Origin of the sequence: Pedobacter arcticus A12 (assembly GCF_000302595.1) — a bacterium.
In the GTDB taxonomy this organism is placed as follows: Bacteria; Bacteroidota; Bacteroidia; order Sphingobacteriales; family Sphingobacteriaceae; genus Pseudopedobacter; species Pseudopedobacter arcticus.
In genome coordinates, this window is record NZ_JH947125.1 from 518,299 (window position 1) to 575,969 (window position 57,671).

At 37.0% G+C, this 57,671-nt stretch carries 47 protein-coding genes (1 of these 47 running past the window's edge); 27 read left to right on the forward strand and 20 right to left on the reverse strand.

What is annotated here, in order from left to right:
• From B176_RS21525 to B176_RS0103480, 4 genes are all read left to right on the forward strand, one after another.
• Positions 1-4,867, forward strand: a 4,867-nt coding sequence (locus B176_RS21525; RefSeq protein ID WP_193372300.1) for a hypothetical protein, incomplete at its 5' end; no start/stop codon positions are given.
• Positions 4,868-5,356: 489 nt separating this feature from the next.
• Positions 5,357-5,890, forward strand: coding sequence for a T9SS type A sorting domain-containing protein (locus B176_RS0103470; RefSeq protein ID WP_017257381.1), 534 nt, complete (start codon positions 5,357-5,359; stop codon positions 5,888-5,890).
• Between the two features lie 299 nt (positions 5,891-6,189).
• A protein-coding gene (gene prfB, locus B176_RS0103475; protein WP_154647874.1) for a peptide chain release factor 2 occupies positions 6,190-7,279 on the forward strand; the annotation gives its coding sequence in 2 pieces (ribosomal slippage) (positions 6,190-6,249 and positions 6,251-7,279; 1,089 coding nt in all).
• Position 7,280: 1 nt separating this feature from the next.
• Positions 7,281-8,192 (forward strand): alpha/beta hydrolase, encoded by a 912-nt coding sequence (locus B176_RS0103480; protein WP_017257384.1) that lies wholly within the window; start codon positions 7,281-7,283, stop codon positions 8,190-8,192.
• Here the strand turns inward: B176_RS0103480 and B176_RS0103485 are convergent.
• Positions 8,189-9,046: a transglutaminase-like domain-containing protein gene (locus tag B176_RS0103485; protein WP_017257385.1), complete on the reverse strand. Its 858-nt coding sequence runs from the start codon at positions 9,044-9,046 to the stop codon at positions 8,189-8,191. The genes B176_RS0103480 and B176_RS0103485 overlap by 4 nt on opposite strands.
• Positions 9,047-9,162: 116 nt before the next feature.
• Here B176_RS0103485 and B176_RS0103490 point away from each other — a divergent pair, with 116 nt between their 5' ends.
• A complete protein-coding gene (locus tag B176_RS0103490; RefSeq protein ID WP_026063140.1) occupies positions 9,163-9,948 on the forward strand; it encodes an O-methyltransferase in 786 nt (261 codons plus the stop codon).
• Between the two features lie 126 nt (positions 9,949-10,074).
• Complete coding sequence (locus tag B176_RS0103495) at positions 10,075-11,142, forward strand: AI-2E family transporter (RefSeq protein WP_017257387.1); 1,068 nt, start codon at positions 10,075-10,077, stop codon at positions 11,140-11,142.
• A 34-nt stretch (positions 11,143-11,176) separates the two neighbouring features.
• Here B176_RS0103495 and B176_RS0103500 read toward each other — a convergent pair whose 3' ends face one another.
• On the reverse strand, positions 11,177-12,304 hold the full coding sequence (locus B176_RS0103500; protein ID WP_017257388.1) for a BamA/TamA family outer membrane protein: 1,128 nt from the start codon (positions 12,302-12,304) through the stop codon (positions 11,177-11,179).
• 158 nt (positions 12,305-12,462) lie between these two features.
• Here B176_RS0103500 and B176_RS0103505 point away from each other — a divergent pair, with 158 nt between their 5' ends.
• Entirely contained in the window at positions 12,463-13,443 is a 981-nt protein-coding gene (locus tag B176_RS0103505) for a deoxyhypusine synthase family protein (protein ID WP_017257389.1), read from the forward strand.
• A gap of 160 nt (positions 13,444-13,603) precedes the next feature.
• On the opposite strand, the gene B176_RS0103515 is transcribed toward B176_RS0103505, so the two are convergent.
• Positions 13,604-14,032, reverse strand: coding sequence for a nuclear transport factor 2 family protein (locus B176_RS0103515; protein ID WP_154647875.1), 429 nt, complete (start codon positions 14,030-14,032; stop codon positions 13,604-13,606).
• A 115-nt stretch (positions 14,033-14,147) separates the two neighbouring features.
• On the opposite strand from B176_RS0103515, the gene B176_RS0103520 reads away from it, so the two are divergent.
• Complete coding sequence (locus B176_RS0103520; RefSeq protein WP_017257392.1) at positions 14,148-15,404, forward strand: pyridoxal phosphate-dependent aminotransferase; 1,257 nt, start codon at positions 14,148-14,150, stop codon at positions 15,402-15,404.
• Positions 15,405-15,448: 44 nt separating this feature from the next.
• Here B176_RS0103520 and B176_RS20110 read toward each other — a convergent pair whose 3' ends face one another.
• A complete protein-coding gene (locus B176_RS20110) occupies positions 15,449-16,390 on the reverse strand; it encodes a hypothetical protein (protein ID WP_017257393.1) in 942 nt (313 codons plus the stop codon).
• Positions 16,391-16,552: 162 nt separating this feature from the next.
• Between B176_RS20110 and B176_RS0103535 the strand changes: the two genes are divergently transcribed.
• The 10 genes from B176_RS0103535 (at position 16,553) to B176_RS0103585 (ending at position 26,879) form a co-directional block, all read left to right on the forward strand.
• Positions 16,553-17,323, forward strand: coding sequence for an enoyl-CoA hydratase/isomerase family protein (locus B176_RS0103535; RefSeq protein WP_026063141.1), 771 nt, complete (start codon positions 16,553-16,555; stop codon positions 17,321-17,323).
• A gap of 118 nt (positions 17,324-17,441) precedes the next feature.
• The gene (locus B176_RS0103540) at positions 17,442-18,863 is read left to right on the forward strand and encodes a sigma-54-dependent transcriptional regulator (protein ID WP_017257396.1); all 1,422 of its coding nucleotides are present in this window, start codon (positions 17,442-17,444) and stop codon (positions 18,861-18,863) included.
• A gap of 18 nt (positions 18,864-18,881) precedes the next feature.
• Positions 18,882-21,707 carry a PAS domain-containing protein gene (locus tag B176_RS20115; RefSeq protein WP_083852678.1) on the forward strand — a complete coding sequence of 942 codons (2,826 nt, stop codon included), beginning with the start codon at positions 18,882-18,884 and terminating at the stop codon, positions 21,705-21,707.
• 6 nt (positions 21,708-21,713) lie between these two features.
• Complete coding sequence (locus tag B176_RS0103555) at positions 21,714-22,115, forward strand: response regulator (RefSeq protein ID WP_017257399.1); 402 nt, start codon at positions 21,714-21,716, stop codon at positions 22,113-22,115.
• Between the two features lies 1 nt (position 22,116).
• Positions 22,117-23,577, forward strand: a complete 1,461-nt coding sequence (locus B176_RS0103560) for a hybrid sensor histidine kinase/response regulator (RefSeq protein ID WP_040539801.1) — start codon at positions 22,117-22,119, stop codon at positions 23,575-23,577.
• 77 nt (positions 23,578-23,654) lie between these two features.
• Positions 23,655-24,611, forward strand: a complete 957-nt coding sequence (locus B176_RS18955; RefSeq protein ID WP_154647876.1) for an OmpA family protein — start codon at positions 23,655-23,657, stop codon at positions 24,609-24,611.
• Between the two features lie 82 nt (positions 24,612-24,693).
• The gene (locus B176_RS0103570) at positions 24,694-25,704 is read left to right on the forward strand and encodes an AI-2E family transporter (RefSeq protein WP_017257402.1); all 1,011 of its coding nucleotides are present in this window, start codon (positions 24,694-24,696) and stop codon (positions 25,702-25,704) included.
• 89 nt (positions 25,705-25,793) lie between these two features.
• On the forward strand, positions 25,794-26,060 hold the full coding sequence (locus B176_RS0103575) for a YtxH domain-containing protein (protein ID WP_017257403.1): 267 nt from the start codon (positions 25,794-25,796) through the stop codon (positions 26,058-26,060).
• A gap of 13 nt (positions 26,061-26,073) precedes the next feature.
• Positions 26,074-26,427, forward strand: a complete 354-nt coding sequence (locus B176_RS0103580; RefSeq protein ID WP_017257404.1) for a phage holin family protein — start codon at positions 26,074-26,076, stop codon at positions 26,425-26,427.
• Positions 26,427-26,879: a hypothetical protein gene (locus tag B176_RS0103585; RefSeq protein ID WP_017257405.1), complete on the forward strand. Its 453-nt coding sequence runs from the start codon at positions 26,427-26,429 to the stop codon at positions 26,877-26,879. Before B176_RS0103580 ends, B176_RS0103585 begins: the two co-directional genes overlap by 1 nt.
• A 61-nt stretch (positions 26,880-26,940) precedes the next feature.
• Here B176_RS0103585 and B176_RS0103590 read toward each other — a convergent pair whose 3' ends face one another.
• Positions 26,941-27,897, reverse strand: a complete 957-nt coding sequence (locus B176_RS0103590; RefSeq protein ID WP_017257406.1) for an acetyl-CoA carboxylase carboxyltransferase subunit alpha — start codon at positions 27,895-27,897, stop codon at positions 26,941-26,943.
• A gap of 245 nt (positions 27,898-28,142) precedes the next feature.
• On the opposite strand from B176_RS0103590, the gene B176_RS0103600 reads away from it, so the two are divergent.
• The 6 genes from B176_RS0103600 to B176_RS0103625 all read left to right on the forward strand — a co-directional run bounded on the left by B176_RS0103600 (position 28,143) and on the right by B176_RS0103625 (position 34,523).
• The gene (locus tag B176_RS0103600) at positions 28,143-28,535 is read left to right on the forward strand and encodes a response regulator (RefSeq protein WP_017257408.1); all 393 of its coding nucleotides are present in this window, start codon (positions 28,143-28,145) and stop codon (positions 28,533-28,535) included.
• 151 nt (positions 28,536-28,686) lie between these two features.
• On the forward strand, positions 28,687-31,083 hold the full coding sequence (pheT, locus tag B176_RS0103605; RefSeq protein ID WP_017257409.1) for a phenylalanine--tRNA ligase subunit beta: 2,397 nt from the start codon (positions 28,687-28,689) through the stop codon (positions 31,081-31,083).
• A gap of 345 nt (positions 31,084-31,428) precedes the next feature.
• Entirely contained in the window at positions 31,429-31,716 is a 288-nt protein-coding gene (locus tag B176_RS0103610; protein ID WP_017257410.1) for a hypothetical protein, read from the forward strand.
• A 25-nt stretch (positions 31,717-31,741) separates the two neighbouring features.
• Entirely contained in the window at positions 31,742-32,035 is a 294-nt protein-coding gene (locus B176_RS0103615) for a cell division protein ZapA (RefSeq protein ID WP_017257411.1), read from the forward strand.
• Between the two features lie 222 nt (positions 32,036-32,257).
• The gene (gene rny, locus B176_RS0103620; protein ID WP_017257412.1) at positions 32,258-33,820 is read left to right on the forward strand and encodes a ribonuclease Y; all 1,563 of its coding nucleotides are present in this window, start codon (positions 32,258-32,260) and stop codon (positions 33,818-33,820) included.
• 202 nt (positions 33,821-34,022) lie between these two features.
• A complete protein-coding gene (locus tag B176_RS0103625; protein ID WP_017257413.1) occupies positions 34,023-34,523 on the forward strand; it encodes an Mpo1 family 2-hydroxy fatty acid dioxygenase in 501 nt (166 codons plus the stop codon).
• 254 nt (positions 34,524-34,777) lie between these two features.
• Here B176_RS0103625 and B176_RS0103630 read toward each other — a convergent pair whose 3' ends face one another.
• From B176_RS0103630 to B176_RS0103675, 10 genes are all read right to left on the reverse strand, one after another.
• The gene (locus B176_RS0103630; RefSeq protein ID WP_017257414.1) at positions 34,778-36,211 is read right to left on the reverse strand and encodes a Glu/Leu/Phe/Val family dehydrogenase; all 1,434 of its coding nucleotides are present in this window, start codon (positions 36,209-36,211) and stop codon (positions 34,778-34,780) included.
• 128 nt (positions 36,212-36,339) lie between these two features.
• Positions 36,340-36,546, reverse strand: a complete 207-nt coding sequence (locus B176_RS0103635; RefSeq protein ID WP_017257415.1) for a CcmD family protein — start codon at positions 36,544-36,546, stop codon at positions 36,340-36,342.
• Positions 36,547-36,581: 35 nt separating this feature from the next.
• Positions 36,582-37,244: a cytochrome c biogenesis protein CcsA gene (ccsA, locus tag B176_RS0103640; RefSeq protein WP_017257416.1), complete on the reverse strand. Its 663-nt coding sequence runs from the start codon at positions 37,242-37,244 to the stop codon at positions 36,582-36,584.
• A 12-nt stretch (positions 37,245-37,256) separates the two neighbouring features.
• A complete protein-coding gene (locus B176_RS0103645; RefSeq protein ID WP_017257417.1) occupies positions 37,257-37,916 on the reverse strand; it encodes a heme exporter protein CcmB in 660 nt (219 codons plus the stop codon).
• 29 nt (positions 37,917-37,945) lie between these two features.
• The gene (locus tag B176_RS0103650; protein ID WP_017257418.1) at positions 37,946-39,862 is read right to left on the reverse strand and encodes a response regulator; all 1,917 of its coding nucleotides are present in this window, start codon (positions 39,860-39,862) and stop codon (positions 37,946-37,948) included.
• A 122-nt stretch (positions 39,863-39,984) separates the two neighbouring features.
• On the reverse strand, positions 39,985-40,791 hold the full coding sequence (locus tag B176_RS0103655; RefSeq protein WP_017257419.1) for a CheR family methyltransferase: 807 nt from the start codon (positions 40,789-40,791) through the stop codon (positions 39,985-39,987).
• 119 nt (positions 40,792-40,910) lie between these two features.
• The gene (locus B176_RS0103660) at positions 40,911-44,345 is read right to left on the reverse strand and encodes a response regulator (RefSeq protein WP_017257420.1); all 3,435 of its coding nucleotides are present in this window, start codon (positions 44,343-44,345) and stop codon (positions 40,911-40,913) included.
• 95 nt (positions 44,346-44,440) lie between these two features.
• Positions 44,441-44,773 (reverse strand): gliding motility protein GldC, encoded by a 333-nt coding sequence (gene gldC, locus B176_RS0103665; RefSeq protein WP_017257421.1) that lies wholly within the window; start codon positions 44,771-44,773, stop codon positions 44,441-44,443.
• The gene (locus B176_RS0103670; RefSeq protein ID WP_017257422.1) at positions 44,770-45,039 is read right to left on the reverse strand and encodes a hypothetical protein; all 270 of its coding nucleotides are present in this window, start codon (positions 45,037-45,039) and stop codon (positions 44,770-44,772) included. The genes gldC and B176_RS0103670 overlap by 4 nt, the downstream gene beginning before the upstream one ends.
• A complete protein-coding gene (locus tag B176_RS0103675; RefSeq protein WP_017257423.1) occupies positions 45,039-46,370 on the reverse strand; it encodes a DEAD/DEAH box helicase in 1,332 nt (443 codons plus the stop codon). Before B176_RS0103675 ends, B176_RS0103670 begins: the two co-directional genes overlap by 1 nt.
• 210 nt (positions 46,371-46,580) lie before the next feature.
• Here B176_RS0103675 and B176_RS0103680 point away from each other — a divergent pair, with 210 nt between their 5' ends.
• Together B176_RS0103680 and B176_RS0103685 are read left to right on the forward strand one after the other, a co-directional pair.
• Positions 46,581-47,915 (forward strand): dihydroorotase, encoded by a 1,335-nt coding sequence (locus B176_RS0103680; protein ID WP_017257424.1) that lies wholly within the window; start codon positions 46,581-46,583, stop codon positions 47,913-47,915.
• 552 nt (positions 47,916-48,467) lie between these two features.
• Complete coding sequence (locus tag B176_RS0103685; protein WP_017257425.1) at positions 48,468-50,285, forward strand: DNA polymerase III subunit gamma/tau; 1,818 nt, start codon at positions 48,468-48,470, stop codon at positions 50,283-50,285.
• 223 nt (positions 50,286-50,508) lie between these two features.
• Here B176_RS0103685 and B176_RS0103690 read toward each other — a convergent pair whose 3' ends face one another.
• Positions 50,509-51,435: a cobalamin-binding protein gene (locus B176_RS0103690; RefSeq protein WP_017257426.1), complete on the reverse strand. Its 927-nt coding sequence runs from the start codon at positions 51,433-51,435 to the stop codon at positions 50,509-50,511.
• Between B176_RS0103690 and B176_RS0103695 the strand changes: the two genes are divergently transcribed.
• Positions 51,430-53,124 carry an ABC transporter substrate-binding protein gene (locus tag B176_RS0103695; protein ID WP_017257427.1) on the forward strand — a complete coding sequence of 565 codons (1,695 nt, stop codon included), beginning with the start codon at positions 51,430-51,432 and terminating at the stop codon, positions 53,122-53,124. The two genes, B176_RS0103690 and B176_RS0103695, sit on opposite strands and share 6 nt — an antisense overlap.
• A gap of 230 nt (positions 53,125-53,354) precedes the next feature.
• On the opposite strand, the gene B176_RS0103700 is transcribed toward B176_RS0103695, so the two are convergent.
• The 4 genes from B176_RS0103700 to B176_RS0103715 form a co-directional block, all read right to left on the reverse strand.
• On the reverse strand, positions 53,355-55,457 hold the full coding sequence (locus tag B176_RS0103700) for a TonB-dependent receptor (protein ID WP_154647877.1): 2,103 nt from the start codon (positions 55,455-55,457) through the stop codon (positions 53,355-53,357).
• Between the two features lie 107 nt (positions 55,458-55,564).
• Positions 55,565-56,239, reverse strand: a complete 675-nt coding sequence (locus B176_RS0103705; RefSeq protein ID WP_017257429.1) for a hypothetical protein — start codon at positions 56,237-56,239, stop codon at positions 55,565-55,567.
• A complete protein-coding gene (locus tag B176_RS0103710; RefSeq protein WP_017257430.1) occupies positions 56,236-56,688 on the reverse strand; it encodes a hypothetical protein in 453 nt (150 codons plus the stop codon). The genes B176_RS0103705 and B176_RS0103710 overlap by 4 nt, the downstream gene beginning before the upstream one ends.
• A gap of 93 nt (positions 56,689-56,781) precedes the next feature.
• Positions 56,782-57,671 carry the 3' portion of a lactonase family protein gene (locus B176_RS0103715; RefSeq protein WP_017257431.1) on the reverse strand. The gene runs 247 nt beyond the window's last position, so 890 of the gene's 1,137 nt are visible here — the last part of the coding sequence; the start codon falls outside the window, past its right edge; it ends in the stop codon at positions 56,782-56,784.

A 57,671-nucleotide genomic window follows, 5' to 3' on the forward strand; every position in this document is an offset into this window, starting at 1 on the left:
TGACGGAGCAACCGGTCCAGCAGGTCCGAAAGGAACAGACGGAATCAACGGGAATGACGGAGCAACCGGTCCAGTAGGTCCACAAGGTCCGATCGGCGTAACAGGTTCCGTAGGAGCGAAGGGTGATAAAGGAGATACAGGAGCAACGGGTGGAACAGGTTTGACTGGTTCAGTAGGTCCACAAGGTCCTATCGGCGTAACAGGTTCAGCTGGAAACGACGGTGCAACTGGTCCACAAGGTTCAGTAGGAGCAAAAGGTGATAAAGGCGATACAGGAGCAACGGGTGGAACAGGTTTAACTGGTCCAGTAGGTCCACAAGGTCCGATCGGTGTAACAGGTTCAGTAGGAGCAAAAGGTGATAAAGGCGATACAGGAGCAACGGGCGGAACAGGTTTGACAGGTCCACAAGGACCGATCGGTGTAACAGGTTCAGTAGGAGCGAAGGGTGATAAAGGCGATACAGGAGCAACTGGCGGAACAGGTTTAACAGGTCCATTAGGTCCACAAGGTCCGATCGGTGTAACAGGTTCAGTAGGAGCGAAAGGTGATAAAGGAGATACAGGAGCAACGGGTGGAACAGGTTTGACTGGTCCAATAGGTCCACAAGGTCCGATCGGTGTAACAGGTTCAGTAGGAGCAAAAGGTGATAAAGGCGATACAGGAGCAACGGGCGGAACAGGTTTAACTGGTCCAGTAGGTCCACAGGGTCCGATCGGTGTAACAGGTCCAGTGGGTCCACAGGGTCCTATCGGCGTAACCGGTTCAGCGGGAAACGACGGTGCATCTGGTCCACAAGGTCCAGTAGGAGCAAAAGGTGATAAAGGCGATACAGGAGCAACGGGTGGAACAGGTTTAACTGGTCCAGTAGGTCCACAAGGTCCGATCGGTGTAACAGGTTCAGTAGGAGCAAAAGGTGATAAAGGAGATACAGGAGCAACTGGCGGAACAGGTTTGACAGGTCCACAAGGACCGATCGGTGTAACAGGTTCAGTAGGAGCGAAGGGTGATAAAGGCGATACAGGAGCAACGGGTGGAACAGGTTTGACTGGTCCAATAGGTCCACAAGGTCCGATCGGTGTAACAGGTTCAGTAGGAGCGAAAGGTGATAAAGGAGATACAGGAGCAACGGGTGGAACAGGTTTGACTGGTCCAATAGGTCCACAAGGTCCGATCGGTGTAACAGGTTCAGTAGGAGCGAAAGGTGATAAAGGAGATACAGGAGCAACGGGTGGAACAGGTTTGACTGGTCCAATAGGTCCACAAGGTCCGATCGGTGTAACAGGTTCAGTAGGAGCGAAAGGTGATAAAGGAGATACAGGAGCAACGGGTGGAACAGGTTTGACTGGTCCAATAGGTCCACAAGGTCCGATCGGTGTAACAGGTTCAGTAGGAGCGAAAGGTGATAAAGGAGATACAGGAGCAACGGGTGGAACAGGTTTGACTGGTCCAATAGGTCCACAAGGTCCGATCGGTGTAACAGGTTCAGTAGGAGCGAAAGGTGATAAAGGAGATACAGGAGCAACTGGCGGAACAGGTTTGACAGGTCCAATAGGTCCACAAGGCCCTATCGGTGTAACAGGTTCAGTAGGAGCGAAAGGTGATAAAGGAGATACAGGAGCAACTGGCGGAACAGGTTTGACAGGTCCAATAGGTCCACAAGGCCCTATCGGTGTAACAGGTTCAGTAGGAGCGAAAGGTGATAAAGGAGATACAGGAGCAACTGGCGGAACAGGTTTGACAGGTCCAATAGGTCCACAAGGCCCTATCGGTGTAACAGGTTCAGTAGGAGCGAAAGGTGATAAAGGAGATACAGGAGCAACTGGCGGAACAGGTTTGACAGGTCCAATAGGTCCACAAGGCCCTATCGGTGTAACAGGTTCAGTAGGAGCGAAAGGTGATAAAGGAGATACAGGAGCAACTGGCGGAACAGGTTTGACAGGTCCAATAGGTCCACAAGGCCCTATCGGTGTAACAGGTTCAGTAGGAGCGAAAGGTGATAAAGGAGATACAGGAGCAACTGGCGGAACAGGTTTGACAGGTCCAATAGGTCCACAAGGCCCTATCGGTGTAACAGGTTCAGTAGGAGCGAAAGGTGATAAAGGAGATACAGGAGCAACTGGCGGAACAGGTTTGACAGGTCCAATAGGTCCACAAGGCCCTATCGGTGTAACAGGTTCAGTAGGAGCGAAAGGTGATAAAGGAGATACAGGAGCAACTGGCGGAACAGGTTTGACCGGTCCAGTAGGTCCACAAGGTCCGATCGGTGTAACAGGTTCAGTAGGAACAAAAGGTGATAAAGGCGATACAGGAGCAACGGGTGGAACAGGTTTAACTGGTCCAGTAGGTCCACAAGGCCCGATCGGTGTAACAGGTTCAGTAGGAACAAAAGGTGATAAAGGCGATACAGGAGCAACGGGTGGAACAGGTTTAACTGGTCCAGTAGGTCCACAAGGCCCGATCGGTGTAACAGGTTCAGTAGGAACAAAAGGTGATAAAGGCGATACAGGAGCAACGGGTGGAACAGGTTTAACTGGTCCAGTAGGTCCACAAGGCCCGATCGGTGTAACAGGTTCAGTAGGAACAAAAGGTGATAAAGGCGATACAGGAGCAACGGGTGGAACAGGTTTAACTGGTCCAGTAGGTCCACAAGGCCCGATCGGTGTAACAGGTTCAGTAGGAGCGAAGGGTGATAAAGGCGATACAGGAGCAACTGGCGGAACAGGTTTAACAGGTCCATTAGGTCCACAAGGTCCGATCGGTGTAACAGGTTCAGTAGGAGCGAAGGGGGATAAAGGCGATACAGGAGCAACTGGCGGAACAGGTTTAACAGGTCCATTAGGTCCACAAGGTCCGATCGGTGTAACAGGTTCAGTAGGTCCACAAGGTCCAATCGGTTTAACCGGCCCAGCAGGTGCGCCAGGAGCTAAAGGTGATGCGGGGGCGGATGGAAGTAAAATTATAGCGGGCACTTCTGCTCCAACTGCATCCACCGGTTTAAGTGGTGATTTCTATTTCAATGCGTCCACAAAATCAGTATATGGACCAAAAGCAGGTTCAAACTGGGGGAGTGGCGTTCCTCTTCAAGGAGACACTGGTTCTGCTGGTGGTATTGGTCCTCAAGGTCCGCAAGGTTCTGTTGGTCCAAAAGGTGATAAGGGAGATCCCGGAACAGGAACAAGTTATACGGCAGGGAATATGATCAATATTGCTTATCCGAATATTATCGAAGTAAATAAATATGCTTCAATTGGTGGTGGAGGTGGTGATATAACTGGTAGTTTAGATCAAATGCAGTTTAAAACAGGGGCAATAACAGCTAGTAAAATAGGAACGGGTACGGTCGAAGGGTATAATGTTAAGGATGGAGCGATCCAAAATGCAAAAATTGCTGTTGGAACAATATCCAACGACAGACTTGCTGGGAATATCAGTGCTGATAAGTTAGCTTCTAATGCTGTTACAGATGGAGCTATAGCCTATAAAGCAATAAGTGTGAGTAAATTATCTCCATCAGGTGGCAACAATGGCGATGTGTTAACAAATGTATCTGGTGAATGGAAGCCAGTAGCTCCTTCGGCGGGTGCTACGGATGCAACGGTTTCTGCAAAAGGGGTTATACAATTAACCGGTGACCTATCCGGAACAGCGGCTTCTCCTACAATTGCAAATAAGGCGATTACTACAGCTAAACTTGCAACCAACGCGGTTACAAATGTTGAAATTGCTAGTAATACTATTCTTGTTGGAAATATTGCCGATAATGCCGTGACCTTGGCAAAACTTAACAGCAACTCTGTGAACAGTGCTAAAATCGTGGATTTATCAATAGCCACAGTAGATATTGCAGATAATGCAATTACAACTGCGAAAATTGCAAACGCGGCAGTAGCAACAGCAAATCTGGTTGACGGAAGTGTAACTGCGGCGAAATTAAATCAAATGGCTGCAACTAGTGGGCAGGTATTAAAGTACAACGGAACTGCGTGGGCACCTGCAACAGAAGTGGCGGCAACAAACTGGTCCATGACGGGTAATTCAAATGCCACAGCCTCAACGTTCTTAGGGACTACAAATAATGTAGCGTTTAAGATTGGATCTAATAATTTGCAGATGCTGCAATTTGGTACGCGTGGGGCTTTAGGCTTAACGCAATCATATCCGGATTATACAAGTGCAACGCAACCGTTAGTGTTTGTGAACGGTGATGGTGCAACATCAGCATTACAGTTTGAAGCAAGTGCTGCTGATTTTTATAAACCGATGTTTTTCACTACCGCAGCTGGTAATTTTAGATTAAAAGGTAGTGCTGCGAAAACAGATTTCTTCGAAATTGGAAGTGGCGGTACAAATAATGATGGTAGGTTAGAATTTATTGTTGGTGACGATGGAGATGAACCTATAGTTTTTTATAAGTATAATTTTTCTCCGGTAGCTAAAACTGTAGAAATGCTAAGGATGCAGGGAACAGGTTTGAACGATGATGTTAGAGTAGGTATTAATACTGCTGGTGCTACTGCAGATTCTGAACTGCAGGTTGTAGGAACTACACATACTGATAACTTAAAGGTTGGTAATAATTCAACCGTGGTTTCGGGTATCATAAAAACCACCATATCAAGTGGCGCATTTACGGTTCCTAAAAACACTTCTTCCATAAACCAAACCTATACCTTGAGTGGGATTTCGGGATTGGATAGCAGTACTGCAACCGTTATGGTTTCCCCTCAGACAGCTCTACCAGCTACAGTAGTAATTGGTTATGCTAGGGTAACTGCAGGTAATAAAATTGAGATCAGTTTTAACAATACCAATACTTCGAGTAGTAATATGTCCAATACCCAGTTGAATATCACGATTATCCAATAGGTATCTTTATATAAATCAAAGCCTCTGTTTAATAGCAGGGGCTTTTTTATTGGGCAATAATTTACTCAATAATAACCAATTCAGGTATAATAATTCTCATATATTTTATTTGATGTTTTTGAAACTTTTAAGTTCATAATTCGTAGTTCTTCGGCTTTGTTCAAATTCTTAGTGAGCATGCTTAGTTGCGATCGCAGTGCCTTTGTGAGTATTAAATTCCCCGATATAAAATACATGTTACTCATATTGGGTATTTCTATTCTCTATTTCGAAAAGAGTGCTAGCTAAGTTCTCTTGCTCTAAAAATAAAATGAAGAAAAGTGATCACTAACAAGTAAGCTTTTAAAATGTGTCTTTAAAGTTGTTTTAACTGCTATTTTTTGATTTTTAATCATCTAATTCGAAGTAATAATTAGGTAATTTCAGCGAGCATTTTGTGGATTTCCATCGTAGAAATTGAGGTGGCTTGAGAGTTGCCTTACTGCTAGCATGAGAACAACGATTTTAACCGCAATTTTAGTAGTAACTTTAAGCTTAGGCTTAACAGCTCAAACTATAGAAAGATCAGCAATTACATCTGGTGCGGGAGAAGCTACTTCAGTTTACGGAGAAACAGTTCAATTTTCAATTGGTCAGGCTTTTATGACTAACACGCTTACTCAAAACGGAAGTAACTATGTTACGCAGGGTTTCCAACAGCCTAGCAATTATAACTATGTTGCTTTAACTACGCCGGTATATGCAGAAGCAAGTCTTAATAAAATCAAAGCATATCCAAACCCAGCGGTTAACTACACCATGGTTTCTGTTAATCTGATTAATGATGATGGTGTTAAGGTTTCAATTATTGATACTTGGGGACAGGAATTGAAAGCTCAGGATTACAAAGTTACACAAGGTAAACACGAATTAAACTTTGCTTTCGGAAACGTACCAAGCGGTTACTACACTGTGAAAGTTTTCGCAAACAAAAAAGTATATTCTAGCAAGTTGATTGTAGACGGTAAATACGCAGAACTATAAAATAAACAAAAACATAAATGCTCTCACACAGATCCTCAATGAAAATTGGGGATTTTTTGTTTTTCATCCTTAATTGCCGGAATCATTGTTTTTTTGAAAGCTGGAATGGTGTTTTGTGCTAACGATGGGAGTGACATCCTTTTTTTGTCATTTTGAGAATTGTCACTCTGAGCGGAGTCGAAGAGGGAGTCGAAGAATAAGACAAAAAAAGATATAACGGACAGCGTGTTAAAGCACCCTAACCTTTATTCTTAAAACATCGCTTGCTGAACTAAGCTTATAAAATATATATTTGCGCTATGACAAAAGAAAATCTGCAGGATTTAAGAGATAGAATAACGTCTCTGAGGAGGCATCTTTGACGTTGATGCCAAGTTAGAAATATTAAGAGAAGAGGAAGCTAAAACCTTGGTTCCTAGTTTTTGGGATAACCCTAAAGAAGCTGAAAAGCTTTTGCATGCTATTAAAACAAAGAAACTTTGGACTGATGCTTATGCGAAGGCCGAAGTCGAGGTGGAAGATTTATCCGTGTTGCTTGAGTTTTACCAAGCGAACGAGGTGACGGAAGAAGAGCTAGAGGAAAGTTTTAAGCATACCAATAGAACTATTGAAGAGCTAGAGTTTAAAAATATGCTTTCGGCAGATGAGGATCAGTTGAGTGCAGTTTTACAAATTACAGCCGGCGCTGGTGGTACAGAAAGTTGTGATTGGGCAGCCATGATTATGCGGATGTACACCATGTGGGGGCAAAAAAATGGTTATAAAATTAGCGAACAGGATTTTCAGGAAGGTGATGTTGCGGGTGTCAAAACGGTAACTTTGCAGTTTGATGGCGATTTTTCTTACGGATATCTGAAAGGTGAGAATGGCGTTCACCGTTTGGTGCGTATTTCTCCGTTTGATTCTAATGCGAAAAGGCATACCTCTTTTGCGTCGGTATATGTTTATCCTTTGGTGGATGATAGTATTGAGATTGATATCAATCCGTCTGACGTGGAATTTGAGACGTTCCGCTCGGGAGGTGCCGGTGGGCAAAACGTTAACAAGGTAGAAACTGCGGTAAGGTTACACCATAAGCCATCGGGAATTATCATTAAAAATCAGGAATCGCGTTCACAGCTCCAAAATAAAGAAAATGCGATGCGTTTATTAAAATCTCAGCTTTACGAGATTGAGATGCGCAAGAAAATGGAGTTAAGCAATGCCATTGAGGGTAACAAAAAGAAAATAGAGTGGGGCTCGCAGATTAGAAATTATGTATTGCATCCTTATAAACTGGTGAAAGATTTAAGGACAGATTTTGAGACTTCAAACGCACAAGCTGTATTGGATGGAGAGCTTGATGAGTTTTTGAAATCATATTTAATGGAATACGGAGGTAATAATTAATATGAAAAATGCGGTTTTTTATACTTTGATATTGTTTTTGATTACAGCAATGGCGAATGCACAAGAAACAATGGATTTATATCCATCAAAAATTCCAAATTCAAAGCTATCCAAAACATATTTAGAGGAAAGTGAGCTAGGTGCTGATGGGATATTGCGGATAAGCAAAGTATCGCAACCTAAACTGATTGCTTGTTTTCCGGAGAAGCCAAATGGTACTGCGGTAATTATTTGCCCGGGAGGTGGATATAGAATTTTAGCAATCTCGCATGAAGGGTATCAAATAGCAACAGAGTTTAATAAAAGAGGAATAACCGCTTTTGTTTTAAAGTACAGATTGCCGTCTGATGAAGTTATGATTGACAAAACCATTGGTCCGTTACAGGATGCACAACAGGCTATTAAAGTAATTAGGGAGCATGCAGTGAAATGGAATTTGAACCCAAGTAAAATTGGGGTTATGGGTTTTTCTGCCGGCGGCCATTTAGCTTCTACACTTTCAACACATTTCACAAAGTCAGTGATTGATAACGCAACTAACGTCTCCCTTCGTCCTGATTTTTCGATATTGGGGTATCCCGTAATTACGATGGACAGTTTTACGCACAAAGGTTCAAAAAACAATCTGTTAGGTAAAAATCCTACCCAGGCTCAAGTGAAAGAATACTCAAATGAGCGACAGGTAACCAAAGATACGCCACCTACTTTTTTGTTTTTGGCTAATGATGATAAAGCAGTTCCATCAGAAAATAGTGCAGATTATATGATTGCGTTAAAAAGAGCGAATGTGCCCGTAGAAGCCCATTTTTACAAAGCTGGCGGTCATGGTTTTGGTTTAAACAACAAAACTACCAAAGAAGACTGGTTTTTAACGATGATGGAATGGCTGAGTTCTATTAAAATGGTTGATTAAGGATTCAGAACTTCTAACAGTTTTACCAGTTCTTTAACCTTTTCATTGGTTCCTTCTTTTTCGTAAGCACTAATTAGGTTTCTAAGAACTCGTTTAATAATTTCTGTATTTGAACATGGCTCATAAAAAAAACTTGACGGCTTAATTTGTAGCTGTCGCAGAAACTGGTCTATATCTCGTTTACCGAAAACATGACCTTTGTTAAAAACATTGATATAAAATAGAATTGAAGCTTCTTTGTTCGACTGTTCAAACTCATCAACATAGGCCAGTACAAAATGTTGCGGTAAGTTTACACCGTAAATGGGGATATCTAGTTTTTGAGCGATGATAGAGTAAATGATAGCCAAAGAAATTTGATTGCCTTTCTTGCTTTCTAAAACTTGGCTTAAGTAAGAGTTTTGTGCGCTGTGATGGTTTTTTGTGTTTCCAGAAAACCCGTAGACATTGTAGAATATGTGATTCAGTAATTTTACTTTTTCCACAGGACTTGCTTCATACATCATCTGCAACCAAACATCCCTCTTTATAGCATCAATCTGATTGATTATTTTGTCTTCGTTTAAGTCTGGATATTGGTATCTGTTTAAAATTAAAAAGCCGCGTAATAAATCAAAGCCTCCGCTTTGGTACCAAAGTGCTAAATCTTCCCTCACGTTCTGGTACTGAATTTTGTGCACTACGTTTTCAAGCCTTTCCTGTAAAATTGCATCAAAAGAATTTTCCCACGCACTTTCCAAAAAACTGATTACCTCGTTTCCGTAAGATAAGAGCTTATCTTCAACGTGGTTAAAAATCTGCGGATCTGGATCGTCCAACAGTTTTATTAAAGAACTTATCTCTTTTTCATTCATCATGTTTTGAATCTAAAAAGCAATTTAGGGCTTAGTTATTGAATAAACCAAGAAATAGTAAACAGTTGCAATTTTTGCTTCTACTAAATGTTGCTAAATTGTTATTTTCGCAAGCTATGTTTAATACTACCTTAACTAAAAATTACGTAAAACACATTTTAAGTGCCAAAAGCCGCCATGGTACCCACTCCCCGTTTGTGTACCAATTGGTTGATGAAGTAATTTACGATTTTAAAGATAAACCAGCATACGATAAAGCAGAAAACTTGAGAGCAGCGCTGTTAAAAGACGAACGAACCATTAAAGTTACAGATTTGGGTGCGGGTTCTCATGTAAACAACCAGCGTACAAAAAAGATAAAAACAATTGCCAAAAATGCATTGAAACCAAAAAAACTGGCTCAGTTGCTTTATCGTTTAGCAAAAGAATTTAAACCAGGTACATTGTTAGAATTAGGGACTTGTTTAGGCGTAACCACTGCTTATTTTAGCGAAGCTTTGCCAGGTTCAAAGATTATAACGATGGAAGGTTGTCCACAAACTGCAAGCGTTGCGAAAGAAAATTGGGATAAGCTCTCAATACAGAATATAGATGTTAAGGTTGGCAATTTCGACGATACCTTGGCGGAGGTTATTGAAGAGCAACCCAAACTGGATTTTGTGTTTATCGATGGAAATCACAGAAAAGATGCTACGCTAAATTATTTTAACCTTTGCCTACCCAAAGTGCATGAAGATTCGGTAATTGTTTTTGATGATATTTATTGGAGCAAAGGAATGGCCCAAGCTTGGGAACATATTAAAGCACATCCAGATGTTACCGTTACCATTGATTTATTTTGGATAGGGCTTGTTTTTTTTAGAAGCGGGCAGGCCAAACAAGACTTTAAGATTAGATTTTAAGGAAAAGCCAGTTTAGAGTTGGTTTTAGCCATTTAAAAACGAATGTTTAGCCTTCGAGGCTTATTTCTAATTTTTCCTTGATTTGGCACAACAATGGCTTAAACAAAGAGAATTATAAAGATATAAATGAAAGATTTCCCCATAACAGTAAAAAGATCACTTGAACTTTTAGGTTTATTTTTATTAGGCTACATTATTATGGTAGCAAGTAATGTAATTATGCCCTTACTGTTGGCTTTCTTTTTGAGCATGCTTTTGTTGCCCGTCCAGCGCTTTTTAATGCGTAAAAGAGTTCCAAAGTCCTTGTCAATTATAATTCCTATTCTTTTTTTGCTGCTGGTGGTTGCGGGTTTAATATGGTTTTTTTCGGCGCAGGTTCAAATTTTAGTAGATGATTTTCCGCAGATTAAGAAGAATATAAATATACATCTGGATACTTTAAGTAAATGGGTAGGTAGTTTTACGCATTATTCTACCAAAGAGCAAATAGCTATTATTACCAAGCAAAGTGATAAATTACTAAACAGTACCGGCGCAATTTTAGGTAGTATTGCAGGTTCAGTTTCTGGCGCATTTATCTTTTTTGGTTTATTGCCAATTTACATTTACCTCATCCTGGCTTATAAAAATTTATTGTTAAAGTTTTGTATCATGTGGTTTAGCAATGAGGATTTGCCAAAAGTAAAAGAAAGTATCCAACAGATAGAAAGCATTATCCAAAGCTATTTAATGGGTCTGTTGATTCAGATAGCCTATATCACGGTATTATTAGGCGGTATTCTTTGGATTGTAGGGATAAAACACGCATTGCTAATTGGGGTATTGTTCGCTATCTTAAACCTTATCCCATACATTGGGGCACTCTTCGGTAATATTTTAGGAGTAATGTTAACGGTAAGTTCGTCTCAAGAATTATGGCCAGTATTTACGGTTTTAATTGTGATTGCCGTTGTTCAGTTTTTAGACAATAATATCTTGATGCCACGTATTGTAGGTTCTAAAGTTCAGATAAACAGTTTGGTAGCCATTGTAGGGATTGTAATTGCAGGTAGTTTGGCAGGTATTTCAGGAATGTTTTTAGCACTACCAATAATTGCAGTATTAAAAATAGTATTTGACCGTACCGAACATTTTAAACAATGGGGAGTAGTAATTGGAACAGATGTACCAGAAGAAAATCCGTTAAAAGAATAGAGATAAGGGCTGTCCAGATGATGCTGGCTTACAGTTAAAAAGCTTCTCCCAAAGAAATATAAAAGCCACTAATTCTTTTTTCGCCAACAGGTTTTTCGCCCATGGCATAATCAATACGTAATGCTAAGCCTTTTTCTAAATCAAAAAAGAACCGAGCACCCAGGCCATAAGTAGGTTTAAAATTGCTTTGGCTAAAACTATTTTTGCCATATACTTTCCCAGCGCCACCAAACGCAACTACACCAAATCTGGGTATTGGTCTGTACCTGATTTCTGCCTGCGATGTAATTAGGTTTTCATCTCTAAACCTTCCGCTGTAATAGCCACGCATAAATTGGTCATTGCCCAATTGCCTTAAATTATAAAAGGGAATAACCTTGTTACTAATTAAACCTTCATAAGTAGCATTTAACGCAATATTCAACGATTTTGTTAGCGTGTAAAAATTTCTAAGGTCTGCAGTAACCAAGCTACCGTTGTAATTTGGCGACCCAAAAAAATTGGGTGCATATCCGTACTGCAGCTTTGCATAAAATCCTTTTGAAGGGTAGGGTACATTATCTCGTGAATCAAAAAAGGAGGTTGCTTTAAAAAACATAAACTCTCCACCATCTCTATCGTTCAAAACCGGACTAATGCTGTAAATACCGGCAGGATCTTTAGCGGTAAACTTCTGGTTTTCATATTCAAGCCCACCTCCCAAATAAAAATGAGTAAAAACCTCACGTTCTAATTCTCCGTTAAGCTTAAAGCGGCGTAGGTTTACTTTGTCTTCATCGGCTAAAGAAGTGTGGTTCCCTATCCCATAAAAATTAAAAGGCTGGTTTATAAATTTAGCTTCTGCAATATAATGGTATTTGTTCTGCGCTGTCCAAACATCGGTTTTAAAACTTATTTGTACACGTTTTTTGGTGCTAAAACCAACAACGCCATAGGCTTGAGAGGCTTTGATATTAGGGTCATTTTTATCGGTATAAAAAGAATAAATACCTACTGCACCCAATGTTAAGCCAGCTTCTTGTGAGTAGCCAAGCAGCGGAAGGGGTAAAAAACTATTGTGTCGGGTGGTGTCGTCAGAAAAAACCTTATTAAAAATTTTGCGCTGTGCACTAAGTTGTAACGAAAATAAAACAAGCGTTAAAACGTAAAATAGTTTCTTCATTAATGATGGTTTGCTTCTTGATCATGTCAACAGCCATGGGCTTTTTGCTTTTAGCCCGCTGCTTTGAAAGCGCAATATAAAGTTTTAAAAGCCATCAAAAAATAAAGGTTTTCTTTCAATGCGGTTAAAAGCCTATTTTTGCAAAAAAAAAAATTACTATGAGCAATCAGAGAGGTCCAATTTCTCAGTTTATTGAGAAAAACTATTTGCACTTTAACGCGGCTGCATTAATGGATGCGGCTAAAGGATATGAAACCCATTTAGACGAGGGTGGAAAAATGATGATTACCCTTGCCGGCGCAATGAGTACAGCAGAATTGGGTATCTCTTTGGCAGAAATGATTAGACAAGATAAGGTTTCTATTATTTCTTGTACTGGCGCAAATTTAGAGGAAGATATCATGAATTTGGTGGCGCATTCGCACTATAAACGTGTTCCTAATTATAGAGATTTAAGTCCACAGGATGAGTGGGATTTGTTAGAAAACCACTATAACCGCGTTACCGATACTTGTATTCCAGAGGAAGAAGCATTCAGAAGGTTACAGAAGCACATCGAAAAAATATGGACAGATGCAGAAACCGCAGGAGAGCGTTACTTTCCACATGAATATATGTACAAAATGCTTTTAAGTGGCGATTTGGAACAATATTATGAAATTGACCCAAAAAACTCGTGGATGTTAGCAGCGGCAGAAAAAAACTTGCCAATTGTGGTTCCAGGATGGGAAGATTCTACCATGGGTAATATTTTCACTTCAAACGTAATTAAAGGCAAATTGAAAGCGTCTACCATGAAAAGCGGTATCGAGTATATGGCTTGGTTGGCAGATTGGTATCCGAAAAATTCAAGCGGTAAAGGCGTTGGCTTTTTCCAGATTGGCGGTGGAATAGCGGGTGATTTTCCAATCTGTGTAGTACCTATGCTTTATCAGGATTTAGAAATGGAAAACATTCCTTTCTGGAGCTATTTCTGCCAAATTTCTGACTCTACCACTTCTTACGGTTCGTATTCTGGAGCAGTGCCTAACGAAAAAATCACTTGGGGGAAACTCGATATCAATACACCAAAGTTTATTGTGGAGTCTGACGCTACTATTGTAGTGCCTTTAATGTTTGCCTGGATTTTAAAACAATAACTCTGACGGCTTATCAGAATCAAAATAAAAGGGATTTATCGTCAGATAAATCCCTTTTATTTTGACCATTGACCATTGACCATTGACCATTGACCATTGACCATTGACCATTGACCATTTACCATTGACCATTGACCATTTACCATTGACCATTTACCATCTACACCTTATAAGCTTGCCTAGCCAATAATTTCCACTCGCCATTTTTCTGTTTGGTGAAAACCAACATAATTCCTAAGTAAACCTCGCCAGGGTTTCCGCTGTCGTTAGTTTTTGCGTATAAATTATGTCTTACAATCGCCGTGTTTCCATCAAGCTGAATGCTTTGTTTGGTAATGTCAATGGTTACAAAATCCGACTGGTTGGTTACCAATGCCTGCACAAATTCTTTTTTGTTCTGGATTTTCCCACTAGAGTGTCCGTAACTCAAGTTGTCATTGGCTATGTATTCTAAATCAGCCTGACGACCACTAATTAATGAGTTAATTAAATAAGTTACTGCATTTTCCACCTCAGCCTTTTTGTCCTGTGCTTTCAAGTTCACATTAATCATCGAAATAATTAAGGCTAAAAGAACGATTTTTTTCATATTCATAATTTTAAATGTGCTACTAAATTAGATTTTTAGATTCAATGTAAAGATTAAAAATAGCTAAAACTGCCTGCTCAATTTTTTTAACTTTGGGGTATTATATAAATGATTTATGAAAGTATCTGCATTAGCACAATCATTAGTTGGGTCCGAGATTATTAAAATTGCTGGCGAGGTTAACGAGATGAAGGCGAAAGGAATTGCCGTTGCCAATTTAACCATCGGCGATTTTGACCCCAATTTATTCCCGATACCAAAAGTTTTAGAAGATAATATCGTAAAAGCTTACGCTGCGCACCAAACTAATTATCCACCAGCGGATGGTGTTTTGTCTTTACGGGAAAGTGTTGCGCACTTTTTAAATAAAAGATTGGGTTTAGCTTACGATGCTAAAAGTGAGATTTTGATATCCGGAGGTTCCAGACCTTTAATTTATGCCACGTATTTGGCCTTACTTGATGCTGGTGATACCGTGATTTATCCGGCACCGTCTTGGAATAATAACCACTATGTACATCTTTTGGGAGCAAACGGAATTGCAGTTCCAACTCTCCCAGAAAACAACTTTATGCCAACTGGAGCTGATTTAAAGCCGTTTTTGAAAGGGGCAACTTTGTTGGCGCTATGTTCCCCGTTGAACCCAACAGGAACTATGTTTTCTGCAAAAGATTTAAAGGAAATAAGTGAATTGGTTTTAAAAGAAAATCAATCGAGAGGGGCTAACGAAAAACCTTTATATATCCTTTATGATCAAATTTATTCGCAATTAACCTTTGGTAATCACCTACATGTTGATCCCGTTAGTTTGGTTCCGGCTTTACGCGATTATACCATTTTTATTGATGGAAGCTCTAAATGTTTTGCTGCAACCGGCGTTAGGGTAGGTTGGGGCTTTGGCCCGGCTGCTATCATCAGTAAAATGAAGGCAATTGTTGGGCACATGGGCGCTTGGGCGCCAAAAGCAGAACAGGTAGCAATGGGCCACTTTATTGATGATGAAAAGGCTGTTGATGGTTTTTTAAATACTTTTAAAGCGAAAGTAAAAACAAGCTTAGATAGCCTTTATGCGGGATTAATTTCTTTGAAAAATGAAGGTTTCGCCATTGATGCCATTGAACCAATGGGGGCAATTTACCTAACTATAAAAATAGATTATGTAGGTAAAACCACTTCTGGAGGAGAGGTTTTGGACACACCTACCAAATTGAATTTTTATTTAATTAAAGAGGCTAACATTGCTTTAGTTCCTTTTTCTGCTTTCGGTACAGAAGAAATGTGCTGGTTTAGAGCTTCTGTTGGGGCGTGTTCAGCGGAAGAGATAGAAAGTAAGATTCCTGCTTTAAAACAGGCTTTGTTGAGTTTGAAGTAATTGATGAAATTTGGGTATCTATCGAAAAGATTGATGCTCAAATTTTATTGTTTTGCCAGCCTTGTTAACTCTCTCAAATCTGCCAAATAAATACTGTGTTCATCATCAATCAATTTTTTGGCTCTCGCCAAATCTTGAAGTGCCACGGCGTTGTCTCCAACTTTAATTTTGGTTTTGGCCAATAGCAATGAAGTTTCTATTTCGCCTTCAATATAATGCTGATTTATAGCAATGCTATTAGCTTGTATAAAAAACCATTTTGCCTGCGTAAGCTTTTTGGCTTTTAAATAAACTTTCCCTAAAAACAGGTAACAATTAAACTCGTTGTGCTTTCCTTTAGCCCTATTACTCATGGGTAAAACTCTTGATATAATTAGGTTTTCGGCTTTTGCCGTTAAGCCCTGCGTTAAAGCAATTTTAGCTTCGGTAAACACCAAATCGTACCTTTCATTAATACTATAAAACCTTTGTAGGCTATCTTTAGCTGTTTTCACAAAGCGCATTGCTTCCGTTAGGCGGTTGTCCAGATAGCTTATTTTAATGAGGTTCAAACATATATTTGCTTTTTGTAAACTATCTTCTGTGTTAATGAATGCGTGGCTTAATAGCTTTAAAGAGAGGTTGTGATTGCCATTGTAAAACTCGTTAATACCTAAAATTTCTTCCAAATTTGTTTCAATTTTCTCATCATTCTGGATGTTCAAGATGCTCGACACGAAAAAGTAAGTGTTGAGCGAACTAAAATAAATATTTTCTGAAAGTGTATTTAACGAACTGCGAACGAAACGCTTGGGCGTAATTTTCTTTAAGCTGTCGGCGTTTAATACTGGGTTTTTATCGGAATTGATTTTTTGATAGGTGTTGCTGGGTTCTGTAAAAGCATTGGCACTTAACTGAAAGAAGATCAAGTGCAACAGCAAAAGTTTGGCGACAAAGCTTGAGTCACTGCTTGTTTTTTGAATTGATGATTTAATGATGTTAAACATTAGCTTTTATAAGCAAAAAATATTTGGGCATAATTTTTTTATATTTAGAGATAGCGGAAAAGTAGAGCAATATCAGAAAATAATCACACAAATTTCTATATAGAAGCAATCTGTAAACCTAAGATGGATTTATAGAGAATAAATGAAATAAACATATTTAAAATGGACTACAGCAATATATTAATGGAAACAGATGGCGATATTTTAAAAATCACCATCAATCGTCCCGAAAAATTAAATGCCTTAAACAAGCAAACTTTGGTAGAATTGAATCATGTTTTGTTGGATGCTTTTGAAAACGCTAAAGTTGGCGGAATTATAATTACAGGTTCGGGAGAAAAAGCCTTTGTTGCCGGTGCCGATATCTCGGAGTTTGCCAATTACAATCAGGAAGAAGGGGAGAATCTTGCGAGAGACGGTCAGTACAAAGTTTTTGATTTGATAGCAAATGCACAAAAGCCAATTATCGCTGCAATCAATGGTTTTGCGCTAGGTGGTGGATTAGAGCTCGCTTTAGCGTGTCATATCAGGTTTGCAAGCGAAAATGCGAAACTTGGTTTGCCAGAAGTTTCGCTCGGGTTAATACCCGGTTACGGCGGTACACAGCGTTTAACGCAAGTTGTTGGTAAAGGAAAAGCGATGGAATTAATCTTAAGCGCCAATATGATCGATGCGGATGAAGCATCAAAAATGGGTTTGGTCAATAAAGTTTGCGCTTTAGACCAGCTACTGCCAGAAGCTAAAAGTCTGTTAAAAACCATTTTATCGCGTTCTCCAAAAGCTGTTGCAGCTGCTATTTTAGCTGTCAATGCTGCTGTAAGCACTAATGGGTTTGCCACTGAGATAGTAGAATTTGGGAAATGTTTTGGCAACGAAGATTTTAAAGAAGGTGTGAGTGCGTTTTTAGGAAAACGTAAACCAAATTTTAAGTAATTTACTGAGTTTTAATTTAATTTAAATTCTTAGTAGTTAATTGTGTAGAAAGTTTTTCCCATTAAAAATAAATATTTATATTCGCTTAAGACAATTTTAATTGGAAATATACTGATCCATGAAGAAAATACTCATCGTTGATGACGAAGTAAATATTGGTTTGCTACTTGCCAAATTTTTAGGGCGGAATGGTTTCGAAGTAAAAACAGCAACTTCTGGAGTTTCTGCTTTTGAGATTTTAGAAAAAGAAGAATTTAATTTGGTGCTTTGTGATTTTAGATTAGAAGATACCGATGGAAGGGAGATTCTAAAAAAAATCAAACTTAATTACCCGCGTACCGGTGTAATTATCATTACGGGTTATTCCGATATTAAGTTAGCGGTAGAGTTAATTAAAATGGGTGCTTATGATTATATCACCAAGCCACTCTATCCGGATGAGATTTTAAATACCATTAAGAAAGCTATTGATACCCAGCAGGCTTTGAATGAGGAAATGGATAAACCAAAATCTTCAACAGAGCCCGGTAAAAACAGAGAAGTCAGCAATCAGGATTTCCGTCAGGAAGATTATGTAATAGGGCAAAGTGGGCCTGCAAAAGAATTGATTCGTCAGATTGATTTAGTTGCTCCAACGACTTACAGTGTAATTTTAATCGGCGAAAGCGGAACTGGAAAAGAGTCGGTAGCAAAAAGCATCCACCTAAAAAGCCCGAGAAAAGATAAGCCTTTTGTTGCGATGGACTGTGGTTCTTTAACCAAAGAATTAGCAGGTTCAGAGTTTTTTGGTCACGAAAAAGGCTCCTTTACCGGTGCGTTATACACCAAAATTGGTCATTTTGAAATGGCAAACGGAGGCACTTTGTTTTTAGATGAGGTAGGCAACTTATCCTACGAAATCCAAGCGGCTTTATTAAGAACAGTGCAGGAGCGCAAGGTTAAAAGAATTGGTTCAACCAAAGAAATTGATTTAGACGTACGTATTATTGTAGCCACCAACGAAAACTTGATTGACGCAATAGCCAAAGGAAAGTTTAGAGAGGATTTGTACCATCGTTTTAATGAATTTGGTATTTATATGCCACCGTTAAGAGAACGCGGAAAAGACATCATGATTTTTGCCGAATATTTCTTGCTCTCGGCAAATAAGGAATTAAACAAAGGGGTTAAAGGTTTTTCTGCAGAAGTGGAAGAAAGTTTTTTAACATACCCTTGGCCTGGAAACGTAAGAGAATTAAAGAATGTGCTAAGGCGAGCTGTTTTACTCACCGAAGGCGATTTTATCCAAACCAAAGCTTTGCCCTTGGAGATTTCTACTTTTTCTAAAGTCTCGGCTTTTGAAAGCGCTGTGGAAAACGTAAGTACCAATAACCACAGAGAGAAAAAACTCGATTTAAAAAACGCAGCTTTAGAGGCTGAATATGATACCATTCTTAAAGTTTTGAGGGAAGTAAATTTCAACAAAACAAAAGCAGCGCAAATTCTAAATATTGATAGAAAAACGTTGTACAACAAAATGAAAGCAATTAATATGGATTAACCTTTACCGCAACCCAACGTGGCAATCAATAAAATCTCGATAAAAAAAGAAGACAATGGAATCAATATCCCAATGGGATATTTTTGGGTTATCTTTTTGATATGTATAGCGCCTACCATACTTTCTATGTTAGGTGTAGAAATTAGCTATAATGGCTACAGGGTTATTAATTTTTCAAAAGTTATTGAAGGTATTTCTACAGAATTGGTATTAGGAAAAACCTTTTCAACCATCTGGATTGTCTTTAGTATTGCCGTTGGTGTATTTACCTGCATCCTAACCATCATAGATTTCAGAGTTAAAAATGATATTGCAGCACCTGTTATAGGTATTGTAATGTTGGCAACCGCTGTATTTGATCTAGTTCATTTATTGGTGGTTTTTGGGGTGTTAAAAACAAATCTAAGTTTAGACGAAGCCATTTACATGAGCTGGTTTTTTGGACGGATAATTCAAGTTGTATTACTTATTGCGGGTACAATAATAATTCTGAAGATTAGGTACAAGCCTGATGTAGAAAGTGAAAAGAAAACCTTTTTAATCCGCACAATTGCCATAGGTTTTGGAGTACTAACGATGATGGCTATTGTATATCTTTTTAATTTAGGGTCGCTTAGTCCTATTTTTATAAAAAGAGATTCGTTTTTTACACATCCATTAGAGTTAATAAGTATCGTTCTATACTTATTTTGGGGAGCTTTTTTGATGCCTAAAGTGTTGAAAAAGCATAGCGGAATCTTTTTTCAAATGCTTATTTTAAGTATGATTCCAGCCATTTTTGCCAATGTGCATATGGCAATATTTTTCAAAAATTTTGATATTGAATATAACTTCGCCCAGTTTTTAAGGTTCTTTACCTACGTTGTTCCGTTATTAGGTATTAGCTTAACCTATTCCAGAAATATCTCCAAACAACACCAAATGAACTTAATTTTAGACGAAGAGATTAAGTCGAAAGAAAAGATTCAGCAAGATTTAGAACGGAGACAAAATTTACTACAAAACGCCGAGAAACTGGCCAATATGGGCAGTTGGGAGTTGGATGTTGCAACAAGGGAGATCAATTTTTCTGATGCCCTATATAAGATTTTTGGATACATGCCGAACTCTATTTCACCCGATATAGAGCTGATGTATAACATGATTATACCTATTTATAGAAGTGACTATAAAAAAATGTTGGAAGGCGCTATTGAAACGCAGTCGTCTTTTAATACAGAGTATGAGGTGCTTTGGGTAAACGGACAAAGGCGTTATATTTTAGCGCAATGCCGTTACATCCATCCAGATAATAAGATTATCGGAACCTGTTTGGATATTACCGAGCTTAAAGAAACCAGTCAGAAATTATCACAAAATGAAGCTTTGCTCAAAGAAGCAGAGTCTATTGCACATAATGGTAGTTTTGAATGGTTTGATGGGATTGATCACTTTTTTTGGTCTGAGGAACTGTTTAGAATTCACGGCTACAAACCAAATTCTATAGAAATTACCTTGAATTTTTATACCACGCTAATCCATAAAGACGATTTAGATAAGTGTAAAAAATATGTGGAGAGCATGTTTGCAGATAAAACAAATTTTGCTTTTGAGTACCGCATTATACGGCCGGATAAAACAGTTAGATACGTATATTTAACTGCAAAACTTGTGTTAGATGAAGAAGGCAACATCATCAAAATTATTGGAAACCTGCTGGATATTACAGAGCTTAAAAATGCTGCAATACTATTAGAAAAAACCGAAAGCATATATAAAACTATTGCCAGTAACGTACCAGATTCTATAGTTTTAATGTTTGATAAGCAATTAAACCTTATCCTTTTTGATGGCCCAATTATCCAAGATTTTCATTTCGAGAACGAATTAAAATCAGGTATAAATTTAAAGGAGATTTTCAGTAAAGACGAAGCTCACTATAATGAGCAGATCCTGCAAAAAGCATTTAACGGCGAAGAAATTCAATCAGAAAGAGCATTTGAAGATAAAACTTTTATGATAGATTATAAGCCAGTGAAAAACGCAACTGGCGATGTGTTTAACGTAATGGTGGTAATGCATGATATTACAGAGATTAAAAATGTTCAGCGCAGTTTAGAAGTAAAAGTTGAGGAGTTAAACAATTCAAATCAGGATTTAGAGCAGTTTGCATACGTGGCGTCGCATGATTTGCAAGAACCGCTTCGTAAAATCAGGGCCTTTGGAGACCGCTTGCAGAATAAGTTTAGTAAAGATATAGCCGAAGAGGGGCTTGATTATATCAAGCGTATGCAGAATGCTTCCGAACGTATGCAAACATTGATTGATGATTTGCTGACCTATTCACGCGTTACACGTACGGATGAGGGATTTGTTGATGTTGATTTGCATGATGAGCTTCAGAAAATTATTGAAGATTTAGAATACACCATAGAAAAGAAGAATGCCACCATAGATTTAATGGTTAATCATCATATTTCGGCTATTCCTGGACAAATCAGACAGCTACTTCAAAACCTGTTGAGCAACGCAATTAAATTCACCAGAGATGGCGTTAATCCTACGGTTGAAATAAAAAGTGAGATTTTAAGAGGTAGTTTATTAGACCAGCCAGAATTAGAACAAAACAAAGATTACTGTCGCATAAGTATACAGGATAATGGGATAGGCTTTGACCAGCAGTATGCGGATAAAATCTTTGAACTTTTTCAAAGATTACACACGCGTAACGAATATCAAGGAACGGGAATTGGTTTGGCTGTTTGTAAAAAAATTGTTGATAAGCATAATGGCTTTATTAGCGTATCAAGTAAGCGAGACCATGGAACTAAATTTGTGATAATTTTACCAATTCAGCATTTATAAATAATTATGGAGAAATTTTTTTGGATAGCAGATGACGATCCTGATGATAGGATGATTATTAAAGATGCATTTGAAGAAAATAATTTTGCAGATTCATTGTCTTTTTTTGAAGATGGAGAAAAGGTGATTAATCGTTTTGAGAAAGAATCACAAGAAGTAGGTTTTAGATACCCGTCTCTGTTGATCTTAGACTTAAATATGCCCAAGGTAAATGGACTAGAACTTCTAATCCATTTAAAAAGCGATAGAAAAACTAAAAAAATACCGATTGTTATTTTGTCTACGTCAAAAAGTAGTCAAGACAAAGAAAAGATGATGAAGTTAGGTGCAGATGATTTTATCACCAAACCTTTTAGTTTTGATAGTATGATAGAAATTACTCGTAATTTAATAGAAAAATATGGCTGAGATGAAACCAGTTAAAGTTTTGTTGGTAGACGATGATGAAGATGATTATATCTTAACAAAAGATATTTTTAACGAAATCCCGCAACGCGAGAATTATAAGTTAAGCTGGATCAATAATTATGAAGAGGCTATTAATGCGATGCTTAAAAGCCATTATGACATATATTTGGTTGATTACCGTTTAGGGAAACACACAGGTATAGATTTGTTGCATGAGGCTATTAAGTCAAATGTAGACGAGCCTATTATTATTTTAACTGGTAAAGGAGATTCAAAAGTAGATGAAGAAGCCTTAGAAATTGGCGCTGCGGATTACTTGGTTAAAGATCAGATAAATCCCTATGCTATCGAAAGATCGCTTAGGTATGCTTTAAAACACAAGTATAATTTAAAGGCATTAAGGGAAAGTGAAACCAAATTTAGGATTATTTTTGAGCGCTCAAAAGAACCATTTCTTATTATGGATTCTTTAGGCGGTATAAGAGATATGAACCCCGCGGGACTAAAGTTTTTGGGTTATTCTAAAGAAGAGGTTTTAAGCTTAAACGGCACTCAGTTATTTCATAACGCAAAAGAAAGTATTGAATTTGCAGATATAATTGATAAGAATGGTGCGATCAATGATTTTCAAACAGATTTTATAAGCAAGGATCATGAGGTTAGGAAAGTGTCGGTTTCCGCCTTTTTACAGATAGACCAGCATGCAACCGAAGAACTTTATTATTGTATTGTTCATGATATATCCGGACGTGTGGAATCAGAAAAGGCATCTGTTAACGCAGAAAAAATTGCAGTTACTGAAAGGATTGCAAAAAGCTTAGCAAATGAGATTACCAATCCGCTATCAAATATTAACCTTTCGCTTGATCAGTTAAATATTGAGTTAGATGCCAACAATAATGAGTCTGTAAAGCTATATTTAGATATTTTAAAGAATAATTTCGACCGCATAAATTTATTGATAACAGATTTCGTAAACTCTACTCAGGTTGCAGACCTTAATATTCAGCCGAGAGCTTTAGAAGTTATTTTGGATGAAAGTGTATCGGCTCTATCGGCAGAATTAAGCCAAAACAATGTGAATTTGCAGAAAACTTACAGCGAGACAGATATTTTTGTTAATGCCGATTACGAGTGTATGGTAGATGTGTTTTCTCATCTTTTTACAAACGCAATTGAAGCCAATGCATCTAATATTGATATAAATGTGTTTAAAGCTGGTGAATTTGCTGTGATAGAAGTTAAAGATAACGGTAACGGTATTGCGGAAGAGCACAAGACACATCTGTTCGAACCATTTTTCACTACCAAATCCAAAGGGTTTGGCTTGGGTTTGCCAAACGCTCAAAAATCTATTTTAAGCCATAACGGAAAGTTAGAGTTTTATAGTAAAGAAGGAGAAGGGGCGGTTTTTAAAGTCTATCTCCCGTCAAGTAATCAGGCAGTTTTATGGGAAGTCTAATTATTTAGTTCAATTTTCTTTTAAAGAATTTACTTTATCGTTTAATAACAATATATTTGGGTTTTAATTTAAAAAACATGAATAAAAGATTAACATTTTTAGTTGTTGCACTATTAGTGTCTGCTACAACGTTTGCACAAAACACCACTCCAGCTACAGGTAAAACCTTTGGAGGCAGAAACCAGTACAAAACTTTTTCTATCGGCGTAAATGCTGGTGTTTTAAGTCCGGTTGTTTTAATAGGCGGTTCTAACGATTATAAAAATTGGGGTGCTGATTTTGGTTACGGGGTTTATTTAAGAAAACAATTAGGTCATGTTTTTGGCTTACAAGGTAACTTATTGTTGGGAGACCTTTCAGGTGATAATACTGATGCACCAGGTGGCGTAATTGGTAATTACAAATCATTTAAAACTAAAATTGCTTACGGAGTTGATTTAAGAGGTGTGTTTAACCTTGCCTCAATTAATTTTTTAAACAGAACAAACGCAATTAACTTTACAGGTACTTTAGGTTACGGCTTATTGGCTTATGCACCAAGCTATGTTAATGCAAGCAACGCTACTGTTGATTGGAAAGGAATGGCAACTGATGGAAAAGATTATATCAAGGAAGCTTTTATTCCAATTGGAGTAGGTGCAAAATTTAAAGTTTCTGAGTGCGTAAGTTTCAACTTAGATTATACAATGAATTTTGTTGATGCCGATAATTTAGACGCTAGATATGCGAATTCAAATGATAAATTTGCATACGGTTCAGTAGGTATTGAGTTTGCTTTAGGTTCTAAATCAAAACCTAATCTAATTTGGGCAAACCCAGTTGCTACTGCTTATGACGAGTTAAAAGACAACTCTTTGAAATCAGAAGTATTGGACTTAAAGTCTAGAACTAAAAAAGTTGAAGATACTGTTACTGATTTGAAGAAAGATAGTGATGGTGATGGTGTTGCGGATCATTTAGACAAATGTCCTAATACTCCATCAACAGTAAAAGTTGACGGTGCTGGTTGTCCGTTAAACGTGATAACAAAATAAAAAAAACATTTTAAACCATAGAGCTCCGAAATTTTCGGAGCTTTTTTTGTTTATACTGCTTTATACTCACCAAACTAATAATATGTCCATTTTTACTGATAAGCAAAGAAATAATATTGTATTAGGAGTTATCGTATTTATGGCTTGCGTTATCATTTATAGCCTGCGAGAATTATTTAATGCTTTTTTAGGGTCTATTATTCTATACACCATGTTTAAGCCTATGTTTTTTTATTTGAAAGAAAAAACAGGAGAAATATTTTCAGCAATTATCGTTATTCTCAGTTCATTTATAATTATTGTACTGCCATTTTTTACATTAAGCTATATGGTGGTAAACAGACTGGCTAAATTGCAAACTGATGATTTTCAGTTAAAAGCATTGATCTCTAAAATTGACGACTTCGTAGGTACTAAATTTAACCAACCAAATCTTATAGAAAAGTACATCAACAAGTTCAGCGCCTTTGTTCAAGACCTTTTCCCTACACTTCTTACAGGTGCCTTAGGTGTTTTTCTAACTGTTTCGGTGATGTACTTTATACTATTTTTTATGCTAATGCAGTCTAAAGAGTTTGAAAGTAGCATGATAAAATATGCACCGCTAAAAAAAGAAAATGCGCTTAAATTTGGAGTAGAATTGCGCAATACCACTTACTCAAATATTTTGGGACAAGGTGTAATTGCGTTAGTGCAAGGCTTGCTGGTAATTTTATGTTTTTTTGTTGCAGGAGTTAACGATGCTGTGTTTTGGGGCATAATCGGTTTTTTCCTTTCATTTATGCCAGTTATCGGTGCACCAATGATTACCGGACCTGCAGCTATCATCCTGTTTCTGAATGGTCAAACTTGGCAAGGGATGTTTGTAACCTTATTTACGCTTATTGTTATTATTAATATTGATAATGTAATTAGGTTTATGATCAATAAAAAGCTAGCAGATACACATCCCATTATAACTGTAGTTGGAGTAATTATTGGACTCCCACTCTTTGGATTTGTGGGCTTAGTTTTTGGACCGCTATTGTTGTTGTGGTTTATTCATTTGATTCAAATTTACGAAACAAACAAAGCCGTTGTAGAGCAGGAATAACAGATTTTTTTTAAAAATCCCAAAATTCAGGTAATTGGCAAGGTATTTTCTTATTATAGTGTATAGTTTAAATCTAAAAAATAAAAATCATGAAAGATAACTCAAAAACCCTTATTGCTTTATTGGCAGGTGTTGCGGCAGGTGCTGCACTAGGTTTACTTTTTGCACCAGAAAAAGGTTCAGAAACACGCGATAAATTATCAGAGTCATTGAAAAATTTAGGAGACAGTATTAAAGACAAAGCAGCAGAAGAAATCGACAGCCTTACAGAGTTTAAAGAAAAAGTTGTTAGTAAAATAAAAAGTAAGATTCAAACAGCAGAAGATGAATACGTTGATGATGTTCACAATATTTAATTGAGTAATACCTATGGAAAAAGCTGATGAGTTTAACAACGATGGTTTGTTTGAAAGAGCTAAAGATTATCTAGATACCAATATAGAGCTTAAAAAGCTGACCATTGTTCAAGCTGTGGCGAAAACCGGTGGAAGCGCAGCAAGTAAGATTATATTAACGATTGTAGCTGTTTTCTTTCTGTTTTTTTTGAGTATTGGTGCAGGATTTTACTTTGGCGAGTTACTTTCAAGTATTTATAAAGGCTTCTTTGTAGTAACAGCTTTTTATTTGCTTGTTGGTATAATCGTAGTGCTGATGAGTAAAAACTACATCCAAAATCCTATAACTGATTGGTTGATTAGTAAAATTTTAAAAAAGGGCGAATAATGGGGACAGAAATAACAAATCTAGCTCAGCTTAAAGCAAGAATAGCATTTTTAGAAATAAAAAAGATAGATGACGAAATTTATTTCGAACAAAAGTTTGAGTCAATTAAAAACAAAGTACACCATCCATTTAAATTTGTTAAAGATATGGTGTCTGCAATTGTGTTCGGTGGTAACACCACTGGTTTAGCTAATGCAGATTGGGCTACAAGTTTAGGTCGGATATTTTTTCCGTTGTTCTTAAACAAAACCTTGCTGAAAAATAGTGGAGTTATCATGAAGACTTTGGTTTCCTTAGTCTCTCAAAAAGCAATCAACTACTCAGTATTTAATAAAGATGTACTTTCTGGCTGGATTGACAGTGTAACAGATTTCGTAAAATCAAAGACCAAAAAAGAAAAAAGATACGGTATTGATGATTATGGAATCCCTCCAGAAAGCGAAACCGCATAGAACAAAAAAAGCCGATTTTAATTTAAAATCGGCTTTTTTTTATGGTTAAGATTCATTGCTCTTAATCTTCTACAACAACACCCATTGAACAAAATTTGTCAATTCTTTCGGCAATTAGAGTATCAACATTCTTTGCTTTTAAAATTTTTAAGTCGCTAATTAACTTCTCTTTTATTGTTTGGCACATCTGCGCTGGGTCTTGGTGCGCACCACCCATCGGTTCCTTGATAATTCCATCAATTAAGCGATTAGCAAGCATGTTATCTGAGGTTAGTTTTAAACACTCCGCAGCTTTCTCCTTAAAATCCCAACTTCTCCATAAAATAGAAGAACAAGATTCTGGCGAAATTACCGAATACCAAGTATGTTCTAACATATAAACTCGATCACCAATGCCAATACCTAAAGCACCACCACTTGCACCTTCACCAACGATAATACATATAATTGGCACCTTTAAAACAGACATTTCTAAAAGATTACGAGCAATTGCTTCACCTTGTCCTCTTTCTTCTGCTTCCAACCCCGGGTAAGCTCCTGGTGTATCAATAAAAGTTACAACAGGCTTGTTGAATTTTTCGGCAAGTTTCATTAAGCGTAATGCTTTTCTATACCCCTCTGGGTTTGCCATTCCAAAGTTTCTGTACTGTCTTAATTTAGTGTTTGTGCCTTTTTGGTGGCCAATAAACATTACCGTTTCGCCATTTAAAGAACCAAATCCTCCAACAATAGCTTTATCATCTTTTACCGTTCTATCACCATGCATTTCAATAAAATCGTCGCAAATGGTTTCAATATATTGTAAGGTATATGGCCTTTCCGGATGCCTAGATATCTGTACTTGTTGCCAGCCGGTTAGGTTAGAGAAAATTTCGGTTTTTGTTTTTTCTATTTTTTCATCAAGCTCTTTCAAAGTTGCCGACATATCAACCTTAGTTTTTTCTGCAACCTGTTTCACCTTTTCAACCTGACCTTGAAGATCAGCAATCGGCTTTTCAAAATCGAAAGAAGTTTTCATAATTTTTATTTTTTGAGTGGTCTAAGTTATCGTTTAGTTATCAAAAATGGAAATATGAGGTTTGCATTTAGCGATATGGCTAATACGTACGCAAGTGGGAAAAATCAAAATCTCTTTAGAAAAGATGAAAATGTAGCGCCAAAATATCGAGTTGTTAAACAATTAAATTAGGGTTTTATTTCTTCTTTATTATGGTTAACTTTAAAATTAAACAGCATTGCACTATTTGTTAATATGTAACAAGAATGGTTAAAACAACTTTCATTATTGATGACGATGACATATATGTTTACGCCATAAAAAGGTTGATTAACATCAGAAAATTATCAGAACAAGTAGTCGTTTTTAAAAATGGAAAACAAGCAATTGATTATTTTGTCGAAACTCCTTTAGAAGAGGTTATTATGCCGGATATTATCTTGCTTGATATTAGGATGCCAGTAATGGACGGATGGGGTTTTTTAGAGCAGTTCTCTAAACTTGATTTTGTAGGTAAGCATAAAGTAGGTGTTTATGTGGTAAGCTCTTCAATTGATCCCAGAGATTTACGTAAAGCAGATGAGTTCCCCTTGGTTGAGAAATATCTCTTTAAACCCATTAACTCCGAGGATTTGAAGTTTATTTTTTCTCCTAGTTAGCATAAAAAGAGTTGATGAATAATTTCCTAAATAAAGCATCCCGCTAAATCTATCCACTAGGCTTGAATTAAAGTCTAATTTCTTACTTTTGCAGCTTAAATACTTTTATGAAGCCTAACTGGCTCCGTAACCAAAAAACAAATATATTCTAATGAAGATTTCATATAACTGGCTAAAGCAATTTATAGATACAGATAAAAACCCCGAAGAAATTTCGACTATTTTAACGGCAATAGGTTTGGAAGTGGAGTCTTTAGAAAAAGTTCAGGCTATTCCGGGCGGTTTAGAAGGCTTAGTAATTGGTTATGTGAAAGAATGCGAGCAACATCCAAATGCTGATAGGTTACGGGTAACTAAGGTTGATGTTGGTGTAGGAGAAGATATACAAGTTGTTTGCGGTGCGCCAAACGTAGCAAAAGGACAAAAGGTTGTAGTGGCAACTGTTGGCTGTACCGTTTATCCAAATATTGGCGAACCTTTTAAAATAAATAAATCTAAGATTAGAGGCGAATCATCTGAAGGGATGATTTGTGCCGAAGATGAAATTGGTTTAGGCGAAGGACATGCAGGTATTATGGTTTTGCCAGAAGAAGCAGTTGTTGGTACTTTAGCAAAAAACTACTTTAATTTAAATGATGATTACGTTTTCGAAATTGGCTTAACACCAAATAGAGCAGATGCTGCATCACATTTGGGTGTAGCTAGAGATATTGCAGCTTTTTTAGAATTACCAATTAAGCCGAATAATTTAGGTGACTTTAAAATAAAAGATAACAGTTTTGCAATTGAGGTAGAAGTTTTAGATACTGATGCGGCTCCAAGATATTCGGGCTTAACAATCTCAGGTCTTACGGTTAAAGAATCTCCAAGTTGGTTAAAAGAAAAATTGGCAGTTATTGGGTTGCGTTCTATCAATAATGTTGTTGATGCAACTAATTATATTTTACATGATTTAGGGCAACCTTTACATGCTTTTGATGCTGATAAGATTGTTGGCGGAAAAATAATTGTTAAAAAATGCGAGGCAGAAACTAAGTTTAAGACTTTGGACGAAGTTGAGCGTACGCTTAGCGCTGATAATTTGATGATTTGTGATACCGAAAAACCTTTGTGCATAGCAGGTGTTTTTGGCGGATTAAATTCTGGAGTTACAGAAAGCACTACAAATATATTTTTAGAAAGCGCATATTTCAATGCTGTTTCTGTACGGAAAACAGCTAAAAGGTTTGCATTAAAAACAGATTCATCTTTTAGGTTTGAGCGTGGAACCGATCCAGAGATTACGGTGGTCGCATTAAAAAAAGCAGCCTTGTTAATTCAAGAGATTGCCGGTGGAGAAATTACGTCGGATATTTTTGATAATTATCCAAAACCGGTTGCGCCTTTTGATGTGGAACTTAGCTTTGAAAAAGTTGATCAACTGATTGGTAAAGCGCTTGGAAACCAAAAAATCACCGGGATTATTAAAGCTTTAGGGATTGAAGTAGGAAATGAAACCACAACAGGTCTACAGTTGAAAGTGCCAACTTACAAAGTAGATGTAACACGTTCGGTAGATGTTATTGAGGAAGTATTGCGCATTTACGGTTACGATAATATCGAGATTCCGCAGAAAGTAAATGCTTCTTTAAACGTTTCGCCAAAGCCAGATAAAGAAGTGATTCAAAATACCATTGCCGATATGCTCTCTGCAAATGGTTTCTTTGAGATTTTAGCGAACTCTTTAACCAAATCATCCTACTCAGAAAATTTAGACGAAGCTGTTAAAATCTTGAACCCGTTAAGTTCTGATTTGGATGTAATGCGCCAAACGATGCTTTACTCTGGTTTGGAAGCTGTTGCCTATAACCAAAACCGTAGAACTGCAGATGTTAAGTTTTATGAGTTTGGTAAAACTTACCATACCGCTAACGGTAAATATCAGGAAGATAATCACCTTTCCATATTTTTAAGTGGTAAAGTAGAAACAGAACAATGGAATCAAAAAGCTAATGCAATCAGTTTTTTTCATTTGAAAGCCACGGTTGATGCGATTTTGAAAAGACTGGGTGTTGTAAACCTACAATCAGACGAGGCAGATGGGAAAGATTTTGAATACGGGATACAATATAGAAGAGGTGCTAAAGTCTTAGTTTCTTTTGGCGCAGTTGCTAAAAAGGATTTAAAACTGGCAGATATAAGCAAACCTGTTTTTTATGCCGATATCAATTGGGATATGCTGATGATGTTGGTTAAAAGTAATAAAATCAGTTATAAAGAGGTTTCTAAATTCCCAGCTGTACGTAGAGATTTATCTTTGTTGATTAATGAGGATGTACGCTTTGAAGATTTAAAACGTATTGCAGTTAAAACTGAGAAAGCATTGCTAAAAGAAGTCAATGTCTTTGATGTTTACCAAGGTGATAAACTGCCTGAGGGTAAAAAGTCTTACGCCTTAAGTTTTACTTTACAGGACGAGCAAAAAACCTTAGACGACAAACAGATTGATGCGATTATGCAAAAATTAATTGCTAACTTCGGTAAAGAGGCTGGTGCTGAGATTAGATAATGCTATTTAGGGCGAAATCTTAATGATTTGGTAGTTTTGGAGTAAGTGTTTTTTGTAGGAAAATCAGCTATAAAACAGAGAATTATGACAATAATAATTGATAAATCGAATTCGAAAAATACTTTAAAAATTCTTAAAGATTAATGTAACTCTTGCATATCCACTCGATAAGGCGTTAACGATTGGAACGGCATCCTTTTTTTGATTAACCATTTTGCAAATTTCAAAAAAAGATACAGTGGACAGCGTGTATAAACGCACAAAGCATTATTAGAAAAAATCATACAACAACAACAACCAACAGAACAAACAACAACCCAAAATCAATAAAAAGAATAATTAAAGATGTCTGTAATTGCTAAGAAATTAGATCAGGTGTTGGACCGCACCCAAAAGTTGGTTGAACTATCAAAAGCTTTACAGGAGCAAAATGACCTTGTTAATTTAGAAAACCAATCGTTAAAAGTTGCGCTGGAAAGTAGTGAGACTAAGCGAAAAGAAATGGAAGAAAAGTTACGTGTGGTTAAATTAGCTAGAAGTTTAGAGGGAACAAGTGAAAAAACACTTGATATCAAACAAAAAATTAACGAATTTGTGCGGGAAATAGATAAGTGTATTGTATTGCTGAAGTAAGTAATACTGTGAACCTAATGATCAGATGGGAGAAATCTCGATAAAAATAAATATTGCCGACCGTGTTTACCCTTTAAAGATAAACATGGAGGAGGAAGAAGTTGTGAGGAGGGCTGCCAAGTTAATCAATGACCGTATTAAAGAGTTGCAAGACAAATATGCGGTTAAAGATAAACAAGATTTGCTTTCTATGTGTGTGTTGCATTACGCTACGCTCTCTTTAAATGCAGAGAAAAAAGCGAGCCATGTGGATACCGATGTAGCGGAAAAGGTGAATGAATTGGACAGTATTTTGAACGATTTTTTTAACAAAGCATAATTATTTCATCAGAATAAACTATTTTTGAAAATATAACCGCTTTAGGTTTTAGGTTTCACTATTTATTAAACTTAACACTTCGATATTAAGAAGGGTTACAAAAGCATACCACATTTGGTTTTGCCATCTGTAGACAGCTTAAACCCTATACATGTTCGACAAGTTTACAATACTGGGATCTAAGATTTAAGGCGGTTTTTTATTTTATTTTAATTACAATTTATGGAAATACTGATTTACCTGATTATTGCGGTAGTAGCATTAGGATTGGGTATTGTTATAGGAAGATACTTACTACGACAGCTTTTGAGACAACAGGAAGTTGCAGCTCAAACCAAAGTGAAAAAGATTTTAAGAGAAGCGGAAAACAATGCCGATATTTTAAAAAAGAATAAGTTACTGGAAGCTAAAGAGAAGTTTTTGCAGATGAAAGCTGACCATGAGCAAGAGGTTAACCAGAAAAATAATACGATTTCTCAAAGAGAGAACACGCTGAAGCAAAAAGAGCAATCTTTAACTCAAAAGCTTGAAAACCAGACTAAGAAAGAGCAAGATTTAGAGAATCAGCGTAATTCTTACGAAAAGCAAACCGAAATTTTAAAAGCTAAGCAAGAAGAAGTTGAGGCTGTAAAGTTGCAACACCTTACTCAATTAGAATCTATTGCGGGTTTAACAGCAACGGAAGCTAAAACGCAGTTAGAAAGTAATTTGAAAGAGGAAGCCCGGACGAATGCGATGGCTTCTATTAAGGATATTGTGGACGATGCCCGTTTAACTGCAGCTAAAGAAGCGAAAAAGGTAGTTATTCAAACTATTCAGCGTACGGCTACAGAATCTGCAATTGAAAACACGGTTTCTATTTTTAACATTGAAAACGATGAGATTAAAGGTAGAATTATTGGCCGTGAAGGTAGAAACATTAGGGCTTTAGAAGCGGCAACTGGAATTGAGATTATCGTTGATGATACACCCGAAGCTATTATTTTATCGGGCTTTGATCCGGTTCGTAGGGAGATTGCCCGTTTAGCTTTGCACCGTTTGGTAACAGATGGTCGTATTCACCCTGCCCGTATTGAGGAAGTGGTTGCTAAAACGCAGAAACAGATTGAAGAAGAGATTGTTGAAATTGGTGAACGTACGGTTATCGATTTAGGAATCCATGGTTTACATCCCGAGCTGATAAGAATGGTTGGACGTATGCGTTACCGTTCTTCTTACGGACAGAATTTATTGCAACACTCTCGCGAGGTAGCGAATTTCTGTGCTACTATGGCTTCTGAATTAGGTTTGAACGCTAAAATGGCGAAAAGGGCTGGATTGCTACATGATATTGGTAAAGTACCAGATGACAACCCAGAATTACCTCACGCTATTTTGGGTATGCAATTGGCAGAAAAATATAAGGAACATCCTGAAATTTGTAATGCGATTGGTGCTCACCACGATGAAATTGAAATGACTTCCATGATTTCGCCAATTATTCAAGCTTGTGATGCTATTTCTGGCGCAAGACCGGGCGCAAGACGTGAAGTTGTAGAAAGTTACATCCGCAGGTTAAAAGAGCTAGAGAGCTTGGCATTATCTTATCCAGGTGTTGAAAAAACTTTTGCGATACAGGCAGGTAGAGAATTAAGGGTTGTTGTAGAAAGCGAGAAAATTTCTGATGCACAGTCTGAGATTTTAGCTGCTGATATTTCAAACCGTATCCAAACCGAAATGACCTATCCAGGACAGATTAAAGTTACTGTGATTAGAGAAACTAGGAGTGTGGCTTACGCTAAGTAAATATTAGATGGGAGATTTGAGATAAGAGACATTTTATCAGGCATTTAAAATCTTTTAAAAATATAAATGGATTAAAAGCGATGGAAAAACCATCGCTTTTTTATTTACTAGGGATTTCCAGTGTAGCTCTGTGAACTCTGCGTTCTCCGTGGTTGAAATAAATACTACCTTTGCACAAAATCTCTGAGGTTAAATAATACGCATGAAGAAAGAAGAAAAAAGACCAATCGATATATTATTCGATAAATACACGGAAAGCCATCAAAACCCAACCAATAAATTAATTCATTGGATTTGTGTACCGGCAATTTTGTTTAGCATTATCGGTTTACTTACCGCAATCCCTTTTCCGCAGATTGGTTTTTTAGGGAAGTACAACATGTATATCAATTGGTTTTCTTTTGTGTTAGCTATAGCTATCTATTATTATTCAACATTATCGCCGATATTATCGTATTTGATGCTTTTCTTTTTTGGGATATGCTATTTTTTTATCGTTCAGCTAGAGTATATTGAACGTGATGGCGGTCCGGCTTTGTGGCAGGTAAGTTTATGGATATTTGTGCTTGCTTGGATAGGTCAATTCATTGGGCATAAGATTGAAGGCAAAAGACCATCATTCTTAGATGATCTCAAGTTTTTATTGATTGGTCCGATATGGTTATTGCATTGTGTGTTGAAGAAATTGAATGTGAGGTATTGATGGTTTTAATCACGGAAATCACAAAGATTTTTCAGAGATTTTTTGTGAATTTTTAACCACGGAGGACGTGGAGGTCACAGAGCTACGCGTAGTTTACAGTGATAGTATAAGGTTGCTTGTTTTAAAATAGAAATAGCCGCTTTAATGTTTGAATTAAAACGGCTATTTCTATTTGTTCTTAGAAAGCCTAAAATAGTTTAGGCTCTCGGCTTTTGGACTAAAGCTTTTAGTTTAACCTTCACCCTCACTAATTATTATGGCCAAATTCCCATATTCATATATGAGACTGCAATTTTGTCAACTGCCAGCACAAAAGCGGCGGTACGCAAGCTCTCCACATTCTTAGTCATTTTAAGTTCTCTAATTTCGTGGTAAGATCTTATCATGGTGTCTTCTAATCCAGAGTTTACCAACTCTAGTTCCGATGCACCTTTTGAAACCAATAAACGTTGCTCTGGCGATAAGGATGTTCCGGTGGTTGACTCAATAATCTTTACAATATTAGCGCTTGTTGTTTCATCGTATCTTCTATCCATACGGCCAAAGGCTACGTGAGATAGGTTTTTCAACCACTCGAAATAAGAAACGGTAACACCACCAGCATTTGCATACATATCAGGAATGATGATTCCGCCATTCTCTAAAAATGTTGCTGCAGCAGTTGGGGTAGTTGGACCGTTTGCACCCTCCCCAATTATTTTAGCTTGAATTCTTCTAACGTTGGCATCGGTAATTTGATTTTCTAAAGCTGCGGGTACTAAAATATCACAAGCCTGTTCTAAGCCCTCACCAGAATCTTTAAATTCTTTTGTTGCCTTGCTGTATCCTAAAATAGAACCTGTTTCTTTACGATGTTTAACTACGTCTTCTAAATCCAGTCCATTTTCGTTGTAAATGGCACCTTCGTATTCGCACAATCCCACTAATATTGCTCCAAATTCAATCAGGTATTTAGCAGCATTATATCCTACGTTTCCTAAACCTTGTACAATTATTTTTTTATTGGCAACTCCGGCTTGTAAACCCAAAGCTTTCATATCATCCGCAAAAGACACACACTCTCTAACTGCAAAAGCAACACCTCTACCGGTGGCTTCTTTGCGTCCTGCGATACCGTGTAATGCAATTGGTTTTCCGGTAACACAAGCTAAAGCATCTAAAGAACCGGGATTCATGGTTAAGTAAGTATCAGCAATCCATGACATTTCACGTTCTCCAGATCCATAATCAGGTGCTGGAACATCTATGCCGGGACCAATAAAATTCTTTTTGATTAATTCTACCGTATAACGGCGGGTAATATTCTCTAACTCTGCAACTGTATAGTCTTTCGGGTTTATTTTTATCCCACCTTTAGCACCACCAAATGGCACATTTACGATAGCACATTTATAAGTCATTAAGGCGGCCAGTGCCATCACTTCGTCTTCGTTAACCATATCACTGTAGCGAATTCCGCCTTTAGTCGGTGACATGTGGTGCGAATGTTCTACTCGCCAAGCATGGATAATTTCAAAGCTATTTCCTCTGCGTATCGGAAACTGAAATCTATAAACACTATTACATGCTTTAATTTGGTTAAGTAAGCCAACATCATGATTGCTGTATTTTGCGGCTTGATCTACGTATTGGCATACGTCTGCATAAAAATGTGGCTCCTCACTAAAAAGATTGTTTTCTTTAGTCATAAGATTATAATTTGGTTATAAATGAACTGCTATAAAATACGATTGGCTGTAAAGATTTCTAGAACGAAGCCTATCTGCGTTTAAGTTCTGTGCTAAAAATCTGCGATTAGCGGTAACGAAAGTCTTGGCTAATTCCCTTTTTCGAGTTTTTTTAGTCTCCTGTCAATACTGAAAAGGTACAGAATGAAAGCGGTAAATAGAAGTAACATTACAGCTACAACAACATATATTTTACCTGACGACCTAAGCTCTTCGGCCATTTCAACACCGTTATTCTGCGCAAATACAGTAAAAGAACTGATAAGGGCGATCATAAATAAAACTGTCTTTTTCATAATAGATATGCTAATGGTTATGCTTTCGCTGATGATTAGATTTGGTTCTTGATGTTTTCTAGTTTTCTGATGCGGAAACGGATATTCATGATCCAGATGGCAATTCCAATCCAGCCTAAAACAGCAGGATAAAAAACAAAACGCATATTACTATCTAGATCATATGCACCAAAACCTGGGTTTCCACCGTTACCGGGATGTAAAGAGTCTGTTAAACGTGGTAACACAAAAAGTAAAACCACCATTACTGGAAAAGCAAAAATGTTATAAATGGCCGATATTTTAGCCCGCTTTTGTTCCTCGTCTAAAGAGCTGCGCAAAACAGTATAAGCTAAGTACATGAGGGTTGCAATTGCTGCACTGTTTAGTTTAGGGTCATTAGGCCATGGAGAACCCCAAGTGAAGTTTGCCCAAATCATTCCAGATAGTAAACCTATAAATCCAAAAAGTAAACCTGTATTTACGCTTTCTACGGCAATTAAATCATATTTCTCATCATTTGTTTGCAAATATCTGATGCTGTTTACTACCGCTATGGTATAAATAACAATCATTGCAAACCACATCGGTACGTGAAAGTATAAGTTTCGGATGCTTTCGTGTAGGATGGGAAGCATAGGAACTTTTAAAAGTAAGCCAGTAACTACGCTGTAGAGAACAAATACCGATGCTGTGATTTTCCACCAGTTCTTAGACATATTTTTATGTTTTTAATCTCGCCAAAGGTAAGGAAATAGTAATAAAGAAACAGTGATAACAATCAAATTAATGGCAGTTAAAACCCCTATCTCATCTAATGATACCGATCTGTCTAAACCGTCCATCGCGTTTTTTGAAAGTTTGATGATTAGGATGATAACGGGTATGATGACTGGAAAACTTAATATTGCCATTAAGGTGCCGTTATTGTTTGCTTTTGAAGCGATGGCAGAGATCATGGTAAACACGCTTGAAAAGCTGATGGCGCCCAGGATAACTGCTGCAAAATAAAGCAGCTTATCACCAACCTCGTTCTGGAATACAATACTATAGAAGAAAAGCGCAATGGTAGACATTAAAATCATCAACAACATGTTGTAAATGATTTTGGCAATAATTATAGCTTGCGGACTAGCGATTTGGTAATAATACAATAATCGCCCTTTACTTTCCTGTACAAAACTTTTGGTTATGGCATTAATGGCCGCAAAAAGCATAATGATCCAAAATAATGCATTCCACACTAGGGGAGGAGTGGTTTTGAACGAGAGGTAGCAAACAAAAACAGTGGAAACTACGTAAAGCAATATCCCATTTAGCGCATATTTTGAGCGCCACTCTAAAACCATTTCTTTTTTAAGCAGATACCTTATTTCTGTGATCAGTTTCATGAATGATTTTGCAGATTGAGCAAATCTAATTAAACAACTAAAACTTTGCTGATAATTCGATGTAAATCTTCTAAAACAAAAGGTTTGGTTAATATCTCGTTCATACCAGCGGCAAGTGCGGCTTCTTTTTCTTCTTCTAATATGGCGGCAGAAAGTGATATAATTTTGATGTCTTTTTTAGGAGACTGAAACTCGGATCTGATTTTTCTTGTAGCTTCAAACCCACCCATTTCTGGCATGTGCGTATCCATTAGTATCAGATCGAAATCCTGCTTTTGCAATATCTCCACTGCTTTAAAGCCAGTATCTACGGTGTAAGTTTCTACTTCCCAGGATTTTAGAATTTTATTTACCATAAACTGGTTTACCAGGTTATCTTCTGCAATTAAAATTTTAATACCTTTAAAGGGTGTTAAGCCTTGGTTAAACTTAATCATTAAGCCTGCATTATCTTGATGCAGTTTGAAACTTGCCGTAAAAGTAAATACACTTCCGTGGCCAACAACACTTTCTACGCTTAATTCCCCGTTCATTAAACCAACAAGCTTTTTAACAATGGTTAAACCTAAGCCTGTGCCTCCGTATTTGATAGCAGTTTCTTCGTCTGCTTGCTCATATGATTCAAATACGTTTGCTAAACGGTTTTTTGGGATGCCAATACCGGTGTCAATGACCTCAAACTTTAAATTCACAGCGTTTTCACGCATTGATTCTTTAGTTACACGTAATGTTACCTTTCCTCTATTGGTGAATTTAATGGCGTTGCTAAGCAAATTCATTAAAATTTGGTTTAGCCTTAAGGCATCGGCAATGATATAATGAGGTACTTCTGGGGATATCTCTAGCTTTAATTCAATTAGTTTTTCATCGGCTTTAAACCTTAAAATATCGGTTACGGACTTAAGTAATTCCTTTAAATTGATGTCTTTATTTACGATCGAAAATTTGCCAGACTCTATCTTAGAAATGTCTAAAATGTCATTTACTACGCCTAATAAAGATTGAGATGAAATTTCGAGTAATTTAATCATCTCCAATTGAGCGGCAGTTAACTCCGTATTTTGTAGCAGGTTAGATATGCCAATTATGCCATTGATTGGTGTGCGAAGTTCGTGGCTCATATTTGCCAAGAAAACCTCTTTTACTTTTTTTGCTTTTAAAGCTTCGTCTTTTGCCTGTATCAGTTCTGTAGCGTATTCTTTTTGATGCGAAATATTACTTGCATTTAAGAAAAAGATATCAGCTTTAAAAGTAACTCGACACTCAAACCAGATTTTTTCACCTGTAAAATTAACAAACCGGGTTTCAAACGAGGTGGTGATTTTCGACTTTGGGATTTTGTTTAGGTTAGCGATAAAATCTTGTTTCAGATCTTGATCAACAAAGTCGGTTATTTTTTTATCAACAAACTCGACCTGTTTATAGCCTATAACTTTTTCAACAGCCTGGCTTGCTGTTTTTATTCTAAGATTTTTTGCATCTATAGCGCAGATGATATCTGCACAGTTGTTAATAACGATAGCAAAGTTCTCAAGCTCTTCGTTTTTTTGTTTAACAAGGTTTTGCGCAGTGGCAAGCTGTATAAATGAATCTACTTTGGCCGCTGTAATATAAGGGTCTAACGGTTTGTATAGATAATCGATCCCACCGGCGTTATAACCCTTAACTGCATACTTTGATTCTTTTGATATAGCGGTAACAAAAATAACTAGAATGTCTTTAGTCCTTGGGTTTGCTTTTAGCATATCAACCAGCTCAAAGCCATCAATATCTGGCATTTGAACATCCACTAACGCAATAGCTATATTGTTTTCCCAAGCTAGTTTTAAAGCCTCATTTGGAGAAGTAGTTGTGATAATGTTTACATCTGCTCTTTGAATTAAAGCTGTTAAAGCGATAATGTTTTCCTCCCGGTCGTCTACAATTAGAATATTTGTTTTTTGCATGGATTAAAATAGTGCAACAGAAATGTGTGAATAAAATTTCTATTTGCGTTAGTCAACTATACTTATTGGTTTAACGTAATAATCACCTTTTTGGTTCTCATTTGTTTATTTAAAATAGCGAATTATAAAACTCGCTGATAGATATTCTGTTTTTTGTCAATTAATTTTAGTCTTTTCTTCAAATCTTCACTTCTAACGACTTCTTTTGAGCCCAAGCAAAGGAAACCGAAAACACATAAGCTATCTATCAATAGTTCGAGTACTCTGTTTTGGAGCTCGGTATTGAAATAGATCAATACATTTCTGCAGCTCACTAATTGAAACTCATTAAAAACACCGTCAGAAATTAAATTGTGTATAGAAAACAAACAGTTTTTACGCAGTTCTGCGTTGATGATGGCGTTGTCGTACTGTACCGTGAAATAATCTGAAAAAGGTTTTACTAATTTAATTGCTGCGTAGTTTTGCGCAAAAATCTTCATCTTTTTTAACTCATATATCCCACTTCTGGCTTCATCAAGTACTTTTGTGTTGATATCTGTACCGTAAAAAAAAGATTTCTGATAAATAGCTGAATCTTTAAAAAGTATGGAAAAAGAGTAAAGTTCTTCGCCGGTAGCAACGCCTGCATTCCAAACTTTTATGCGTTGGTATGATTTAAGGTAAGGGATAACATTTTCTTTTACACTTTTAAAAAAATCGGCATCTCTAAACATTTCCGTCACGTTTACGGTAATATCATTCACCAAAAGGCGTAAGAAATTGCTTTCATTGATGATTTTGGCTTTTAAGTCGAAAACTGATAGCGAAAATTTTGACATCAGTGCCTCAAAACGCCGTTTTAGGGATGCTTTACTGTAATTCGAAAAATCGAAATCGTGGATGTTTTTTATGAGCGCCACAATTTCTTCTAAGTCTTTTTCACTCATTATTGTTTATAGTATTGAGGTGTGAGTATTGAGTATCAAGATGTGTTAAAATTAATCTTTCTTCATTCTATCATTCAAAATTAATTCACTCATTCTCTCATTCAAAATTAATCCTTCTCTCACCCTGCTAACCAAACTTTAATTAAGCTTAAAAGCTTATCAACATCAACTGGTTTTGTGATATAATCGTTAGCTCCCGCAGTGATACAAAGGTCTCGGTCCTCTTTCATTGCTTTCGCAGTTAAGGCAATAATCGGCAATTTGCTCCATTTTGGGTTTTGTCTGATTGCTTTCATGGTTTCATAACCATCCATTTTGGGCATCATAATATCCATTAAAACCAAATCTAACTTTTCCATTTCCTCAATTTTCACCAGTGCTTCTTCCCCGTCATTTGCAATTTCTACTTTAAAACCATACCCGTCTAAAACGGCACTTAAAGCAAAGATGTTACGCATGTCATCATCCACTAATAAAATAATTTTATCTTTTAGGCTTTCGGTGTTTACGTGGTTTGTTTTGGTTTTTTGTTTGCCCTCTTGCAGTTTAACCTGGTGTAAGAAAAGGTTTACCTCGTCTAAAATTCTATCGCTTGATTTTGTTGATTTCATTACCGTAGCGTCTGAATATTTTAGCAAACGGTTCGTTTTTTCCTGATCAAGTTCCATAGCAGTGTTGATGATCACTGGCAGATGTTTATAGTCTTCGTTCTCTTTAATCTGTTCCAAAAGATCTATGCCCGAAACATCCGGAAGGTGTAAATCCAGAATCAAACAATCAAAAGGTTGTTGCTTTAACAGCGCTAAGGTTTCTGCTCCGGTAAAAGCCTGTTGAACGTTTATATTTCTACTTCTAAACATTTCTGCAAGCGCATCACTTTGCACTTGGTGGTCTTCTACCAATAAAATATTTTGATAGCTGGGTGTAGTGCCACCAGTATTAATTTGGTTAAAAACATGGTCTAAAGCATTTATATCAATGGGTTTTTTAATGAATGATAATGCACCTGACTGAATCGCCTTTGCGCCCCGCTGATCTCCTGCCGACATAATATGCACAGGAATATGTGCGGTTTTAGTGTTCGATTTTAGTAATTTAAGTACTTTCCATCCATCAATGCCGGGGAGCATTACGTCTAACAAAATTGCATCTGGCTGTAAGTTGAGCGCTGTATCAAAGGCCTGCTCTCCGTTGTAAATTTGGGTTACTTCAAAACCTTTATTTTCTCCGTAATTTTTTAGGAAATCGCTAAATACTTTATCGTCTTCAACTACTAATAGAGCGTGGTTTTCTGTACCAGATTTTCTGGTAACTTCTAATGGTGTATTGATTTTTCCTTCAAGCTGTGAGAAATTTGAAAAATCAGCCAATTTAGTTATTCGCTGTTGTTCCAGTTTAAGGGCATCAGCTTGTTTAAGTGGGATAATTAATGAAAATTCACTTCCTTTTTCAACCACACTTGATAGGGTAATTTCGCCACCCATGTATTTGGCTAATTCTTTTGAGATAGATAAGCCCAAACCAGTGCCACCAAACTCCCTACTGGTAGATCCGTCGGCCTGCTGAAATGCATCGAAAATGAGTTTTTGTTTTTCTTCCGAAACGCCAATACCTGTGTCGCTTATCTCAATTTTTAGTTTTTCGGGAGTATTTAGCGTAAATGAAACCTTAACTTCTCCATTAGCTGGTGTAAATTTAAAGGCATTAGATAACAGGTTTTTAAGAATTTGTTCGGTACGGAATCTATCAATTTCTAGCGTTTGGGGCAGGTTTTCTTCAAAAGAGAAATGGTATTTGATGTCTTTTGACTTTGCTACTTCGGCAAATAATTGCTTCAGATCATCTGCTATCTCTTTGATCTCAATAGTTTCATAAACCAGCTCTATTTTGCCAGATTCTATCTTGGCTAAATCTAAGATATCGTTGATTAACTGCAGTAAATCATTTCCAGATTTGAATATTACGTTTGCATACTTTTCTTCTTCTGCAGATAGGTTATCGGCTTTATTATCTTTTAAAATCCTAGCCAATATTAAAATGCTATTCAACGGAGTCCTCAGTTCGTGGCTCATATTTGCCAAAAACTCAGATTTGTATCGGCCACTGATTTCTAGTTCTTCCATTTTTAACACAATAGCCTCCCTAGCTTCCTCAATTACTCGGTTTTTTTCTGAGAGCAATTTGGCCCTTTCTTCAAGTTCTGTATTGGATTCTCGTAACTCTTCTTGTTGAACCCTCAATTCTTCTTCAGAAGCCTGCAACATTTCCGTTTTATGAATTAACTCTTCATTGGTTACCTTAAGTTCTTCTTGTTGGCTTTCTAATTCCTCAGCTTGATATTGGGTCTCTTTAATCAAAGATTTCATCTTTACCCGATCTTGTGAAGCGTTTATACCCACACCAATAATTGAGTTGGCATTGTCAAGCAAGGACAGCACTTTTTGAGGTATTGGCGACAAAAAGGCTAGTTCCATCACAGCCTTTAAATTTGATTGAAAAAGTATGGGTTCAATTAGTAAATGTTTGGGTTTTGTACTACCTAAGCCTGATTTGATTTTGAAATAATCTTCTGGTACGTTATCCCAAATTTTTCTGTTTCTTTCGTTCGCAACTTGCCCAATAAGACCTTCGCTAACGGCGATTTTGTTACTATCCGTCCCAGAAAAAGCGTAACCCGCAGACTTAATGAGTACATCTGAATTTTCGTCGTCCACTAAATAAATAACACCCATTTCTGCACCAACATATCTAGCGATCTCATCTAGTAAACTGCGTGTTCTTAGGTTAACATCCTGTACGCCACGCATGGCATCATCAATTACTGCAGAACCAGAAATTAACCATGTTTTTTCCTCATTTTGTTTAAATAATCGCTCCAAATCAATATTGCTCAAATTCAACTCTTCTTGAGCCTTTAGTTGAGTTGCAAAAGCATTTCTGATGAATTGGAAAAGCACTAAAATAATCAGGAATATTAAAACAGAACCTCCAAAAATTGTAAGAATGGTTTGTTGAATTGATTTTTCGGAAGCTTGCTTTCTCTTAACTAATAAATCCCTTTCTATATTAATGATTTTGTTAATCTGCGAACGGAACGCATCCATTTGTGTTTTTCCAACAACAAGTTGTTCAACCAAAAGGGAGTTGGCTAGATTTTCACTTTTTTTAGTTTCTATTACTTTTGCTAAATGCGTAATTCTGTTTTTGATTAAGACTTTTAGCTTTTCGGTATTTGCAACTTGTAAAGAATTATCTGCAACCAATACGTCAAGGTCTTTTAGGTCTAGTTCTAATTGATTAAAAGCGTTTTTATAGGGCTCTAGAAATTCTATTTTTTTTGTTAATAAGAATCCTCTTTGCCCAGTTTCCGCATCAATTAGCAATTTTGTGATACTTTCGCACCTACTGATTACTTTTTCTGTTCGGGCTACCCAATCTTGGTCCTTACTCACATTTTGCAAACTTTTGTAAGAACTGTAACCAACCAAAAAAACCAAGGTTAGCGACAAGCTGATGCCTATTAAGATCCAAGTCTTAAAACTTATTTTTTTCATTCAAAAGAAAATTTATCAGGAGAAGGTATGAATATTTAATACAAAAAAAATCCTAAAAATAAATTTTAGGATTTTTAAGTTGGAGTTGTGGCGTGTTACTTTTCCATGATGCCCATTTTATCGGCAAAATGTGCGCAGTAATCTCGTAAATCTTCAACAATATTTTTTTCGCCAGTTGCTCTTAAAAAGCTATCGCCCATGGTTTGTAAGGTTTCATAAAAAAACCTTTTCATTTCATCGGCAGGCATATCTTTAGTCCATAAATCAATACGTAGGCTGTTTTTGAAATTATGATCCCATAAAGCCAACATCATTGATTTTACTGCTAAGGCTTCTTTGTTTTCCGAATCTGTAGATTCCCAGGTAATATTTTCTGGGACATTGTTATCATCTAATTCTATTGTTAATTTAATCTCTGCTTTTTTCATCTTTTTTGAAAAATAATCATCAATACTACTATTATTAAAATGAATGAACCTTGTATCAACCAGATCCATTTTTTACTTTCTATAAACCGCCTAAAAAGAAGGTCGGTTAAAAATAAAATAACTACTAATACTAAGGTGTATGCAATTTTAACTCCGTTTCCTATTCCTCTTGTCTCTGTTTCTAGACCTAAAATCAGATATGCGGCATAAGTGAAACAGACTGCAATTACCAAACTTAAAGGGGTGAGCTTTAACCTATCCAGCATTATTTGTATTTTTTCTTTTTTGCGTCGCTCATTTTCATACCATTAGCTTTTGCTCTGCCAGCATTAAATTTCTTTTTTTGCGATAAGGTCTTTTTTTCATGGAAAGCACCTTTAAAGTCCGGGTCTTCTTTCCGTTTTTGATCGTCAATCTGTTTGTCTATTGCTTGGCGCTCTTCATACGGAGTCTCTTCAATGAACACCTTTTCGGGTATATTTGCAACCGTAATTTGTTGACGAATCAGTTTCTCTATTTTATTGATGAAGTGCTGTTCTGCAGGATTGCAAAAAGTAACCGCTTTTCCTAAATTATAAGCTCGGCCCGTACGTCCGATTCGGTGCACATAATCTTCGTAAATCACCGGAACATCGAAATTGATCACATGGGTGACATCAGAAACATCAATGCCACGGGCAGCAACATCTGTAGCAACCAAAATTCTTACCTCATCATTTTTAAATGCGTTGATAGAATTTATTCTTGTGTTTTGTCCCTTATTAGCGTGTAAAACTTTTACATGAGTATCGTTAAAACGGCGCAATAAAAACTTGTAAACATTCTCCGCGTTTGCTCTGCTTCGGCAAAATATAATCAGTTTTTTTACTTCCGGGTCATCCTCCACAAAAACTTTTAGCAGGTTGATTTTTGTTTTAAAGTTGGGGACATGATATAGAACTTGCTCAACTGTGCTAGCCGGTGTAGCTTGTGGGGTAACCTCAATTTTAGTTGGCCATAATAAAAAATTTTCTGCTAATTTCTCTATCCGCTCACTCATGGTTGCAGAAAAAAGCATATTCTGACGTTTGCGTGGAACCACTTCTAAAATTTTATTGATCTGAGGCATAAAACCCATGTCCATCATTTTATCGGCTTCGTCTAAAACTAAAACCTCTAATTTTTTGGTCACGATATGTCCTTCCAAGTAAAGGTCCATAAACCTGCCAGGTGTGGTAATCAAAATATCCAGACCTTTTTTTAGTGCTTCAATCTGTGTTTTTGGACCTAAACCGCCGTAAAGAACAAAAGAACGTAAATCGGTGTTTGCAGCGTAAATTTTAACATTTTCCTCAATCTGCATGGCCAGTTCGCGAGTTGGCGCAACAATTAACCCGCGGATATCGTTCCCTTGAGCGTATTTCAGCTTCATAATCATGGGCAAAACGTAAGCTGCAGTTTTCCCGGTTCCGGTTTGGGCAATGCCTAAAACATCTTGGCCGTTTAAAATTGGCGGAATGGCTTTCTCTTGTATTGGAGTTGGTTGCGTGTAACCGGCATCTGCAATGGCAGTTAATACCTGTTTGTTAAAACCAAATTCCTCGAATGTTTTTGACATGCCGCAAAGATACGATTGTAAAATTAATTAATGAGAGATTAAGGAAGGACGGAAAAACGGAGTAATGTAAGGAATGAAGATTAGGGAGCAGATTTTTTCTTAGAAAGAATCGACCTTGCGCTTGATTTTAGCTATAGAGAATGATGGGATGACTTTGACTTTCAGGTTTTAACTTTTAACTTTCCACTTTTAACTCTCGAATCTAATATAATGGCAAAATACCTGATAAAAAATGCAACAATAGTTAACGAAGGCAAACAAGTGGTTGCTGATGTATACATCAATGAGCAAAGAATCGAGAAAATTGGACAGAATTTATCTGCTAGCGGAGCTAAAGAAATTAATGCTGAAGGCAAATATCTTTTTCCGGGGTTTATTGATGATCAAGTACATTTTCGCGAACCGGGATTAACACATAAAGCCGAAATTTACACCGAAGCTAAAGCAGCGGTTGCAGGCGGAATTACCTCTTTTATGGAGATGCCGAACACGGTTCCTAATACGCTTACGCAGGAATTATTGACTGATAAATATGCGATAGGCGCTAAAAAATCTTTGGCGAACTATTCGTTTTTTATGGGTGCTTCTAACGATAATTTGGAAGAAGTTTTAAAAACAGATGTTAAAAACGTGTGTGGGATTAAAGTTTTTATGGGTTCGTCAACAGGGAATATGTTGGTAGACAATGAAAAAACCTTGGATGGTATTTTTAAAAATGCAACGATATTGGTTGCCACTCATTGCGAAGACGAAGCAACCATTAGAAGAAACCTCGAGATTTTTAAAGAGAAGTATGGCGATAACTTAACGCCAGAAATGCATCCCTTGATTCGGAGCGAGGAAGCTTGTTATTTATCCTCGTCTTTGGCGGTGAGTTTGGCTAAAAAATACAATACCCGTTTACATATTCTGCATATTTCTACCGGTAAAGAAACTTTTTTGTTCGATAACAAAACTCCATTAAAAGATAAGAGAATTACTGCGGAAGCGTGTATCCATCATCTTTGGTTTGCTGCGGAGGATTATAAAACTAAAGGGAACTGGATTAAATGGAATCCTGCAGTAAAAACTGCCGTAGACCGCGATCAAATTTTACAAGCAGTTCTGGATGATCATATTGATGTAATTGCTACCGATCACGCACCACATACCATTGAAGAAAAATCTCAAGTTTATTCAAAGGCGCCTTCTGGAGGACCATTGGTACAACACGCTTTTAATGCTTTGTTTGAACTTTACCATGAAGGGAAAATTAGTTTGGAGAGGATAGCGGAGAAAACTGCGCATAACTTAGCGGTTTGTTTCCAGATAAAAGATCGTGGGTTTATTAGAGAGGGATATTTTGCTGATCTAGCGTTGGTAGATCTAAATTCTTCTTACGAAGTAAATCGGGGTAATTTGCTTTCTAAATGTGGCTGGTCGCCGTTTGAAGGGCAAAAGTTTAACTCTAAAATTACCCACACTTTTGTAAGTGGGCATTTGGCTTTTGAGAATGGTGTTTTTGATGAGGGAGTTAAAGGAGAGCGTTTGAGTTTTGAACGCTAGCTTTTTTGACTACAGAGATTACAAAGATGAACATAGCTGTGTGGTGGTTTTTACCATAGAGGATGCCTAGGTCACAGGGTTGGCTGGTTCGTTTTTCGGAACCGGTTTTATTCAATTTTAGACTTGCATTAACGATAGGAGTGGTATCCTTTTTTTGTTTTTTAGCTTTGGTGTGATGAAAACAAAAAAAATATAGCGGAAAGCGTGTTAAAATGCCCTAAAAAAAATCGGACAACAAAAAAGCGGTATAGTTTGGGAAACTACCGCTTTTTAACACACCTATTCGAAATATATAAAGACTTTACGTCTTTACGGGAGAGCAAATTAAAAAATCCTCAATACATCTTTAAACAGGTAGTTAATGAAACCTTTGATGAATTTATACCTGTTTGATAATTTTAAAAGCATAGCGCAAAAGTCCGAAAATAATTTGACCTCTATATACGTAGTAATACGGATTTTTTGAAAATACCTAGAAGTGGGTAGGCTTTATTTTTGAACATTCAATTTAAAAAATTGCACAATCGGCAACATCTTCCTACTTTAGCAACGATGGAAAATTTTATAGTTTCTGCAAGAAAATACAGACCTGTTTTATTTGAAAGCGTTGTTGGGCAATTGCATATTACCAATACTTTAAAAAACGCGATTAAAAATAACCAGCTTGCACAGGCTTTCTTGTTTTGCGGTCCGCGTGGGGTTGGTAAAACCACTTGTGCCCGAATTCTAGCTAAAACCATCAATTGCACTAATCTTACGCCACAATTTGAAGCTTGCGGTGTTTGTGATTCGTGTATCTCGTTCCAAAACGGAAATTCTTTCAATTTTCATGAACTGGATGCGGCATCTAATAACTCGGTTGACGATATTCGTAACCTAATTGACCAAGTGCGCATACCGCCACAAGCCGGAAAGTACAAAGTTTATATTATTGATGAGGTGCACATGCTTTCACAGAGTGCCTTCAATGCGTTTTTAAAAACGTTGGAAGAACCGCCTTCTTACGCTATCTTTATTTTAGCAACTACCGAAAAACATAAAATTTTACCGACCATTTTATCCCGTTGTCAGATTTTTGACTTTAATAGGATTAGGGTGGAGGATATGGCTAATCATTTAGCCAGCATTGCAGTAAAAGAGGACGTAACCTACGACATGGACGGTTTACACCTGATTGCGCAGAAAGCCGATGGTGGATTGCGTGATGCTTTATCCATGTTTGATCAGATTGTGAGTTTTTCTAATAAAGTGCTCAACTATCAGGCGGTAATTGATAATTTAAATATTTTAGATTACGATTATTATTTCAAACTCACAGATTTATTGCTTGCGCAGGATACGCCAGGTGCACTTTTACTATTTGATGAAATTTTAAATAATGGTTTCGATGGTAATCATTTTATCACTGGTTTAGCATCGCATTTACGCAATGTGCTTGTGTGTAAAGATGCTTCGACAGTTAAATTGTTGGAGGTAAGTGATAACATCAGACAAAAATATCTGGAACAGGCAAAGCAGGCTCCAGCTTCTTTTTTGATCAGTGCTTTAAATATTGCCAACCAGTGCGATTTAAACTATAGGATTAGCAAAAACCAGCGTTTACAGGTTGAATTAACCCTCATAAAGATCAGCCATCTGGCGCAGGCTTTACAGCTAAGCCAAACCGAGAATGTTCAGCTTTTAGCTGAGCAGCTAAAAAAAAAACCTAAAAGTTTAGTAGAAGACGAGCAGGCTCCTTATCAAACTGGCAGTACAATATCGGCTATAAAGCCAGTTGTAGAGCCATTAGTTGCGCAATCGGTTAAAAACGATACTTCAGAAAGGGTGGTTGTGCCCGCTATTCCAGTTATTCCTAAGTCTACGCCACCCCCAATTATTGCGGGTCAATCATTATTGAATAAAAGTTCAAAAACTTCTTTAATTCCAAATTTAAGAGACCTTAGCAGTATAAAATCTGAGGAAGAAAGAAACGAGGAAAAAGTTGTGGTGAGTGGTGCAGAGCGAAACCCTTTTACACAAGAAGACTTGATGAAATGTTGGGTAGATTATTGTGACATTATTACCGAACAAAATAAAATGAATTTGGCTTCTATTATGAATAGTTACACGCCAATTTTAAAGGAGGGTTTTCGGATAGAGTTACCGATTGAAAACAAGCTCCAAGAGAATGAACTGGTTTTTGAAAAAATTGATTTGCTGAACTACTTGCGTACCAAATTATTGAACTTTCAGATTTCTTTAGACGCTGTTATTACTGAAATTAAGGAAGGCAAAAAGCTTTATACTTCTAAAGATAAATATCAGCACATGGCGGAGAAGAATCCGGCTTTGAATGATTTTAGAAGAATATTTAACTTAGATTTGAGTTAGGTACGTATTCTAACCACAGAGGTCACAGCGTTTTTTACAGAGATTACGGAGGTATTTATCTGTTGAGCGGAGCGGAAGGTTAACCACAGAGGACGTAGGATTCACAGATTTGGGTTGCTATTTTTAGGCTTTTTCTCTCTCCACCGTGTCGACGATAGGAAACATCTCACAAATAGGTAACAAGGTTTAGCCTTTAAGTAATAACTTAAAAAGAATATCCTAACTAACTCTCAAACTTAATCCAGCCTTTACCCTCGTAGCCAAAAGATAAATATTTAGGGGTGATGATTTCTGCTAATATTTCAATGGTGTCCACAATCCGAGGACCACTCCGATTAAAATAAGCGTTACCATCGGCAATGTAAACACGATTGTTTTTTACAGCTTCTACATCTCGCCAGCCGGGTTGGTTCAATAATAAATCTATTTCCTGCAAACTTCTGCCAATGGTAAAACCGCAGTTAGCAATTACAATCACATCAGGATTTGCATCGTAAACCTGTTGCCAATCTACAAAAGGCGAATGCTTTCCGTTTTCTGCTAAAACAGGTGTTCCACCAGCAATTTCTACCAATTCCGGAATCCAATTTCCCGCAATCATCAAGGGTGAAAGCCATTCAATCATGGCTACTGTTGGTTTATCCGGGAAAAATTTGAGTTTATGTTTTACTAAATCAATACGTTCTTGTAAATCTTCAACCAACTGCTCTCCGTTTTTTTCTACATCCAGCGCAATGGCAACTTCTTTAATCTCTCTTAGAATATCAGTCAAAGTATTGGGTGATAAAGAAATTAGTTGTGTGTCTTTCGACAATAAATCGCTCAAAGCATTTTCTACATCTTTTTCTGATACTGCACAAACCTTGCACTGGTCTTGCGTAATGATTAGATCAGGTTTTAAGGACTGGATTAATTCCTCGTCAATTTTATAGATAGACAGCGTATCCGTTAAAATTTCTTTCACTTGGGCATCTATTTCTGCATTATTAGCACCAGAAATAAATTTCGCATCCGAACATACGGGTAAATGCTGAATGCTTTTTGGGAAATCGCACTCGTGTGAACGTCCTACTAGGTTTCCTTCTAAACCTAAAGCACAAATAATTTCGGTAGCGGCCGGTAATAAGGAAATAATTCTTTTCTGATGCATTTTAAGTATTTTGCCAAAGATAAAAATTTGAATCTTTCTATGCGATTTAATGACGATAATCATCTGTTTTTTAAAGTGATGTTCCTGCTTTTTTCTGTAGGACTGTTGGCCTGCGATCATCAAGATGAATCCACAGAGAAGAAGGTTTTTTATATCAACTTAGATCAAGGTTTAACTTCGTTAGACCCAGCTTTTTCGCGTAACCAAAATGTACTTTGGATGACGAATCAGGTTTTTAACGGTTTGGTGCAGATTGACGACAGTTTAAATATTAAACCTTGTGTAGCTAAAAGTTGGGAGATTTCGACGGATGGAAAAACCTATACTTTCCATTTACGGAAAGATGTTTTTTTTCAGGATGATGATTTGTTTGAAAACGGAAAGGGAAGGAGGGCAGTTGCTTCAGATTTTAATTATTCTTTCTCAAGAATTATTGACCCTAAAATTGCCTCGTCTGGTGCATGGATTTTTAATGATAAGTTGAGCGGAAAAGAAGCTTTTATTGCACCGAATGATTCTACTTTTATTATCCAATTGAACAAAGCTTTCCCTCCGTTTTTGTCGATGCTTTCTGCACAATATTGCTCGGTAGTTCCTTTTGAGGTGGCAGATCATTACGGAAAAGAATTTAGAACGCACCCCGTTGGTACTGGGCCTTTTAAGTTTAAATACTGGAAAGAAGGAGAGGTTTTGGTGCTGTTGAAAAACGAAAATTATTTTGAAAAAGACAGTGCTGGCAATTCTTTGCCCTATTTAGATGCTGTAAAGGCAACGTTTATTCCGGATAAGCAGACTGCCTTTATGGAATTCCTGAGAAAAAAACTAGATTATTTTAACGGAATTGACGGGAGTTATCGTGATGATATTTTAACGAAAAGCGGTAAAATGGTTGCCAAATACAAAGGGAAATTTCATTTGCGTAAAGCACCCTATTTGGATACCGAGTATTTGGGAATGTTGGTGGATAGCAATCTCGCCATCGTAAAAAAGTCGCCTTTAAAATACAGGAAAGTCCGCCAAGCGATTAATTATGCCATTAATCGGGAGCGTTTGGTGAAGTATCTCAGAAATAGTGTGGGCATTCCCGGAACTTCTGGTTTTGTACCTGATGGAATGCCGGGTTTTAGCAAGGAAGCTGTAAAAGGTTATCACTATGATCTGGAAAAGGCCAGGCAATTATTACGAGAAGCTGGATTTCCGAATGGAAAAGGTATGGCAGAAATTACCTTGAGTACCACCACGAGTTATAAAGATTTGATTGAATTTATACAAGGCGAATTGAGTAATGTGGGAATAAAAGCGAAAATTGAAGTTAACCAGAGTGCGTCGCTACGCGAAGTGATTGCCAAAAGACAGGTTAATTTTTTTAGAGGAAGTTGGATTGCGGATTACGCCGATGCGGAGATTTATTTATCGATGTTCTACTCTAAAAACTATGTACCTATTGGCCCAAATTATACCAGTTTTAATAACAGAGAATTTGATCGTTTGTATGAGCAGATGTCGCTTTATAGAAATGAAAAAGAACGGTTTAAGCTTTACCAAAAAATGGATCAAATTGTGATGAACGAAGCGCCGGTGGTGGTTTTGTTTTATGATGAGTCAGTGAATTTATATCAGAATAATATTAGTGGTTTGAGTGCGAATGCACAGAATTTGTTGGTGTTGAAGAGGGTAAAGAAAGATTAATTGTTTTCTTATAGAACGTTGTAGGCTTTTGCGCACATAGCTTTCCTGCCCTCATGCCGGGCATTGGCAGTCACTTTTTTTTCCGCAAAAAAAGTAACCAAAAAAACTCTCGCCTGCGCCCTTTGCTAGGGAAGGAAGTGCTTTTATTTTATTCAGCTGTACCGCAAAGGCCAAGGGCGAATAAAATGGTTCACTCAGGCTTGTGCTAACCGAAGTTGGCGCTCTTGCTTTTAAATCCTCAAACTAATACCTCCAACAAAACTTCTTTTAGCAGCAGGGTTGAAATACCTAGCTCCAAAAGCATTCAAATCATTCCCTAAACTGTAATTGGTGTTTAAGATGTTATTTGCGCCGAAACTGAATGTTAAGCAGTAATCTCTAACTGATTTTTGCCAGCTAAGTTTAGCATCCAACAAATGATAGCTTTTTGCAAATACAGTTTCCGCATCATTTAAAGAGGTTTTACCGTTATATTGATGTTGGATAAATAAATTGATGTTTTTCTGAAAATTGAAATTTACGGAACTGCTGAAATTTGCTTTTGGAATCCCGGTCAATAGCTTTCCGCTAAAATTATCGCCACCAATCACATAATCCCTAAATTTGAAATCGTTCAAGGTTACAGCTGTACTAAAATCAATTTGTTTAAAAAAACCAGAATTGTTTTTGAGTAAATTGGCGTTCAGTTCAATTTCTAGTCCTTTTTGGTTGGTCCCGCCGGCGTTGACGTAAAAGTCTTGGTCGTTTGGTGCTACTCTACGAACGATGGCGTTATTCAATCGGTAGTAGAAAGCAGAAATATCTAGATAAACACGTTCAAATGGCGTTCTAGTTCTTAAACCTAATTCATAGTTCCAGCCGTTTTCCGCTTGTAAATTAGGGTTTATAGTAACATCAGAAGCTCTTATTTCGTCTTTTGTTGGGGTCGAATATCCTCTGCTTACAATTCCTCGCAATACGGTTTGCTTTCCAATTAAGTAAGAGAGCGCTACCCTCGGCATCAGCTCTGGATTTAACTTTACCGTTCCAAACGTATTGCTTTGTGATTCTGGTAAAGCTTCGAAACCATATTTTGCGAAATTTAAACTGGTGGAAAGCTCAGTACTCAATCTTTCATCCAGTTCAAACTTTAACCGTGTAAATAAAAATTGAGATTCATTTTTAATTAAGTCTGCCGCTTGGATGTTACCAATTTTACCTTGGTTGTTGTCGTAATTTCTAACTTCTGAATTGGTATGTTGATATTCGTAACCCAAATTCCAGTTGTATTTTAATTTCGTATTCACTTCTTTTTGGTAGCTCACAAAAGTCCGAACGGCCCAACTTACTTCCTTTCTTTTCTCATAATTGGTAATGAAGGGGTTTTCGAAGTCAACGTCTGTTCCGGACAAGAAAACGCTGTGCTTCCAGTTTTTGTTGAACTGGTATTGGTGTGTTATCCCACCGAAAAAAGTTTGATTGTAAATTCCTGCTTTTTGTTCCGCTGCACTTGGAACTCTATCGCGTGGTGGTTTTGCTGGAATTTCTGGTCTCGATTGTTGAGGATTTGCTTGCAACTGACTGGCGGTTAATCCACCAGGAGTTTGATAGCCCAAATCACTGTAAAAGCCAGAGAATTTTAGTTCTGCTTTTGGGTTGTATTGAAATTTCTGTTGCGTTTGAAAATACGAACGTTTCATTAAACTTTGATCGCGGTAACCGTCTGCATACTGATAAGCTTGGTGAAAACTGTATTGATATTTATCGTAGTTTTTCCGGACGTGAACATTTTCTCCGAAAAATCCATAGCTACCAGCACTCGCATTTACATTGATTTCGTCTTCCGTTCCTTGCGAATTTATCAAAAGCACACCACCCGAATTTGCGCCAAACAAGCTCCCATCAGGGCCTTTCAACACTTCGATATTGTTAATCGCAGATTGATCAATTAAATTCAGATAAGTGTTTCCACTTGCATCCGTTAGAGGTAATCCATCAAAGTAAACTTTCACATTTCTTACTCCAAACGGCGACCGTAACAAACTCCCCCGAATAGATAAGCGGTAACTTCCCGGAGAACGTTCTTCCATTTTTACGCCGGCAACGCTATTCAATACAGGCAACAAAGAAACGCTCTGATTTTGCTCGATTTGTTTTTTGGCAATTACCGTTACGGTAGATGGAAGGTTGAAAAGCTTGCTATCGGAGAGGTATGCTTTTACGGTGACTTCTTGTAGGGTTTGGGTGCTGTCTTTTTTAAGGGTTTGGGCTTGTGTAGTTTGGGAGGCTAGTAAAAAAAAGAAAATTGAGAAAGCGAATTTTATAAAACAGTTTGAGTGAATTTTGAGAAACATTTTTCCTGGCTTTTTTAAGATAATTTTCAATCAACATCTATTTAAGCTCTATACGTGAAATTAAAAGAGCGTGGAGGTCTCTCAAATAACAATAGTCAATTTATTAGTTACTGTAAAATTTGTAAATGCTTATTCTGACCTTGTAATCTTTCTTCAGCTATAATATACTTTTTATTTCTGACATCGAAATATTCCCCTTTCACACTAATTGAATATATCGGAAAAGAAGCAGTCGTCAATATTGGTACTTTTAAATTGCCACCGTTACGTTGAACAATCTCATTTATAACGACATCAATAACTTCAATTTCTCTTTCGCGAAGCATTTTTTTGTCAATCAACTCTTTTGAGTTTAAAACAGTAACGGTAACCTTAACGATTATTTTATTTACTTCTGCGTTGCCATAATTTGTGAAGGAGACTATCAAATAATTTCCGTCGAAAAGACTGTCTTCAAAGTTAAATATAGGTTTGAGTATTCCTTTCATCTTTGTCGCTAAACTCAAATCCAAATATTTTAAAGAGAAGGTGTTTTTTGAATTCGTGAATTTACTGTTCTGAAATTGCATAGGTCCTGATTCAATTATTTCTTTTAAAATACTTAGTTCGCTTTTTAAATAAGCATCCTGCTGGTAATCAGTTTGTTTTTTTATTTGTCGAAATGTTAAGTAGGTGTATATCACGTATATTACTACTAAAATCGTTCCAATAAGTTGTGCTATTTGATTAGCGTCTTGGAGCCAGGTTCTCCATGTTGAAATTGAACTGTCTATTAAAATCATTTGGAAATGATTTTAAGTAGATCATTGTTGATTTTATTAAATTCTGAAAATCTTTTTATCTCCGTTTGATAAGCTAAAGTCCTTAAATCACCTCCGTAAGATATCGTGAATTTTAAAAAATCAGAGTTTTTTGTAGTACCATTTTCATTTACTATTTCCCCATAGTCAGTTTGTAAATAAAGCATATTCACTGATTTGGTTAGGACTGATAAATAATCGACAGTCGTACGAGTAATCACAATATCGTAGATTAGGCTTTCGTTATAGAACATTATTTCTAGTTCTAATCCATCTGTTTTTGCGCTTTTTTTTAGTTGGTGAAAAGAATTTAGACAAGAGGTATTGGAAAGGGACGATTGAATCTCTCGAAATAAGTCAAGGTTCTTCTGAGAAGGTTGAATTGTTTGCAAAGTTGTAAAAAGCGACGATAATAAAAGTTGACCTGTCATGGTTTAAATTTTCATAAATATATATAATTTAACAACTAGTAGTTGTTTTTTGTAACTTGAAAATTATCGAATAGCTTACAAAGCTAAATCCAGTTAGTTTTTCACCTCCACAAACTTCAAACAAACCGGTGAACCCACGTTGATTTTTTCTCCTGTAAAACTCAATAATCCCGTTTTTTGATCTCGTCTAAAAACAAAAATATCATCGGTATATTGATGCCCAACCAATAAAAAGTTATCAGTAGGGTCAATCGCGAAATTTCTCGGGCCTTTGCCTTTGGTACTTTCGTTTCCAACTTTGGTAAGTTTGCCGTTTTTCTCTATTTTAAAAATCCCAATATTGTTAGCAGTCCCACGGTTAGTGGTGTACAAAAACTTGCCATCGTTGCTTAAATGGATGTCAGCACCGCCATCTTCACCTTTGAAATCGGTTGCGTTTGAGTTGATTTCTTGTAATAGCGTAGCCTTATTGTTTTTGTAATCAAACACGGAAACGTAAGGCTTCATTTCGTTCATCACATAAAGCTTATCCCCTTTTTTATTAAACGTAAAATGGCGAGGACCAAAACCTAGCGCAACTTTTATATCTGATGATTTTTCTGATGTTAGAGGTTGTTTTTCGTTGCCATTGTATTTATAGGCATTTACAAAATCAGTCCCTAAATCGGCAACGTATAAAATACTACCGTCCGGCGAAAAAGTTGTGGAGTGAACATGGGGCTCATTCTGTCTTTTTTTATCGATGCTATTGCCGGCATGTTTGATCAGCTGACTAACTGGAGCCAAACTTCCATCTCCTTTTATAGGGAAAACACTTAAACTCCCGCCACCGTAATTGGCAGAAAAAGCAAATTTACCATCTTTAGAAAGCGTAACATGGCAAGGACCTGGACTGGTGGTAGGTTGTGAATTGATAAATGATAATACACCATTTTTTGCATCGAAATTAAAAGCACTGACACCGCTTTGTTTGCCCTCCGCTT

Bases quoted from the DNA above. Each gene is read 5' to 3' on its own strand.
- B176_RS0103470 (WP_017257381.1), top strand. From the start codon at position 5,357: ATGAGAACAACGATTTTAACCGCAATTTTAGTAGTAACTTTAAGCTTA.
- B176_RS0103480 (WP_017257384.1), top strand. From the start codon at position 7,281: ATGAAAAATGCGGTTTTTTATACTTTGATATTGTTTTTGATTACAGCA.
- B176_RS0103485 (WP_017257385.1), bottom strand. From the start codon at position 9,046: ATGAATGAAAAAGAGATAAGTTCTTTAATAAAACTGTTGGACGATCCA.
- B176_RS0103490 (WP_026063140.1), top strand. From the start codon at position 9,163: ATGTTTAATACTACCTTAACTAAAAATTACGTAAAACACATTTTAAGT.
- B176_RS0103495 (WP_017257387.1), top strand. From the start codon at position 10,075: ATGAAAGATTTCCCCATAACAGTAAAAAGATCACTTGAACTTTTAGGT.
- B176_RS0103500 (WP_017257388.1), bottom strand. From the start codon at position 12,304: ATGAAGAAACTATTTTACGTTTTAACGCTTGTTTTATTTTCGTTACAA.
- B176_RS0103505 (WP_017257389.1), top strand. From the start codon at position 12,463: ATGAGCAATCAGAGAGGTCCAATTTCTCAGTTTATTGAGAAAAACTAT.
- B176_RS0103515 (WP_154647875.1), bottom strand. From the start codon at position 14,032: ATGAAAAAAATCGTTCTTTTAGCCTTAATTATTTCGATGATTAATGTG.
- B176_RS0103520 (WP_017257392.1), top strand. From the start codon at position 14,148: ATGAAAGTATCTGCATTAGCACAATCATTAGTTGGGTCCGAGATTATT.
- B176_RS20110 (WP_017257393.1), bottom strand. From the start codon at position 16,390: ATGTTTAACATCATTAAATCATCAATTCAAAAAACAAGCAGTGACTCA.
- B176_RS0103535 (WP_026063141.1), top strand. From the start codon at position 16,553: ATGGACTACAGCAATATATTAATGGAAACAGATGGCGATATTTTAAAA.
- B176_RS0103540 (WP_017257396.1), top strand. From the start codon at position 17,442: ATGAAGAAAATACTCATCGTTGATGACGAAGTAAATATTGGTTTGCTA.
- B176_RS0103555 (WP_017257399.1), top strand. From the start codon at position 21,714: ATGGAGAAATTTTTTTGGATAGCAGATGACGATCCTGATGATAGGATG.
- B176_RS0103560 (WP_040539801.1), top strand. From the start codon at position 22,117: ATGAAACCAGTTAAAGTTTTGTTGGTAGACGATGATGAAGATGATTAT.
- B176_RS18955 (WP_154647876.1), top strand. From the start codon at position 23,655: ATGAATAAAAGATTAACATTTTTAGTTGTTGCACTATTAGTGTCTGCT.
- B176_RS0103570 (WP_017257402.1), top strand. From the start codon at position 24,694: ATGTCCATTTTTACTGATAAGCAAAGAAATAATATTGTATTAGGAGTT.
- B176_RS0103575 (WP_017257403.1), top strand. From the start codon at position 25,794: ATGAAAGATAACTCAAAAACCCTTATTGCTTTATTGGCAGGTGTTGCG.
- B176_RS0103580 (WP_017257404.1), top strand. From the start codon at position 26,074: ATGGAAAAAGCTGATGAGTTTAACAACGATGGTTTGTTTGAAAGAGCT.
- B176_RS0103585 (WP_017257405.1), top strand. From the start codon at position 26,427: ATGGGGACAGAAATAACAAATCTAGCTCAGCTTAAAGCAAGAATAGCA.
- B176_RS0103590 (WP_017257406.1), bottom strand. From the start codon at position 27,897: ATGAAAACTTCTTTCGATTTTGAAAAGCCGATTGCTGATCTTCAAGGT.
- B176_RS0103600 (WP_017257408.1), top strand. From the start codon at position 28,143: ATGGTTAAAACAACTTTCATTATTGATGACGATGACATATATGTTTAC.
- pheT (WP_017257409.1), top strand. From the start codon at position 28,687: ATGAAGATTTCATATAACTGGCTAAAGCAATTTATAGATACAGATAAA.
- B176_RS0103610 (WP_017257410.1), top strand. From the start codon at position 31,429: ATGTCTGTAATTGCTAAGAAATTAGATCAGGTGTTGGACCGCACCCAA.
- B176_RS0103615 (WP_017257411.1), top strand. From the start codon at position 31,742: ATGGGAGAAATCTCGATAAAAATAAATATTGCCGACCGTGTTTACCCT.
- rny (WP_017257412.1), top strand. From the start codon at position 32,258: ATGGAAATACTGATTTACCTGATTATTGCGGTAGTAGCATTAGGATTG.
- B176_RS0103625 (WP_017257413.1), top strand. From the start codon at position 34,023: ATGAAGAAAGAAGAAAAAAGACCAATCGATATATTATTCGATAAATAC.
- B176_RS0103630 (WP_017257414.1), bottom strand. From the start codon at position 36,211: ATGACTAAAGAAAACAATCTTTTTAGTGAGGAGCCACATTTTTATGCA.
- B176_RS0103635 (WP_017257415.1), bottom strand. From the start codon at position 36,546: ATGAAAAAGACAGTTTTATTTATGATCGCCCTTATCAGTTCTTTTACT.
- ccsA (WP_017257416.1), bottom strand. From the start codon at position 37,244: ATGTCTAAGAACTGGTGGAAAATCACAGCATCGGTATTTGTTCTCTAC.
- B176_RS0103645 (WP_017257417.1), bottom strand. From the start codon at position 37,916: ATGAAACTGATCACAGAAATAAGGTATCTGCTTAAAAAAGAAATGGTT.
- B176_RS0103650 (WP_017257418.1), bottom strand. From the start codon at position 39,862: ATGCAAAAAACAAATATTCTAATTGTAGACGACCGGGAGGAAAACATT.
- B176_RS0103655 (WP_017257419.1), bottom strand. From the start codon at position 40,791: ATGAGTGAAAAAGACTTAGAAGAAATTGTGGCGCTCATAAAAAACATC.
- B176_RS0103660 (WP_017257420.1), bottom strand. From the start codon at position 44,345: ATGAAAAAAATAAGTTTTAAGACTTGGATCTTAATAGGCATCAGCTTG.
- gldC (WP_017257421.1), bottom strand. From the start codon at position 44,773: ATGAAAAAAGCAGAGATTAAATTAACAATAGAATTAGATGATAACAAT.
- B176_RS0103670 (WP_017257422.1), bottom strand. From the start codon at position 45,039: ATGCTGGATAGGTTAAAGCTCACCCCTTTAAGTTTGGTAATTGCAGTC.
- B176_RS0103675 (WP_017257423.1), bottom strand. From the start codon at position 46,370: ATGTCAAAAACATTCGAGGAATTTGGTTTTAACAAACAGGTATTAACT.
- B176_RS0103680 (WP_017257424.1), top strand. From the start codon at position 46,581: ATGGCAAAATACCTGATAAAAAATGCAACAATAGTTAACGAAGGCAAA.
- B176_RS0103685 (WP_017257425.1), top strand. From the start codon at position 48,468: ATGGAAAATTTTATAGTTTCTGCAAGAAAATACAGACCTGTTTTATTT.
- B176_RS0103695 (WP_017257427.1), top strand. From the start codon at position 51,430: ATGCATTTTAAGTATTTTGCCAAAGATAAAAATTTGAATCTTTCTATG.
- B176_RS0103690 (WP_017257426.1), bottom strand. From the start codon at position 51,435: ATGCATCAGAAAAGAATTATTTCCTTATTACCGGCCGCTACCGAAATT.
- B176_RS0103700 (WP_154647877.1), bottom strand. From the start codon at position 55,457: ATGTTTCTCAAAATTCACTCAAACTGTTTTATAAAATTCGCTTTCTCA.
- B176_RS0103705 (WP_017257429.1), bottom strand. From the start codon at position 56,239: ATGATTTTAATAGACAGTTCAATTTCAACATGGAGAACCTGGCTCCAA.
- B176_RS0103710 (WP_017257430.1), bottom strand. From the start codon at position 56,688: ATGACAGGTCAACTTTTATTATCGTCGCTTTTTACAACTTTGCAAACA.